General features: G+C 59.5%; 57 protein-coding genes and 2 tRNA genes (2 of these 59 cut by a window edge). 40 read left to right on the top strand and 19 right to left on the bottom strand.

What is annotated here, in order from left to right; translation table 11 throughout:
* The 8 genes from livG to AB7M22_RS20255 all read left to right on the top strand — a co-directional run.
* Positions 1-455: the 3' portion of a high-affinity branched-chain amino acid ABC transporter ATP-binding protein LivG gene (gene livG / locus AB7M22_RS20220; protein ID WP_008005847.1), read on the top strand. It extends 313 nt beyond the left edge of the window; 455 of the gene's 768 nt are visible here — the last part of the coding sequence; the start codon falls outside the window, past its left edge; the stop codon is at positions 453-455.
* Positions 456-1,157 carry an ABC transporter ATP-binding protein gene (locus tag AB7M22_RS20225; RefSeq protein WP_007906649.1) on the top strand — a complete coding sequence of 234 codons (702 nt, stop codon included), beginning with the start codon at positions 456-458 and terminating at the stop codon, positions 1,155-1,157.
* Positions 1,158-1,513: 356 nt separating this feature from the next.
* Entirely contained in the window at positions 1,514-1,918 is a 405-nt protein-coding gene (locus tag AB7M22_RS20230; RefSeq protein WP_454187583.1) for an antitoxin Xre-like helix-turn-helix domain-containing protein, read from the top strand.
* Positions 1,912-2,604, top strand: coding sequence for an RES family NAD+ phosphorylase (locus AB7M22_RS20235; protein ID WP_454187584.1), 693 nt, complete (start codon positions 1,912-1,914; stop codon positions 2,602-2,604). Before AB7M22_RS20230 ends, AB7M22_RS20235 begins: the two co-directional genes overlap by 7 nt.
* 147 nt (positions 2,605-2,751) lie before the next feature.
* On the top strand, positions 2,752-3,057 hold the full coding sequence (locus AB7M22_RS20240) for a BufA1 family periplasmic bufferin-type metallophore (RefSeq protein WP_454187585.1): 306 nt from the start codon (positions 2,752-2,754) through the stop codon (positions 3,055-3,057).
* A gap of 25 nt (positions 3,058-3,082) precedes the next feature.
* Positions 3,083-3,937 (top strand): MNIO family bufferin maturase, encoded by an 855-nt coding sequence (gene bufB / locus AB7M22_RS20245; protein ID WP_454187586.1) that lies wholly within the window; start codon positions 3,083-3,085, stop codon positions 3,935-3,937.
* The gene (locus AB7M22_RS20250; protein WP_454187587.1) at positions 3,934-4,692 is read left to right on the top strand and encodes an HvfC/BufC N-terminal domain-containing protein; all 759 of its coding nucleotides are present in this window, start codon (positions 3,934-3,936) and stop codon (positions 4,690-4,692) included. The genes bufB and AB7M22_RS20250 overlap by 4 nt, the downstream gene beginning before the upstream one ends.
* Positions 4,689-5,192, top strand: a complete 504-nt coding sequence (locus tag AB7M22_RS20255) for a DoxX family protein (protein ID WP_454187588.1) — start codon at positions 4,689-4,691, stop codon at positions 5,190-5,192. The genes AB7M22_RS20250 and AB7M22_RS20255 overlap by 4 nt, the downstream gene beginning before the upstream one ends.
* Positions 5,193-5,309: 117 nt before the next feature.
* On the opposite strand, the gene AB7M22_RS20260 is transcribed toward AB7M22_RS20255, so the two are convergent.
* Entirely contained in the window at positions 5,310-6,224 is a 915-nt protein-coding gene (locus AB7M22_RS20260; protein WP_454187589.1) for a LysR family transcriptional regulator, read from the bottom strand.
* 104 nt (positions 6,225-6,328) lie between these two features.
* Here AB7M22_RS20260 and AB7M22_RS20265 point away from each other — a divergent pair, with 104 nt between their 5' ends.
* The 3 genes from AB7M22_RS20265 (at position 6,329) to AB7M22_RS20275 (ending at position 9,467) form a co-directional block, all read left to right on the top strand.
* Entirely contained in the window at positions 6,329-6,928 is a 600-nt protein-coding gene (locus AB7M22_RS20265; RefSeq protein WP_007906681.1) for a short chain dehydrogenase, read from the top strand.
* Between the two features lie 173 nt (positions 6,929-7,101).
* Positions 7,102-7,758: a COG3650 family protein gene (locus AB7M22_RS20270; RefSeq protein ID WP_454187590.1), complete on the top strand. Its 657-nt coding sequence runs from the start codon at positions 7,102-7,104 to the stop codon at positions 7,756-7,758.
* A gap of 95 nt (positions 7,759-7,853) precedes the next feature.
* Complete coding sequence (locus AB7M22_RS20275) at positions 7,854-9,467, top strand: NAD(P)/FAD-dependent oxidoreductase (protein ID WP_007906685.1); 1,614 nt, start codon at positions 7,854-7,856, stop codon at positions 9,465-9,467.
* 125 nt (positions 9,468-9,592) lie between these two features.
* Here AB7M22_RS20275 and AB7M22_RS20280 read toward each other — a convergent pair whose 3' ends face one another.
* A complete protein-coding gene (locus AB7M22_RS20280; RefSeq protein ID WP_198537238.1) occupies positions 9,593-10,690 on the bottom strand; it encodes a PLP-dependent cysteine synthase family protein in 1,098 nt (365 codons plus the stop codon).
* Positions 10,691-10,938: 248 nt separating this feature from the next.
* On the opposite strand from AB7M22_RS20280, the gene nhaA reads away from it, so the two are divergent.
* The 4 genes from nhaA (at position 10,939) to AB7M22_RS20300 (ending at position 14,033) form a co-directional block, all read left to right on the top strand.
* The gene (gene nhaA, locus AB7M22_RS20285) at positions 10,939-12,126 is read left to right on the top strand and encodes a Na+/H+ antiporter NhaA (protein ID WP_454187591.1); all 1,188 of its coding nucleotides are present in this window, start codon (positions 10,939-10,941) and stop codon (positions 12,124-12,126) included.
* A gap of 121 nt (positions 12,127-12,247) precedes the next feature.
* On the top strand, positions 12,248-13,450 hold the full coding sequence (locus tag AB7M22_RS20290; protein ID WP_454187592.1) for a colicin E3/pyocin S6 family cytotoxin: 1,203 nt from the start codon (positions 12,248-12,250) through the stop codon (positions 13,448-13,450).
* Positions 13,447-13,677, top strand: coding sequence for a DUF7683 domain-containing protein (locus tag AB7M22_RS20295; protein WP_454187593.1), 231 nt, complete (start codon positions 13,447-13,449; stop codon positions 13,675-13,677). Before AB7M22_RS20290 ends, AB7M22_RS20295 begins: the two co-directional genes overlap by 4 nt.
* Before the next feature lie 110 nt (positions 13,678-13,787).
* The gene (locus AB7M22_RS20300; protein WP_454187594.1) at positions 13,788-14,033 is read left to right on the top strand and encodes a pyocin S6 family toxin immunity protein; all 246 of its coding nucleotides are present in this window, start codon (positions 13,788-13,790) and stop codon (positions 14,031-14,033) included.
* Positions 14,034-14,124: 91 nt separating this feature from the next.
* Here the strand turns inward: AB7M22_RS20300 and AB7M22_RS20305 are convergent, their stop codons facing one another.
* Positions 14,125-14,589, bottom strand: coding sequence for a glycine zipper 2TM domain-containing protein (locus AB7M22_RS20305; protein ID WP_454187595.1), 465 nt, complete (start codon positions 14,587-14,589; stop codon positions 14,125-14,127).
* Between the two features lie 166 nt (positions 14,590-14,755).
* Here AB7M22_RS20305 and AB7M22_RS20310 point away from each other — a divergent pair, with 166 nt between their 5' ends.
* The gene (locus AB7M22_RS20310) at positions 14,756-14,992 is read left to right on the top strand and encodes a hypothetical protein (RefSeq protein ID WP_454187596.1); all 237 of its coding nucleotides are present in this window, start codon (positions 14,756-14,758) and stop codon (positions 14,990-14,992) included.
* Positions 14,993-14,997: 5 nt separating this feature from the next.
* Here the strand turns inward: AB7M22_RS20310 and pdxH are convergent, their stop codons facing one another.
* The 5 genes from pdxH to dinG form a co-directional block, all read right to left on the bottom strand.
* Positions 14,998-15,645, bottom strand: a complete 648-nt coding sequence (pdxH, locus tag AB7M22_RS20315) for a pyridoxamine 5'-phosphate oxidase (protein WP_008005815.1) — start codon at positions 15,643-15,645, stop codon at positions 14,998-15,000.
* Positions 15,646-15,669: 24 nt separating this feature from the next.
* Entirely contained in the window at positions 15,670-16,767 is a 1,098-nt protein-coding gene (locus AB7M22_RS20320; RefSeq protein WP_454187597.1) for an OmpA family protein, read from the bottom strand.
* Positions 16,768-16,879: 112 nt separating this feature from the next.
* Entirely contained in the window at positions 16,880-18,025 is a 1,146-nt protein-coding gene (locus AB7M22_RS20325) for a serine hydrolase domain-containing protein (RefSeq protein WP_454187598.1), read from the bottom strand.
* 213 nt (positions 18,026-18,238) lie between these two features.
* The gene (locus AB7M22_RS20330) at positions 18,239-20,773 is read right to left on the bottom strand and encodes a beta-agarase (protein ID WP_454187599.1); all 2,535 of its coding nucleotides are present in this window, start codon (positions 20,771-20,773) and stop codon (positions 18,239-18,241) included.
* A gap of 96 nt (positions 20,774-20,869) precedes the next feature.
* Positions 20,870-23,014: an ATP-dependent DNA helicase DinG gene (dinG, locus tag AB7M22_RS20335; RefSeq protein ID WP_237883877.1), complete on the bottom strand. Its 2,145-nt coding sequence runs from the start codon at positions 23,012-23,014 to the stop codon at positions 20,870-20,872.
* 99 nt (positions 23,015-23,113) lie between these two features.
* Here dinG and AB7M22_RS20340 point away from each other — a divergent pair, with 99 nt between their 5' ends.
* A complete protein-coding gene (locus AB7M22_RS20340; protein WP_454187600.1) occupies positions 23,114-23,572 on the top strand; it encodes a CopD family protein in 459 nt (152 codons plus the stop codon).
* A 110-nt stretch (positions 23,573-23,682) separates the two neighbouring features.
* On the opposite strand, the gene AB7M22_RS20345 is transcribed toward AB7M22_RS20340, so the two are convergent.
* The 4 genes from AB7M22_RS20345 to AB7M22_RS20360 form a co-directional block, all read right to left on the bottom strand.
* On the bottom strand, positions 23,683-24,441 hold the full coding sequence (locus AB7M22_RS20345; protein ID WP_454187601.1) for a collagen-like protein: 759 nt from the start codon (positions 24,439-24,441) through the stop codon (positions 23,683-23,685).
* Positions 24,434-24,712, bottom strand: coding sequence for a DUF1145 domain-containing protein (locus AB7M22_RS20350; RefSeq protein ID WP_008005795.1), 279 nt, complete (start codon positions 24,710-24,712; stop codon positions 24,434-24,436). Before AB7M22_RS20350 ends, AB7M22_RS20345 begins: the two co-directional genes overlap by 8 nt.
* 154 nt (positions 24,713-24,866) lie before the next feature.
* Positions 24,867-25,589 (bottom strand): OmpA family protein, encoded by a 723-nt coding sequence (locus tag AB7M22_RS20355; RefSeq protein WP_454187602.1) that lies wholly within the window; start codon positions 25,587-25,589, stop codon positions 24,867-24,869.
* A 90-nt stretch (positions 25,590-25,679) separates the two neighbouring features.
* A complete protein-coding gene (locus AB7M22_RS20360; RefSeq protein WP_454187603.1) occupies positions 25,680-26,375 on the bottom strand; it encodes an OmpA family protein in 696 nt (231 codons plus the stop codon).
* A 202-nt stretch (positions 26,376-26,577) separates the two neighbouring features.
* Here AB7M22_RS20360 and AB7M22_RS20365 point away from each other — a divergent pair, with 202 nt between their 5' ends.
* The 4 genes from AB7M22_RS20365 to AB7M22_RS20380 all read left to right on the top strand — a co-directional run bounded on the left by AB7M22_RS20365 (position 26,578) and on the right by AB7M22_RS20380 (position 28,382).
* A complete protein-coding gene (locus AB7M22_RS20365) occupies positions 26,578-27,075 on the top strand; it encodes a DUF6231 family protein (protein WP_454187604.1) in 498 nt (165 codons plus the stop codon).
* 4 nt (positions 27,076-27,079) lie between these two features.
* Positions 27,080-27,556, top strand: a complete 477-nt coding sequence (locus tag AB7M22_RS20370) for a YchJ family protein (RefSeq protein ID WP_008005787.1) — start codon at positions 27,080-27,082, stop codon at positions 27,554-27,556.
* A gap of 125 nt (positions 27,557-27,681) precedes the next feature.
* Positions 27,682-28,167: an LEA type 2 family protein gene (locus AB7M22_RS20375; protein ID WP_454187605.1), complete on the top strand. Its 486-nt coding sequence runs from the start codon at positions 27,682-27,684 to the stop codon at positions 28,165-28,167.
* A 5-nt stretch (positions 28,168-28,172) separates the two neighbouring features.
* Entirely contained in the window at positions 28,173-28,382 is a 210-nt protein-coding gene (locus AB7M22_RS20380) for an SEC-C metal-binding domain-containing protein (RefSeq protein WP_007906737.1), read from the top strand.
* A 202-nt stretch (positions 28,383-28,584) separates the two neighbouring features.
* Here AB7M22_RS20380 and AB7M22_RS20385 read toward each other — a convergent pair whose 3' ends face one another.
* Positions 28,585-29,142, bottom strand: coding sequence for a cysteine hydrolase family protein (locus tag AB7M22_RS20385; RefSeq protein ID WP_454187606.1), 558 nt, complete (start codon positions 29,140-29,142; stop codon positions 28,585-28,587).
* Positions 29,143-29,288: 146 nt separating this feature from the next.
* Between AB7M22_RS20385 and AB7M22_RS20390 the strand changes: the two genes are divergently transcribed.
* From AB7M22_RS20390 to AB7M22_RS20430, 9 genes are all read left to right on the top strand, one after another.
* A complete protein-coding gene (locus AB7M22_RS20390) occupies positions 29,289-29,933 on the top strand; it encodes a glutathione binding-like protein (protein WP_454187607.1) in 645 nt (214 codons plus the stop codon).
* Between the two features lie 220 nt (positions 29,934-30,153).
* Positions 30,154-32,604 (top strand): penicillin acylase family protein, encoded by a 2,451-nt coding sequence (locus tag AB7M22_RS20395; protein ID WP_454187608.1) that lies wholly within the window; start codon positions 30,154-30,156, stop codon positions 32,602-32,604.
* A gap of 239 nt (positions 32,605-32,843) precedes the next feature.
* Positions 32,844-33,875, top strand: a complete 1,032-nt coding sequence (locus AB7M22_RS20400; protein ID WP_454187609.1) for a ligase-associated DNA damage response exonuclease — start codon at positions 32,844-32,846, stop codon at positions 33,873-33,875.
* Positions 33,872-35,560, top strand: a complete 1,689-nt coding sequence (locus tag AB7M22_RS20405; RefSeq protein ID WP_454187610.1) for an ATP-dependent DNA ligase — start codon at positions 33,872-33,874, stop codon at positions 35,558-35,560. Before AB7M22_RS20400 ends, AB7M22_RS20405 begins: the two co-directional genes overlap by 4 nt.
* Positions 35,561-35,890: 330 nt before the next feature.
* Complete coding sequence (locus AB7M22_RS20410; RefSeq protein ID WP_008010107.1) at positions 35,891-36,673, top strand: transporter substrate-binding domain-containing protein; 783 nt, start codon at positions 35,891-35,893, stop codon at positions 36,671-36,673.
* 56 nt (positions 36,674-36,729) lie between these two features.
* Positions 36,730-37,458, top strand: a complete 729-nt coding sequence (locus AB7M22_RS20415; RefSeq protein ID WP_007904662.1) for an ABC transporter permease — start codon at positions 36,730-36,732, stop codon at positions 37,456-37,458.
* Positions 37,455-38,165, top strand: coding sequence for an ABC transporter permease (locus tag AB7M22_RS20420; protein ID WP_008010109.1), 711 nt, complete (start codon positions 37,455-37,457; stop codon positions 38,163-38,165). Before AB7M22_RS20415 ends, AB7M22_RS20420 begins: the two co-directional genes overlap by 4 nt.
* Positions 38,166-38,177: 12 nt before the next feature.
* The gene (locus AB7M22_RS20425) at positions 38,178-39,296 is read left to right on the top strand and encodes a succinylglutamate desuccinylase/aspartoacylase family protein (protein WP_454187611.1); all 1,119 of its coding nucleotides are present in this window, start codon (positions 38,178-38,180) and stop codon (positions 39,294-39,296) included.
* Positions 39,297-39,309: 13 nt separating this feature from the next.
* Positions 39,310-40,074, top strand: coding sequence for an ABC transporter ATP-binding protein (locus tag AB7M22_RS20430; RefSeq protein ID WP_454187612.1), 765 nt, complete (start codon positions 39,310-39,312; stop codon positions 40,072-40,074).
* Between the two features lie 118 nt (positions 40,075-40,192).
* On the opposite strand, the gene AB7M22_RS20435 is transcribed toward AB7M22_RS20430, so the two are convergent.
* Both AB7M22_RS20435 and dcd read right to left on the bottom strand, forming a co-directional pair.
* Entirely contained in the window at positions 40,193-40,402 is a 210-nt protein-coding gene (locus AB7M22_RS20435) for a hypothetical protein (protein ID WP_454187613.1), read from the bottom strand.
* Positions 40,403-40,509: 107 nt separating this feature from the next.
* Positions 40,510-41,076, bottom strand: a complete 567-nt coding sequence (gene dcd, locus AB7M22_RS20440; RefSeq protein WP_007904652.1) for a dCTP deaminase — start codon at positions 41,074-41,076, stop codon at positions 40,510-40,512.
* Positions 41,077-41,430: 354 nt separating this feature from the next.
* On the opposite strand from dcd, the gene AB7M22_RS20445 reads away from it, so the two are divergent.
* Entirely contained in the window at positions 41,431-41,640 is a 210-nt protein-coding gene (locus tag AB7M22_RS20445; RefSeq protein ID WP_002554837.1) for a cold-shock protein, read from the top strand.
* A 177-nt stretch (positions 41,641-41,817) separates the two neighbouring features.
* Here AB7M22_RS20445 and AB7M22_RS20450 read toward each other — a convergent pair whose 3' ends face one another.
* The gene (locus tag AB7M22_RS20450) at positions 41,818-42,825 is read right to left on the bottom strand and encodes a DUF481 domain-containing protein (RefSeq protein WP_454187614.1); all 1,008 of its coding nucleotides are present in this window, start codon (positions 42,823-42,825) and stop codon (positions 41,818-41,820) included.
* Between the two features lie 138 nt (positions 42,826-42,963).
* Here AB7M22_RS20450 and AB7M22_RS20455 point away from each other — a divergent pair, with 138 nt between their 5' ends.
* From AB7M22_RS20455 to AB7M22_RS20470, 4 genes are all read left to right on the top strand, one after another.
* Positions 42,964-43,344: an MGMT family protein gene (locus AB7M22_RS20455; protein ID WP_448091985.1), complete on the top strand. Its 381-nt coding sequence runs from the start codon at positions 42,964-42,966 to the stop codon at positions 43,342-43,344.
* Positions 43,345-43,388: 44 nt separating this feature from the next.
* Positions 43,389-44,948 (top strand): AmpG family muropeptide MFS transporter, encoded by a 1,560-nt coding sequence (locus AB7M22_RS20460; RefSeq protein ID WP_454187615.1) that lies wholly within the window; start codon positions 43,389-43,391, stop codon positions 44,946-44,948.
* A gap of 141 nt (positions 44,949-45,089) precedes the next feature.
* Positions 45,090-46,805 (top strand): proline--tRNA ligase, encoded by a 1,716-nt coding sequence (locus AB7M22_RS20465; protein ID WP_454187616.1) that lies wholly within the window; start codon positions 45,090-45,092, stop codon positions 46,803-46,805.
* 17 nt (positions 46,806-46,822) lie between these two features.
* Positions 46,823-47,776, top strand: coding sequence for a hypothetical protein (locus tag AB7M22_RS20470; protein WP_454187617.1), 954 nt, complete (start codon positions 46,823-46,825; stop codon positions 47,774-47,776).
* 116 nt (positions 47,777-47,892) lie between these two features.
* Here AB7M22_RS20470 and dinB read toward each other — a convergent pair whose 3' ends face one another.
* Complete coding sequence (dinB, locus tag AB7M22_RS20475) at positions 47,893-48,954, bottom strand: DNA polymerase IV (RefSeq protein ID WP_201059867.1); 1,062 nt, start codon at positions 48,952-48,954, stop codon at positions 47,893-47,895.
* 300 nt (positions 48,955-49,254) lie between these two features.
* Here dinB and AB7M22_RS20480 point away from each other — a divergent pair.
* The 4 genes from AB7M22_RS20480 (at position 49,255) to AB7M22_RS20495 (ending at position 53,843) form a co-directional block, all read left to right on the top strand.
* A tRNA-Met gene (locus AB7M22_RS20480) sits at positions 49,255-49,331 on the top strand.
* A gap of 220 nt (positions 49,332-49,551) precedes the next feature.
* Positions 49,552-49,628: transfer RNA gene (locus tag AB7M22_RS20485), tRNA-Met, on the top strand.
* Positions 49,629-49,905: 277 nt separating this feature from the next.
* Complete coding sequence (gene mprF / locus AB7M22_RS20490; RefSeq protein WP_454187618.1) at positions 49,906-52,548, top strand: bifunctional lysylphosphatidylglycerol flippase/synthetase MprF; 2,643 nt, start codon at positions 49,906-49,908, stop codon at positions 52,546-52,548.
* Positions 52,548-53,843 carry an AcvB/VirJ family lysyl-phosphatidylglycerol hydrolase gene (locus AB7M22_RS20495; protein WP_454187619.1) on the top strand — a complete coding sequence of 432 codons (1,296 nt, stop codon included), beginning with the start codon at positions 52,548-52,550 and terminating at the stop codon, positions 53,841-53,843. Before mprF ends, AB7M22_RS20495 begins: the two co-directional genes overlap by 1 nt.
* A 223-nt stretch (positions 53,844-54,066) precedes the next feature.
* Here the strand turns inward: AB7M22_RS20495 and AB7M22_RS20500 are convergent, their stop codons facing one another.
* Positions 54,067-54,357 (bottom strand): type II toxin-antitoxin system Phd/YefM family antitoxin, encoded by a 291-nt coding sequence (locus AB7M22_RS20500; RefSeq protein WP_454187620.1) that lies wholly within the window; start codon positions 54,355-54,357, stop codon positions 54,067-54,069.
* Positions 54,358-54,850: 493 nt separating this feature from the next.
* Between AB7M22_RS20500 and AB7M22_RS20505 the strand changes: the two genes are divergently transcribed.
* Complete coding sequence (locus AB7M22_RS20505) at positions 54,851-55,177, top strand: DUF3077 domain-containing protein (RefSeq protein ID WP_454187621.1); 327 nt, start codon at positions 54,851-54,853, stop codon at positions 55,175-55,177.
* A gap of 186 nt (positions 55,178-55,363) precedes the next feature.
* On the opposite strand, the gene AB7M22_RS20510 is transcribed toward AB7M22_RS20505, so the two are convergent.
* Positions 55,364-55,420: the 3' end of a potassium transporter Kup gene (locus tag AB7M22_RS20510; protein ID WP_008010134.1), read on the bottom strand. Its footprint extends 1,845 nt past the window's final position; only the last 57 of its 1,902 coding nucleotides appear in the window; its start codon lies beyond the right edge, outside the window — the gene reads right to left on this strand; it ends in the stop codon at positions 55,364-55,366.

A 55,420-nucleotide genomic window follows, 5' to 3' on the forward strand; every position in this document is an offset into this window, starting at 1 on the left:
AACACCGTCACCTGAACACCAATTTCCTGGCCGGTCTGTTCAAGACCCCCGCGTTCCGCAGAAGCGAACGCGAGGCCATGGAATACGCCGAGTACTGGCTGGAAAAGGTCAACCTCAAGGAGTTCGCCAACCGTCCGGCCGGCACCCTGGCCTACGGTCAGCAACGTCGCCTGGAAATCGCTCGCTGCATGATGACCCGCCCGCGGATCCTCATGCTCGACGAACCGGCTGCCGGCCTCAACCCGCGGGAAACCGAAGACCTCAAGGCACTGATCGGCATCCTGCGTGAAGAGCATGATGTGACCGTACTGCTGATCGAACACGACATGAAACTGGTCATGAGCATTTCCGACCACATCTTCGTGATCAACCAGGGCACGCCTCTGGCCGACGGTACGCCGGAACAGATCCGCGACAATCCTGAAGTGATCAAAGCCTATCTGGGGGAAGCGTAAATGCTGCAGTTCGAAAACGTTTCCACCTTCTACGGCAAGATCCAGGCGCTGCACAGCGTCAACGTCGAGGTTCGCCAAGGCGAGATCGTGACCCTGATCGGCGCCAACGGTGCCGGCAAGTCGACCCTGCTGATGACCCTCTGCGGTTCGCCGCAGGCCCACAGCGGCAGCATCCGCTACATGGGTGAAGAGCTCGTCGGCCAGGACTCGTCGCACATCATGCGTAAAAGCATCGCCGTGGTCCCGGAAGGTCGTCGGGTGTTCGCCCGTCTGACCGTGGAAGAAAACCTCGCCATGGGCGGATTCTTCACCGACAAGGGCGACTATCAGGAACAGATGGACAAGGTCCTCGGACTTTTCCCACGCCTGAAAGAACGCTTCGCCCAACGCGGCGGCACCATGTCTGGCGGCGAACAGCAAATGCTCGCCATCGGCCGTGCGCTGATGAGCAAGCCCAAGCTGTTGCTGCTCGACGAGCCATCGCTGGGCCTGGCACCGATCATCATCCAGCAGATCTTCGACATCATCGAACAACTGCGCAAGGACGGTGTGACGGTGTTCCTGGTGGAGCAAAACGCCAACCAGGCGTTGAAAATTGCTGACCGTGCCTACGTGCTGGAAAACGGCCGTGTGGTGATGACTGGCACCGGTGAAGCGCTGTTGACCGACCCAAAAGTGCGCGAAGCGTACCTCGGTGGTTAAGCGATTGCGGTAAACAAAAAAACGGCCTTCGCAGGCCGTTTTTTTATGCCTGCCACAAACCCCACAACAATGAAGATCCCCTGTGGGAGCGAGCCTGCTCGCGATGGCAATTTCACATTCAACCGAGATATTGACTGACTTACCGCAATCGCGAGCAAGCTCGCTCCCACAGGGTTATTGGGGTGTTTGGGAGAACGTGTTTAATCAGTGTCAGCGTTACTTCCTGCAAGCTACACATCCTAATGCCTGACGTAACCGGTTCGCCCTCGTAGGAGTTGCGTATTCACAATACAAACTTGCCCTACAGAGACATTTTTCATATATTTGTATCTACAGACCAAGCCAAAGTGATCGCCATGACAGCAACCTCCCAGGCACAAGCCTTCAGCAAAGACCAGTGCGTGACTGGTTTGCGAGCGGCTGTAGGCATACTCGAAAAGTGGCAAGCGTCGAGCGATCAGGCCTGTCGTATCTTGCGCATTTCCCGCAGTACGTACTCCCGGGCAAAGCAGCGCGATCCCGATTGGTCCGTAAGCCTGGATTCAGACCAGATGCAGCGCATCAGTTTTATTCTCAACATCCATGCCACCCTGCGTCTTGTCTTTGATAACCCTGAGAACGTCTATGGTTTTGCGGCGATGGCGAACGAAAACGAGTTCTTCAACGGGCGTAGCCCACTCGAAATCATGTCCCAGGGGGATATGATTTCCCTGTACGAGACGTTTCGGCGGATCGACGTGTTGCGAGGCGCACAATGGTAACGGTGAGCCAGCTGACTGTATTGGCCGGTGAGCAGTTGCAGGCCTACCGATTGATCAATTCAAAATTTCCGCCCATTGCGCTGTTTGACGACGTGGCAAACGCGGACGAATTTGATGTGCTGTATCAGATCCAGGCCCTCACCAATCCGAGGCTGCAAAATGAAGTCGGCCGGCTTGAGCTGATACCGCGTTCGCAGATTCCCTTTGGCATCCCCGGGTGCTCTTACGCAACAGCTCCTTTCACCCACATCAACCCAGCGGGTTCGCGTTTCAGCGATGGCAGTTTTGGCGTGTTGTACTTGGCTGACTCGATGGAAACCGCACTGGCTGAGGTGCAACATCATCAGAATCAGTATTGGTCGAAAGTCCAGAGCCTCAATTACGAGAGGTTTGTTTTCCGGGGGTTATCCTGCATTTTCGTAGACGAGGCCATGAGGGATGCCGTATCCATTCCGATGGACGATCCTATCTACGATCCCGTCGATTACACGCACTCCCATCGCTTGGGAAAGGCCATCAAGGATGCTGGGGTCCCTGGTCTGCGGTACAACTCCGTGCGTATGCATGGGAACTACTGCTGGGCACTGATGACCCCCAGCCCCCTCTCATCAGTCACTCAAACAGCCCACTACGAGATGATCTGGAACGGGCAGATCACCAGCGTCAATAAAATCAGCATTGCCTGACGACCTTATCGGCATCCGGATTTATGGTGTTTTGAGAATTTCTGAAAAAGTTTTGGGGTGGTGTGTAACGCATCGCCCTGTCGTTTCTCTAGAGCCGTAAGCAAGCACAAACGCTTGCCAACCCAAGCTCAATTTCGGAGAAACATCATGACTGCTACCACCCGCACCCTGTCCGCCACCGCCCTGGTTCTGGCCCTCGGTTCTGCCCTGAGCATTGCCGCTGTCTCCACTGCCCATGCCGCTGACGCCAACATGGAAAAATGCTTCGGCGTGGCCATGAAGGGCCACAACGATTGCGCTGCAGGCGCTGGCACCACTTGCGCCGGCACGGCAAAAACCGACTACCAACCAAACGCCTTCAAACTGGTGCCTAAAGGCACCTGCGCCACCACAATGAGCCAGACCTCGCCAACCGGTTTCGGCCAGATGGAAGCCTACAAAGCCAAGTCGTAATCAGCCCCCAGCCTGAGTGTCGACCATGAACCATTTATCGTGCGGGCTCCCGCCCCGCTCCGGGCTGGGGCTCAAGACCGAGCACTTTCGTGAAGTGCTCGGTGCACAACCGGACATCGGTTTCTTCGAAGTCCACGCCGAAAACTACATGGTGGCCGGCGGCCCGTTTCATCATTTTCTGGGGTTGATTCGCGAGCAGTATCCGCTGTCGCTGCACGGCGTTGGCCTGTCCATCGGTGCCGAAGGTCCGCTGGATCTTCAGCACCTGCAAAGGCTTGCCGCACTGATCGAACGCTATCAACCCCAATCCTTTTCCGAACACCTGGCCTGGTCCAGCCATGGCCCGGTATTTCTCAACGACCTGCTGCCCCTGGCCTACGATGCGCGCACGCTGAACCGCGTCTGCGAGCACATCGATCAGGTGCAGAGCGTCCTCAAACGCCCGATGCTGCTGGAGAACCCGGCGACGTATCTGGCATTCCAGCGCTCGACAATCGATGAAGCGGATTTCATCCGCGAAGTCATTCGCCGCACCGGCTGCGGCCTGCTGCTGGACGTCAACAACGCCTACGTCTCCTGCATCAATCACCAAAGAGATCCGCTGGCTTACATCGATGCGCTACCGCTGCAGGCGGTGGGAGAGATTCATCTGGCCGGGTTTGCCGAAGATACCGACAGCCTCGGCGACCGTCTGCTGATCGACGATCACGGTGCGCCCATCGATAACGCGGTGTGGGCACTGTACAGGCAGGTGCTGGAGCGAGTTGGCCCGATCGCCACGTTGATCGAGCGCGACAACCAGTTACCGACCTTCAGCGTGCTGCACGCCGAAGCCCGTCAGGCCGATGAGTGGCTGCATTGCGCGGGGGGCCGATCATGAGCACTCAAGCTGCGTTTGCCGCCGCCCTGCTCGATCCGCAACAGCCCTGCCCCGACGGTTTGTTCAGTGCCAATGGCGCCGATCCCGCCAGCCGTTTCGCGGTGTATCGCAACAATGTGCAGAGCTCGCTGATCAACGCCTTGGCCGACAGTTACCCAGTGGTTTCGCAATTGGTGGGCGATGAGTTCTTTCGGGCGATGGCGGGGCTGTATGTGCAGCATTGCCCGCCCCAAGGCCCACTCATCAACGATTACGGCAAGAACTTCGCCGAGTTCATCGACAACTTTGAACCGGCAGCCAGCGTGCCTTATCTGGCCGACACGGCGCGGTTGGAGCGGTTGCGCGTTCAGGCCTATCACGCCGCCGACGCGCAGACCTTGCGCCATGAACAAATCGCCACCGCGCTGTCGGACCCGCAGGCGCTGAGCAAGCTGACGGTCGGATTTCATCCCTCCCTGAATCTGCTGACTTCAGCCTTTGCCGTGGTTGCTATCTGGGCCGCGCATCAACAGGACGCGACGCTGGCCGGGATCGACCTCGGCCATGGGCAAAACGCGCTGGTGCTGCGCAATGGTCTGGAGGTTGAGGTTTTCGCCATCGACCACGGCGCCAGCACGTTCATTCAGAACCTGCGAAACGGCCAATCCCTGACCCAAGCGTTAGAGACAGCGCCCGCCTTCGACCTCAGCCAAACCCTGGCGCTGCTGATCAGCCACAACGTCATTACCCATTTACACCACAAGGTATCGCCATGAATCGCCATCAGAACCCCATCGCCCGCGCCATCAAGTGGCTGGAAAAAATCCCCCTCAGCCTGATCGCCTTTATCGCGCGTTTTTCCATTGCCGCGGTGTTCTGGAAGTCCGGGCAAACCAAGGTGGAAGGCCTGGCCATCGACTTGATCGACGGCACGTTTCAACTCGGCGTACCAAGGCTGGCGGACTCAACCATCCCGTTGTTCGAGAGCGAATATCACTTGCCATTGCTCTCCCCGGAACTGGCGGCGCACCTGGCAGCCTTCGCCGAGCATTTTTTTCCGGTGCTGATCCTGATCGGCTTCGCCACACGGTTTTCGGCCCTGGCGCTGTTGGGCATGACGCTGACTATTCAGCTGTTCGTGTACCCCGATGCCTATCCGACCCACGGCACCTGGGCTGCGGTGTTGCTGTACTTGATGGCGACCGGGCCGGGCAAGTTGTCGATTGATCACCTGATCGCCAAGCGGTATGCCGGACCTCAAAACTCCAGACGATGAAGACCCCCTGTGGGAGCGAGCCTGCTCGCGATAGCGCAGTGTCAGCCACCATCAATGCCGAATGTCACACCGTCATCGCGAGCAGGCTCGCTCCCACAGGGGTTGGGTGGTGAGACGTTACCGTTGAAGCCGATCCAACGCCTCGCCACTGCGCTTGAACCAACCGATCAAATAATCCGCCAGCACTTGGGTACGTTTCGGTAAACCACCCTGATACGGATGCACCAGGTACATCGGCATGCTGCGGGTCTGATAATCGCGCAGGAGCCAGCGCAAACGCCCGTCAGCCAATTCCTCTTGCAGCAAGTACGACGGCAAACGCGCAATCCCCGCATCCGCCAACGCGGCTTTCTTCAAGAGGTTGTAGTGGTTGCTGGCGAACGGCCCCGACACTCGCACCCGCAACAACTCGTGCTGTTGGTGATAGAGCCATTCTTCGCGACCGCTGTAATGGCTGTTGAGCAGGCAGCGGTGTTCGGCCAGGGCTTGAGGCGTCAGTGGCTCACCGAATCGCTCAAGGTACGCAGGGCTCGCGCAAGTCATCTCGTGCCAGGCCAGCAGCGGACGGGCGACCAGGCGTTCGTCGTTGGCCACTTCCGAGCGGATCGCCAGGTCGAAACCGTCCCGGGACAGGTCACGGTAGTTATTGTTGAGCTCCAGTTCGATCTGCACCTCGGGGTACTGCCGGGAAAACTCCAGCAATGCGCCGTCAAAGAAGGTTTCCCCCAGTGAAACCGGAACCGTCATCCGCACCGGGCCGGCCATGTCGTCTTTCAACCGCGCCAGGGCCTGACGCGCTCGCTCGACTTGAATCACCAGCGCCTGGGCTTGCGGCAACAACGCCGCGCCCGCCGCCGTCAGGCTCAAGCGGCGCGTGGTGCGTTGCAGCAACACCACGGAAAACCGCGTTTCCAGCAGGCTGATGCGCTTGGAAAGTTGCCCCTTGCTGCACCCCAATTGCTGAGCGGCCAGGGTGAAACTGCCCGCCTCGATCAACACCGCGAACGCCGCCAGATCGTCCATTTCGCTCATAGATTGTTTCCATTTGAAAACCAAAGGTTGCCTATTAGCCCGCTTATCTATGGAAAAAACCACTCTAAACTTAAATTCAATCCAACCCACTCAGGTACATCGCGATGAAAATTCTTTTGATTGGCGCCTCTGGCACCGTCGGCTCGGCCATTGACCATGAACTGTCCCAACGCCACGAAATCATCCGTATCGGCCGTAAAAGCGGTGAGTTTCAGGTCGACATCAGTGATAGCGCCTCGATCCGCAAATTGTTCCAACAGACTGGCAACTTCGACGCGCTGATCTGCGCCGCCGGCAGCGTCAACTTCGTGCCGCTGGCCACCATGACCGAACAAGACTTCGAGCTCGGCTTGCGGGATAAGCTGATGGGTCAGGTCAACCTGCTGCTGATCGGCCGGGAATTCGCCAATGACGGTGCGTCATTCACCTTCACCACCGGCATCCTCAGCCACGATCCGATTCGTACCGGCAGCTCGGCCTCGCTGGTCAACGGCGCCCTGGACAGTTTCGTCCGTGCAGCGGCGATCGAACTGCCGCGCGGCCTGCGCATCAACTCGGTCAGCCCCAACGTGCTGGTCGAAGCCATGGGTAGCTACGCCCCGTACTTCCGTGGTTTCAAACCGGTTCCCGCCGCCGAAGTGGCGCTGGCCTACGCCAAAAGCGTGGAAGGCTTACAGACCGGCCAGACCTATCGCGTCGGCTAAACCGCCAGAATCAAAAGATCGCAGGCTTTGCCAGCTCCTACAAAAGCACCGCGTGCAGGAACTGCCGCAGGCTGCGATCTTTTGATCTTGATTTTGGGAACGCGAGGACATTGTAGGGTTGTGATGAACGGTCAGGGTAAGTAACGTGGCGACACTTGTCAGGAGACTCAAAGATGCGTGTTGCCCGTTCCTTGGTGCTTGTTGCCCTGCTTCCGCTGTTCGCCGCCTGCCAGTTGCTCGATGGCCCACGGGAAAGCGCTTCCCATGTGGGCCAGACCCGCCTGCAGGGCCAGTTGACGGCGGCCGACGGCAAGTTGCTGTTCCAGCCGTGCAATGAGCAGCGCAGTTTGGTGGTCAACGACAGCGGCGGCACCAGCGTCCTGCAAGAGGCCGCCACCCTGGCCGATGATCAGGGCAAGCTGTTTGCTGACGTGCGCGGCCGGATCACCACCAGCGGCCAGTTGGATCTGGAGCAGTTGTACCGCGTCGAACGCTCGGGCACGGCGTGTGACGATCCCAATTTCAAGCAGCTGATCCTGCGCGCCGCCGGTCATGCCCCTGAATGGAACGTCAAAGTCAGCGGCAAAGGCATGGTCATCGACCGCGCCGGCCAGCCGCCCCTGGCCCTGCCGTACGTTGAAGAGCAACTGGGCGATGGCCGCTTCAACCTCAGCACCGAAGCCAATAACCAGCGCATCGAGCTCTGGGTCGCGCCGCAACGCTGCGTCGACAGCAGCACCGGCAGCGTGCAGCACATGAGCGCCGAGCTACGCATCGACGGCCAGGTGCAACGCGGCTGTGGGTATTTTGGCGGATCGCGCGACGACTGATCGTTTTTGCCTCACGGGAATCATCCTTTGAGGCTTATAATCGCGGGCTTCAAACGCCTTGGCGCAGTTGTGCGCCCCGCGAACCGGATCCCGTCATGTTACGAATCACCGAACTCAAGTTGCCGATCGACCATCCCGAAGAAGACCTGCGCCCTGCCATCGTGCAGCGCCTGGGCATCGCCAGTGATGACCTGCTCGATTTCACCTTGTTCAAGCGCAGCTACGATGCGCGCAAAAAGTCCTCCGAACTGTGCTTCATCTACACCATCGACCTCAACGTTCGCGATGAGGCGGCGGTGCTGCACACATTCGCCGATGACCGTAACGTCAACGTGGCGCCGGATGTCAGCTACAAAGTGGTCGGCCAGGCGCCTGCCGACCTGAGCCAGCGCCCGATCGTGGTCGGGTTCGGCCCCTGCGGGATCTTCGCCGGGCTGCTGCTGGCGCAGATGGGCTTCAAGCCGATCATCCTCGAACGTGGCACCGAAGTGCGTCAGCGCACCAAGGACACCTGGGGCCTGTGGCGTAAAAGCGTGCTCAACCCCGAATCCAACGTGCAGTTCGGTGAAGGCGGCGCGGGTACGTTCTCCGATGGCAAGCTCTACAGCCAGATCAAGGACCCGAAATTCATCGGTCGCAAAGTCTTGCACGAGTTCGTCAAGGCCGGCGCGCCGGAAGAAATCCTCTACGTCAGCAAACCGCACATCGGTACGTTCCGTCTGACCGGTGTAGTGGAAAACATGCGTGAGCAGATTCGCGCCATGGGCGGCGAAGTGCGCTTCCAGCAGCGCGTCACCGATGTATTGATCGAAGATGGCCAACTGGTCGGCGTCGAGCTCAATGGCGGCGAGCAGATCCATTCGAAACACGTGATTCTGGCCCTCGGCCACAGCGCCCGGGACACCTTCCGCATGCTCCACGGCCGCGGCGTGTACATGGAGGCCAAGCCGTTTTCGGTGGGTTTCCGCATCGAGCACCCGCAATCGCTGATCGACCGCGCACGCCTGGGCAAATACGCCGGGCACCCGAAACTCGGCGCTGCCGACTACAAACTGGTGCACCACGCCAGCAACGGTCGTTCGGTCTACAGCTTCTGCATGTGCCCGGGTGGCACCGTAGTGGCGGCGACCTCCGAGCCGAACCGCGTGGTCACCAACGGCATGAGCCAGTACTCGCGTAACGAGCGCAACGCCAACTCCGGGATCGTCGTCGGGATCACCCCGGAAGTCGATTATCCAGGTGGCCCGCTGGCCGGCATCGAGTTGCAGGAACGCCTGGAATCCCACGCCTTTGTGTTGGGCGGCAGCAATTACGAAGCGCCGGCGCAATTGGTCGGTGACTTCATTGCAGGCAAGCCATCGACCGAGTTGGGCAGCGTCGAGCCGTCCTACAAGCCGGGCGTTGCCTTGGGTGATTTGGCCCTGGCTTTGCCGGCGTTCGCCATCGAAGCGATTCGCGAAGCCTTGCCGGCGTTCGAGAAGCAGATTCGTGGCTACTCGCTGCACGACGCCGTGTTGACCGGGATCGAGACGCGCACCTCATCGCCGCTGCGCATTACCCGTAACGAGTCGATGCAAAGCCTGAACGTGAAGGGCTTGTTCCCGGCCGGTGAAGGCGCGGGTTATGCGGGCGGGATTCTGTCGGCGGGTGTCGACGGGATTCGGATTGCCGAAGCGGTGGCCCGAGACATCCTTGGCCTCGAGGCCTAAGGAACGATCACACGCCCCTGTAGGAGCGAGGCTTGCCCGCGAAGAAGTTGACGCGGTCTTTCTGAAAGACCGCATTATCGTTCTTCGCGGGCAAGCCTCGCTCCTACAGGGGGCGGTGTTTGGTGTCAGATATTGGCGCGCAACACGCTGGCCGGCAACGGCTCACCGCGCTCGACACTCGCCGCCACGGCATCCATCAAACCACTCAACTCATACCCCTGGGCCTTGAGCCAGGCCTGATCGTAATAGGTGGTGGCATAGCGCTCGCCGCCATCGCACAGAATCGCCACGATCGACCCCGACTCCCCCGCCGCCTTCATCTGTTGCGCAGCCATCAGAGCGCCAATCAGGTTGGTGCCGCTTGATCCGCCTACATGCCGACCCAAACGCTGCGCCAGATAGTGCATGGCCGCCAGCGACAAGGCGTCCGGCACCTTGACCATCGCATCGATCACCTTGGGCAGGAACGACGCTTCCACCCGTGGCCGACCAATGCCTTCAATCCGTGACCCGCAATCCAGGCGCAGGCTGGCGTCGCCGGTCTGGTAATAATCGAAGAACACCGAACGCTCGGCATCGGCGCACAACACGCGGGTGCAGTGCTGGCGATAGCGCACGTAACGGCCGAGCGTCGCGGTGGTGCCGCCGGTGCCGGGGCTGGAAATCAGCCAGCTCGGTTCCGGGTGCTGCTCGAAGCGCATCTGCTGGAAGATCGATTCGGCGATGTTGTTGTTCGCCCGCCAGTCGGTGGCGCGCTCGGCGTAGGTGAACTGGTCGATGAAGTGCCCGTCGTGTTCGCGAGCCAGGCGTTCGGACTCGGCGTAGATCTGCGTCGGATCGTCCACCAGATGGCTCTTGCCACCGTAGAAAGCGATCTGCGCGATCTTTTCCTTGGACGTGCTTGCGGGCATCACTGCAATGAACGGCAACCCCAGCATCCGGGCGAAGTACGCCTCGGAAATCGCCGTCGAACCGCTGGAGGCTTCGATCACCGGCGCACCCGGTTTGAGCCAGCCGTTACACAGGGCGTAGAGAAACAACGAGCGCGCCAACCGATGTTTCAGGCTACCGGTGGGATGGCTCGACTCATCCTTGAAGTACAACTCGATGCCCGGCAACCCCGGCAGCGGCAAGGGAATCAGGTGAGTATCGGCGCTGCGCTGGAAGTCGGCTTCGATGATCCGGATGGCTTCGCGGGCCCACTGTCGGTTGTCGCTCATGATGGTTTTCTCGTTGAATCAGGCAAAGAGTCGGCCTTGTCGCAAGGCTCAGCCCACAAGCTTAGGAAAGAACCTACATCATGCACAGATACAGCTGAGGTCCAATACGTCCGGCAACTGCTAGGCTCAGGCCTTTGCTGACCGCCCACGTTGTAACGGCATATAACAAAAAAGAATATAACTTTTGTTTTAACAACTAACGGTACGAGTTAGGGTGTGCCACCTTTTGAATTCATCGATGGAGAGCGACCTTGCCTCTGCGTAGCACGTTCACGCGTTTCTTTCAGTTGGAAGCTGCCAGCGGTCTGTTATTGATCGCCGCGGCCGCTCTCGCCCTGATCATCAACAATTCATCACTGTCGTGGCTCTATAGCGGGCTGCTGGACACCCCCGTGGTGGCCCAGATCGGCGCGCTGAAAATCGCCAAGCCGCTACTGTTGTGGATCAACGACGGCCTGATGGCCCTGTTCTTCCTGCTGATCGGTCTGGAAGTGAAACGCGAAGTCCTCGACGGCCAACTGTCGAAACCATCGCAGATCGTCCTGCCCGGCGCGGCGGCGATTGGTGGCATGGTGGTGCCGGCGCTGATCTACTGGTTCCTCAACCGCGACAATCCGTCCGCCCTGAGTGGCTGGGCCATTCCGACCGCCACCGACATCGCCTTCGCCCTCGGCGTACTGGCCCTGTTGGGCAAACGCGTGCCGGTGTCGCTGAAACTGTTCCTCATGACCCTGGCGATCATCGACGACCTGGGCGCGATCATCATCATTGCGATCTTCTATTCCGGCGCACTGTCGACCTTGTCCCTGGCATTGGCCGCAGCCTGCATCGCGGCCTTGATCGGGATGAATCGACTCGGCGTGGTCAAGCTCGGGCCGTACATGATCATCGGGCTGATCCTCTGGGTCTGCGTGCTCAAGAGCGGCGTGCATGCCACGCTGGCCGGTGTGACCCTGGCCTTCTGCATTCCACTGCGTACGAAAAACGCCGAGCCTTCGCCGCTGCTGACCCTGGAACATGCCCTGCATCCGTGGGTGGCCTACGGCATCCTGCCGCTGTTTGCCTTCGCCAACGCCGGCCTGTCACTGAGCGGCGTGACCGCCGAAAGCTTCACCCACGACGTGCCGATGGGCATCGCCGTCGGCCTGCTGTTGGGCAAGACCGTCGGCGTGTTCGGCCTGACCTGGCTGGCGGTAAAAATCGGCATCGCCGCCCTGCCCCAAGGCGCCAACTGGGGCCAGGTGCTGGGTGTGGCGATCCTCTGCGGCATCGGTTTCACCATGAGCCTGTTTGTCGGCTCCCTGGCCTTCGTGCCCGGTACCAGTGAATACGCCGGGATGGATCGAATGGGGATTCTGACCGGCTCGATACTGGCGGCATTGCTCGGTTATGCGGTGACGGCAGCAGCGAGTCGCAAGAGCGCCCCACTGCCTTCCTGAGCGATAGAGAACACTCTTAGCGACATTCAGGATTCGTCCTACAGCCACGATTAGCCACGTTCGTTAACGTCGTGCAGCCCCTCTTTCAGGGGTTGCCGATGGACGAGCGAAAGGACAATCAGTGGCTGGCAACAAGGACATTCCCCGGGTGAAAAACCCACCGTCAGGCGACGGGCATCACGTCACCCACCGCTTCATGACGGCCACCGAACTGGCCGAGCGCGATGCCAGGCAAAATGCCTACGACGCCATGCTGGCGAGGCAGCAGGCCTTCGAAGACAGCCTTCAAGTCGCTGCGAAAAAGGACAATGTTGTCCGCGCGGGCTGCGTATTCGCTAAGTCCTGCAAACTGCCCGATGCAATCATCGACTACACGAATCCCTCCGGCGTTGTTCCGACTGACAGTCTGAAAGACTACGGCGAACTGGTTCTGCTCGGTGCTCGCGAGGCCGATGAAAGCGGCGGTATCCCACTCAAGAAAATCAGTGGCACTGCGATTCCGGCGGGTTTCGGCAGCTTCGCGCTAGCCGGCTCAGCGTTCACCGCACTGCCCGCCGTCGCCGCCAGCACCGCTGCGGCTACCTTGGCAGGCCTGGTGGCCCTGGTCATACCGTCAAGCCTTGGCGACAGCTCGCTCTACACCGAAGACCAACTGCGCGCCCTTAAACAGGCCCGCACTCGCGTACGCCTCAGAGTCGAGCAACAGGCTGACGGCAGTCTCAAGGGATACGGTTTCTACACCGGTAAAAACCGTGACTGGGAGATGGTCGATGTCGCGCAATTCACCTTGCGCGGCAGTCAGCAGGTGGCTGATCTTGGGGACGGCATCGAGCTGATCTGGACACCGGCCGAGAACGGTTCCGACATCCTCGGCATTCCCGCCCTGGAAGCAGCACCGCAAGCGCCGCATATCTGGGTTTACCCACCGACGAAGGCGGCTGACAGCATCATCGTGAATCCGGTGTATCCGCCGGAGTACAAGGATTTCATTCTTGTGTTTCCGGCGGATTCGGGGGTGTTGCCGGTTTATATTGTGGTGAGTACCCGCGCCGGAGACCACGAATACTATCCGGCACCTGAATTACTTCCCGCCTATCCTGATGCTCGAGTCGCGGGTCGTAAAACTCCCGTTTTAGGTGGTGGGGGGCTTCGTAAAAGATGGAAAACTGCAAAAGGCTTAATTCTGGAATGGGACTCTATGCATGGTGCTATCGAGATGTATGACGCTAGAGGTAAGCACCTTGGAGAGTTCGATCCAAACACAGGTGAGCGGACATCTAAATCCAAAAACAAAAAGGGTCAGAAAAGGAGGATTGAACCTTGAAATTTCTAGTAGAAGCTTTTGACAAAAAAACGGATTTCCAGGCCTTTGTTGTTGAATTGCCACAAGGTTGCGATGAGCAAGTGAAAACCATCATGGGTTGGACTGCAGAGCAACAGGGTTGGGAAGGATATAACCTGACCCCAGTACAACTGTTGGCGATCGAAAATCTAATAGGAAAGCCTATCCGCGACCCAGATCATTATTTCCAACTTACGTGCAATGGGTGAAGACTTGTCAACCTTACACATGTGCGGCAGTTAGAAGGAGTACTCAAGACACACCCGCGGGCGAGCGGATTGGTAACGCTAATTCTGAAAGACGGATAATAAACACAACGATGATATTTATCGCAGTTACCGGTTTCTTCGACGAGCCAAACCCGAACGATTCATTGCAATACGAAAAGGATGTGCCGCAGGCCTTAGAGGGGGCGGTACTTAACGTCATGGGCTGGTCAACCTTGTGGGATGTACCCATGGGCGAGCACAAATTATCCCCCACTCAAGCCAGCACAATTATGGAACTGGTTGACGACTCTTTCAGAGACGACTTGGTGTACTACATGGGACTTTGCCAAGACTAACGATATTGAATCTGACGTAACTGAAAGCAGCAGACACAAAAAACCCCGACCAGCTCACCTGATCGGGGTTTTCTTTTACCCTTCGCTCCGCTTAGTGCGCAACGCGGCTGGTGCCATCAACCGTGGCAATCCGCACTCGCTCGCCCACGCGGAACACTTCGTTTGGCTGAACTTCCTGCACGTAGGCGCGCATGCTGCCATCGTCTTCGCGCACGGTGATTTCAACACCTTGCGTACGGGTCAGGCCTTCTTCGGCAGCCGAGCCCATCAGGCCGCCGGCGACAGCGCCGATGACTGCTGCGACGATGCTGCCGCGACCGCCGCCAATGGCGCTACCGCCGACACCACCCACGACTGCACCGGCGGCACCGCCGATCGGGGTTTTGGTGCCTTCGATTTTCACTGGGCGCAGGGCTTCGATGGTACCCATGCGAATCGTCTGCACACGACGCGCTTCGTCACGGGAGTAGGAGTCACCGGTCAGGCTCGATTGGCAGCCAGTGAGCAACATCGCCATCGTGGAAAAGGAAGCAACCAGCAGAACAGACTTACGCATAGCATCAAACTCCATAGGACAGGTATCCATTAAACTCCGCAGCTTGACGCCTGTCACGGCGTCGCCCGGATAAAATTGGTTTCATTCAGGCCAAGTACAGGCACTTCGAACTCAGCACACAGTAGCGCCAAATTACAAAATCTGCGCCACTGACCCAAGGATTTTCATGGATTACTTCATCATTGTCGCCACGACCGTCGCCGGCTTGTACTTCCATTGGTGGTTATACGTGCGGATCAAACGCTGGATGGACCGCGATCTGGCGTTGTCACTGGCGGGTAAAGACGAACAGAAAAGAGCCTATATGCTCCAGCAACTGGCGAACGCTCAAATGCAAAAGATCAAGCGGCGGGACCTGCCTCAGTGGCTTGAGGCCGCTGCGGCAGGGTATCCCGATCGGTAGACTGTTTACGGTGCCAGGCGTTCACGAACCCAATCGGTGCCTTGCAAGCGGTAGTTGAGGCGATCATGCAGACGGCTCGGACGGCCCTGCCAGAATTCGATGCGCTCGGGTAGCAAGCGATAGCCGCCCCAGTGCTCGGGGCAGTGAGGCTGGGTGTCGCTGAAACGTTGCTCGGTGTTCTTGAGCAACGCTTCCAGTTCACCGCGATCGGCGATCACCCGGCTCTGGGGCGAGGCCCAGGCTCCGAGACGACTGCCCAGAGGGCGAACCTGATAGTAGGCGTCGGATTCTTCAGGCGTGACCTTCACCACGCGCCCTTCGATGCGCACCTGGCGCTCCAGGGCTGGCCAGAAGAACGTCATGGCCGCAAATGGATTGGCTGCCAATTGCTGACCCTTGTCGCTTTCATAGTTGGTGAAGAAGGTGAAGCCCTGCTCGTCCAGGCCCTTGAGCAGCAGAATGCGGCAATGCGGCCGACCGTCCTGATCGACGGTGGCCAGCGTCATGGCATTCGCCTCCACCGGCACTTGCTCGGTTTTCACCGCATCGGCAAACCACTGATGGAACAGCGCGAACGGCTCGGCCGGGGCTTGCGCCTCGGTCAGGCCATCTCGGGTGTAGTCGCGACGCATATCTGCCAAGGGCCGGGTCATGGCGCATTCCTTTTGGTTAACGAATCACTTCTTTGTGTCATCGGCGGCAGCGACTTTTTTGGTGTCGACAGAGGCTTTGGCCGGCGCAGTCTTTTTCACCACGGCTTTTTTGGCTGGAGCCTTGGCAGCCGCTTTCTTGGCCGGTGCTTTTTTCGTCGCCGGCACAGCCGCTTTCTTCGCAGCAGGCGCCGGGGTCACAGGCTTGGCCACTGGCTTGATGTCTTGCCCAGCGACCATGGTTTTCACTGGTGCAGGAGCCGGCATGTTGTACTTGCTCAGCAACGCGACCATGGTGTTTGCCGGCGTCACCAACAGCTCGACGCGACGGTTCAAGGCACGACCTTCAGAACTGTCGTTGGCGGCGCGCGGAGCCTCACCACCCATGCCACGCAGCATCAGGCGATCACGCTGCAGACCGCTGAGACGGAAGATCGCTGCCACCGCCTGGGCGCGCTCCTGGCTCAGCTTCACGTTGGCCGGAGCGGCGCCCGACGTATCACTGTGACCGAGTACCAGCACGGCAGTCTTTGGATCGACTTCGAGGATTTTCGCGACACGGGTGAACGGGCCGAGTGTCACCGGCAGCAGCATGGCCGGACGGTCAGGGTTGAACGAGCCGTCTACCGGTGCAGTGACGACCAGCACGTTTTCACGGCGCTCGAGTTTCAGATTGCTGTCCTTGATCGCATCACGCAGGCGCGGTTCGTAGTCGTCGAGCCAGGCTTGGGTGACTTTCGGGTCGGGCATCGGCACGGCCTTGGCGGTGCTCTGCTCCTTACCGCCGAACGGCCACCACCAATTGCCACCCGCATCGGCTTCAGCCTTGGCTGCAACGGCCGGCTTGGCTTCAGGTTTAACTTCCGGTTTCACGTCCGGTTTGGCCACTTTGTCGGCAGCGTCATCGGAACCGAACGGCCAGTACCAAGGGGATGCACTTTCAGCCTTGGCGACGGGTGCTGTTGCAGCAGGTTTCAGCGGGGCCGGGGCCGGTTCTTTGGTCGCAACCTTGTCGGATGAGCCGAACGGCCACCAGCTGCCGCCGTCTGCGTCATTTTGTGGGGTTTGTGCGCAACCGGTGATAGCGAAGCACAGGGCCAGGGCGAGAGTTTTATTGGATGACATTGGATATCCACAAAATGAAGTAATGAAGAATCAGACCGGGTTGACCCGGATAAACAGCGCTTTGAAACCACAAAGGCTTTCGGGTTCCGGCCCTGGCCCCCTTAAGCGTGATTTACAGACAAGTGGCCAGTACTCGCACAAGCTGTTGGGCTCGTGGATCCATCAAGACGTACGGCCCCAGGGTATTTGTCACAAAGCCGAAGGCCACATCGTGTTCTGGGTCAGCAAAACCGATGGAACCGCCGGCGCCGGGGTGACCGAACGCCCGTGGGCCGAGGCCGTAGGTGGCGTTGGGTACGTCCGGTTGATCGAGCATGCAACCCAGGCCGAAGCGGGTCCGGGTCAATAAAGTCTTGTCTTCGCCAACACTGTGTTCGCGGGTCAGCTCGTCGAGCATTTCGCTTTCCAGCAGACTGCCGTCGAGCAAACCAGCGTAGAACCCGGCCAGGCTGCGGGCATTGCCATGGCCATTGGCGGCCGGCTGCTGCATGCGCCGCCATTCCGGTTTGTTGGTGCTGGTCATTATAGACGGCGGGTTGGTGAAGGCCCGCGTGCTCATGGCCGTCGGCTCGCGCATGGTCACTTGCAGCAAGCGCTGGGCCGCGGCATCGCCGAGGTTGCCCTTGCCACGGGCTATGTGTGCCACGCGATGGAACTCTTTGTCGGCGAGGCCGACGTGGAAGTCCAGCCCCAAAGGCTTCGCGACCCGCGCCACGATGGACTCGCCCGGCCCACGACCGTCGGCGCGACGCAGTAACTCACCAACCAGCCAGCCATAGGTGATCGCCGCATAACCGTGACCTTCACCCGGTGTCCACCAAGGTGCTTCGGCGGCCAGGGCATCGACCATGGTCTGCCAATCATAAAGTGCTTCAGGGGCCAACAACTCGCGTAGCGCAGGCAGGCCGGCCTGATGGCAGAGCAATTGGCGCAAGGTCACGGATTCTTTGCCGGCGGCAGCGAACTCGGGCCAGTAGCGAGCGACCGGGGCATCCAGTTGCAGCTTGCCTTCGGCCACCAGTTGCAACGCGGTCACAGCGGTGAAGGTCTTGGTGCAGGAAAACAGGTTGGCAATGGTGTCGCTGTGCCAGGCTTCGGTGCCGTCCTTGTCAGCGGTACCACCCCAGAGGTCGAGGACAGTTTCACCGCCAATCCGGATGCACAACGCCGCGCCACGCTCCTGAGGATCGTCGAACAGCGCCGCAAAAGCTTCGCGTACCGCTTCGAACTTAAGCTCGTAATGACCCTGAATCTGCAACGCAACTCTCCCGGATAAACGCTCTACAAAGTGGCCCGCATTGTTCCAGCCCTTGAGGGTTTTGGGAACAGGGTCGGGCCGGGCGGTCGCCCGGCCACGGAAATGATTGGAAATTTATGGTGCCTGTACCGACGCCTTCGCGGGCAAGCCTCGCTCCTACAGGCTTTGCGTTGGTTTGCGAACGCCATAAATCCTGTAACGCGGTCTCAGCTATTAATGACCATTGCCCGAATGCCCACCCGCATGGCCGGCGCCCTTCTCCGCACCTTTGCCGGCAGCGCCTTGCTTGCCGCCCTCGCCTTCATGGTTCCCGACGGCTTTTTCCGCCTCGGCCCTGGCCTTCTCGGCCTCTTTGCCGAGTTGATCGACAGTCTGCACATTGCTTTTGCGCACCGTGTCGACAAAGCCCTGGAACGGCAGGTCAGTAATACCCACCAGCCCGAAGTGACCGTTCTCGCCATCCAGCAGGCGACCGGTCACCGGTTGATCGAGGTACTGGAACCAATGCACCCCCACAATCGACGGTTCGCTCATCGCTTGTTTGAGGAAGTTGGCGTAGGCCGGTCCGCGGTCTTCTTCTTTCGCCAGTTGCGTCACGCCACCCCAGAACGGGCCACGATCCGCTGAGCCGAAGTTGAATTCGGTGATCAGTACCGGCTTGTCCAGACTGCGCAGTCTGGCGAAGTCGTAACCGTCCTGGGGTTGCAAGGTGTACATATTGAAGCTCAACACGTCGCAGTATTGCGCGCAGGACTCGACGGCTTCCGGGGTGCTGACGGCAAAACGACCGCCCAGTAACAACTGGTTCGGCGCATGCCACTTGAGCGAGTCGGAGACGGTTTTGAAGTACGTGTCGGCGAACACTTTCTGAAAGTATTTGAAGTCGGCTTCGATTTCCGGGTACTCGGCGCTCGGCTGCGGCGGCACGAAGCCCGGGTCTTCCATCAATTCCCAGGCCGGCAGATCAATGCCCCATGCCTTGGAAAGGCCCGCCTGGTTACGGTACTTGTCGCGCAGTTGTTTGAGGAAGGCACGTTTGGCCGGCACATCGGTGGTCATTTTCAAAGTGCCGTAGGCCAGCGCGTAACGGGCCTTCGGGTCATCGCCGGGACCGGCCCAGGCCAGTTCATTGTCGGCGAAGTAACCGATCAGCCACGGATCGTCACGATGGTCGCGGGCGGCGATGGCCACAGCGCGTTCGGTGGCCATGGCGAATCGCGGATCGAACGGGTCAGGCATGCCGCCCCACCAATCGGTGCCGGTGCTGATGCTGGCGTAATCGCCGACGATCGACAGTGGCAAGGTGTACGGTACTCGGTCTGCGTTGCCAAACACCGGTGCGCTCCAATTGCCAATGGTATTGAAACCCCAGGCTTGCAGGCGATCGAGGGTATGACTGGCCCAGCGATTTTCGTCGAAAACCACTTTGCAGGGTTCGGCGGCCGTTTGCCCGGCTGCTTTTTCGACTGACGCTTCAACGGCGCCGGCCTTGGCCGCTTCGGCAACACCAGCCACGGACTCGGTCGCAGCAGGAGCGGCTGATTGCTCGGCAGCCTTATCGGTCATCGCCTCGACCGCATCGGCCTTGGCCGCTTCGGCGACACCGGCCTTGGTGTCGCTGCCCGGTGCACAAGGTTTGCCATACAGGCGCTGCAGGTTCGCGCCATAAAAATCGTACCAGCGCCCGGCGTTATAGGCTCGGCCCTGATCGGCGCCATTGCCGCCACGGTTGTCGCCTTCGCCATAATAGCTGGCAAGGGGCTCGTCGGGTTTGGGCAGGGATTCGAACATCCACTCGCGACCGGCGACGTAGGTCTGGTTTGCGCTCGGGGTCACGCTGTTGACGCCGAGGGAATAGAACGGATGCCCTTCGGGGGTCACCAGGTACCAACGGCCATCACGCTTTTCGGTGCGGAAAAAACCGCTGGCCTTGAATGCCGGGCCTTTGGTCCAGCCGCCGAACTTGTCCAGGGACTGTTTCTCGCGCTCGGCCAGCCAGGTTTTCAGTTGTTGCTGTTCTTTGGCCACGGCGGACTTCAGTTGCTCGTCGCTGCTGATCTTCTCTGGCCACTTGGCCCGGGTCGATTGGCCATAGGCGTCCACCAGACCGCCATAAGCGGCCTTGGTGACAGCCTCGCCGTCCTGCACGCCGAAGCGTTCGAGCAGGATGCTTTGGGCGACTTTCGGCTGATCCATCGACAAGGTCACTGACACCACTTGGCTGCGGTCCAGCTCACCGGCGCTGCTGGCCAGCAATACACGCTGGCCTTCGAAGTTGATCGGCATCGGCGGGCCGGCTTTCATGCCCTGGCTCAAAGGTGTACTCGGCTGCAGTGGCACCAGCAGGGTTTGCGCAGGGCCGGCCGGCAGATCGACACGGCTGACCAGCGTCTTGCCGTCGTTGCTCTGGATTTTCACGTACAGGGTCACGTCCCAGTTCATCGCGCTCTGGATCCGCAGGCTCATGACGCCCGACTGCGACCAGTCCCAGGCACCGGTCTGCGGCGTCAGGCGCAAGGTCGGCTGGGCGACCGGGTTGAAGGTCACGCGGCGCAGCACTTCGCCTTCGGCCGTTTGCTCCGCGTTGGATTGCGGCAGGCTGGCGTCCTGGGTCGCCACCTGAACCACATCGGCGGGACGCACAAAGTTGAACAGCGTCTGCTGGCCGGCAGGGGCCGCCAGCAAAGGGGCTGCGAACATCAGAGCGAAAACGGCAGGTAACGAACGGCGCAGCGAACGGCGAATCATGAGAACGAAATTCTCCCTAACGACCTTCAATGGGTCAGTGGAAAAGCGATGGTAGAGAGATAGACAACGCGGTGGGCAAATTTGCCCACCGGTGTATCAGGAAATTTCACGACGGAAGGGTGGCAACGCATTGAGGATTGCCTTGCCGTAACGCTGGGTGACCAGGCGTCGATCGAGCAAGGTGATGGTGCCGCGGTCTTCTTCGGTGCGCAGCAAGCGACCGCAGGCCTGGACCAGCTTCAGCGAAGCATCCGGCACGGAGATTTCCATGAACGGATTGCCACCCCGAGCCTCGATCCATTCCGCCAGCGCCGCTTCGACCGGATCGTCGGGCACCGAGAATGGGATCTTCGCGATCACCACGTGCTCGCAGTAGGCACCGGGCAAGTCGACCCCTTCGGCAAAACTCGCCAGGCCGAACAACACGCTGGAATCCCCGCCATCGACCCGCGCCTTGTGCTTGTTCAGGGTTTCCTGCTTCGACAGGTTGCCTTGAATGAACACTTGCTTGCGCCAGTCGCGATCCAGGCCGTCGAACACGTCCTGCATCTGCTTGCGTGAGGAGAACAGCACCAGGGTGCCACGTGAACCTTCTACCAGTTGCGGCAGGTCGCGGATGATCGCAGCTGTGTGGGCCGGTGCGTCACGCGGGTCGGCTTTGAGGTCCGGCACCCGCAGCACGCCGGCGTCGGCATGGTGAAATGGGCTCGGGACCACTGCGGTCACGGCTGTTTTAGGCAGGCCGGCACGCATGCGGAAGCGGTCGAAAGTGCCGAGAGCGGTCAGGGTCGCCGATGTCACCAGCGCCCCGTAAGCCACGTTCCACAGGTTGCGCCGGAGCATCTCCGCCGCGAGGATCGGGCTGGCATTGACCTCGATGTCGAACAGCGAACCGCTTTCGGCCAAGGTCAGCCAACGGGCCATGGGCGGGTTGTCTTCCGGGTCTTCGACGGTGAAGGCGGTCCACAACTCCCAGTTGCCCGAAGAGCGCGACAACAGGCTGCCGAACAGCGGATACCACTCTTCGGCCTGGTTGCTGGCGATGCCGATATTGACCTCGCCGTCCATGCCTTCCTTGAGCAGTTCGGTGAGCCGGGTGAACAAGTCGGTCAGGCGGGCAAAGCCCTTCTTCAGCTCGATGCCCATTTCGCGCATGTGTTCGGGAATCACCCCGCCGACGAAACGGTGACGCGGCCGCTCGCGGCCTTCGACGTCTTCGCCGGGTTTGAAGTCGGCGGCCTGCTCGCAGGCGCTGAACATGAATTGTTGCTGGGTCTTGATCTCCCGGGCCAGCTCCGGCACCTGCTCGATCAACTTGCCCAGATCGCCCGGCAGCGGGTGCTGGGCCAGCAGTTTGGTGAGGTTCTTGGCGGTGGTTTCCAGCCAGTCGGCGGTGGAACGCAGACGCGTGTAGTGAGCGAAGTGACCGATGGCCTTGTCCGGCAGGTGATGGCCTTCGTCGAACACGTAGATGGTGTCACGCGGGTCCGGCAGAACCGCGCCGCCGCCCAGGGCCAGGTCGGCCAGGACCATGTCGTGGTTGGTGACAATCACATCGACTTTGCCCATGCCTTCGCGGGCCTTGTAGAAGGCGCATTGGCCGAAGTTCGGGCAATGACGGTTGGTGCACTGGCTGTGATCGGTGGTCAGGCGCGCCCAATCGGCGTCTTCCAGCGCCGTCGACCAACTGTCGCGATCGCCGTCCCACTTATTGCCGGCGAGCTTCTCGATCATGCTGGTGAACAGCTTCTGGCTGGCCTCATCGACCTCGATCTTGAAGCCTTCTTCTTCGAACAGCTGCGCGGTGGCAGTCTGCGCATGACCTTCCTGGAGCAACATATCCAGCTTGGACAGGCACATGTAGCGCCCCCGCCCCTTGGCCAGGGCGAAGCTGAAATTCAGCCCGCTGTTGCGCATCAGGTCGGGCAAATCCTTGTAGACGATCTGCTCTTGCAGGGCCACGGTGGCCGTGGCGATCACCAGACGCTTGCCGGCGGCCTTGGCGGTTGGGATGGCCGCCAGGCTGTAGGCCACGGTTTTGCCGGTACCGGTGCCGGCTTCCACCGCGACAATCGCAGGGTCGCCACTGCGCCGGCCTTCGTCGTCGGTGTCGATGGCACCGAGGACCTTGGCAATTTCGGCGATCATCAGGCGTTGGCCGTAGCGCGGCTTGAGGCTCTTGGCTTCGAGAAAACGCGAGTAGGCGCCCTGGATCGTGGTTTTGAGTTCAGTGCTGATCATTGATTGTCGGGCGCAAAAAACGCTGGATAAATTTTCAGTGGTTCGGATCGGCCGCTATCATACCCCGCTAATTAATCCCGCGCAGAACGGAGTACCTCAATGACACCTTTTGGCATCGTTTATACCCTGCATGTCCTGGCCGCCCTGGTGTGGGTCGGCGGCATGTTTTTCGCCTGGATGGTCTTGCGCCCCGCGGCGATGAAGGCGCTGGAAGGCCCTGCCCGGTTGAAGCTGTGGGTGGAAGTGTTTCAAGGTTTTTTCCGCTGGGTCTGGATCGCGGTGGTGCTTTTGCCGATCAGCGGTGTGGGCATGATTCATCTGCAGTTCTCGGGGTTTGAAGCGGCGCCTCGGTATGTGCAGGTGATGATGGGATTGTATGTGGTGATGACGGCGCTGTTTATCCGGATTCAGGCGCTGATGCTTCCGGAACTGCGCACGGCGGTGGCGGCTCAGGATTGGCCGACGGGCGCGGCGGTGCTGGGCAGGATTCGCCGGTTGGTGGGGATTAACCTGATGGTAGGGTTGGTGCTGGTGGCGATTGCTGCGGCTCGGCCGTGATCGTTCCCACGCTCTGCGTGGGAATGCCTCAAGGGACGCTCCGCGTCCAGTGACGCGGAGCGTCACGGGCTGCGTTCCCACGCAGAGCGTGGGAACGATCGCTTGAGGGCTTACAACCGCTGAATGCTCACCGAACCCGCCACTCCCGCAGGCCCTGGCTGGCCATCGACACCAGGACGACCGCTCTTGCCGCCATCGGCTTTATAGACGACGCAGCCCTTGGCCTTGCCGCCCGCGCCAGGTTTACCCCCCGGACCTGCCGCGCCACCAACCCCGCCCGCAACCTCGACCTTGATCTGTTGCGCAGGGTAATCGCGCGGTACTTCCAGCCGAACCAGCGCTCCTGGTGCGCCCGGCTGGCCGTCGCTGCCATTACTGCCATCGGCGCCGCGACCGGCCTGGCCCCAAGTGCAACCCGGCGCTTGACCATTGGCCCCGTCAAGGCCGACAAAACCTGGAGCACCCGCTCCACCGCGAGCGTCTACCGACAATTGCGGCGCGTTCAACGCTTTGATCTGCAAATCCAGATTACGCCCGGAGCGAGCGGCCTTGAGGTAAGTCCCCGGCGCGCCACGTGCAGTGATCTGGCTGCCTTCAGCCAATTCGGCACGGCTGATCTTCAACGCCAGAGCTTGTTCGCTCGGCACAATGGCAATTCGCGCGTCGCGTCCCAGGCGCAGCTCGCCGACCGTCACTTCGGTCACGTTCGAGGGAATCAGCAAAGTGCCGTAATCGGCGACTTCCAGCCGTTCCAGTTGCAAGGTACTGGTCGTGTTGGGCAAGCGCATCAGCGAGTTGGTTTCGACGCTCACCACCTGCGCGCAGGCCAATGGGCTGATAAGTGCAGCGAGCAGACAGAGTTTACGCATGGGAGGCCTTCGAAGCGGCCGGGGCCGGAATGGTTTGCAGGTGGAAAACGCCGAAAAAGACAATCTTCAGACGATCACGCCAAGGGTGGGCTCGACCTTTGAGGCTGCGGTTGCAGAACACCAGCTCCAGAAGATGGAGCCCTGCCAACACGCTGCCCGCCAGATTGACCAACAGGTGCAGCGGATGAACAAACGGTATGAGCAGATTGACCAGCACCACCAGCCAGAACAGCAGGGTCAGCAACTTCCCCAGCCCCCAAAACACCTTCATACGCTCCTCCGTTGAGAATTATTCTTTGCACGCACAGTAACGGCTTCCACGCGGGATAAGCCAGAGGGCAACAGAAAATTCTTCCAGAAGGTCGCGGATTGGCCGCCGGATCAACCCGAATCGTTGTCCGACGGCTCTATCACGCGGTTATTAGTCACAGAGCTTGGCGATTGATGTGCAATTCCACGCGGCGGTTTTGCGCCCGCCCTTCTTCCGTGTCGTTATCGGCTACCGGCTGGCTTTCGCCCCGGCCTTCGCTGGTGAGTTTGTTCGGCGCGACTCCCTGGCTCAACAGGTAGGCAGCGACGCTGCTGGCACGACGTTCCGCCAGTTTCTGGTTATAGGCGTCCGAACCCTGGCTGTCGGTATGACCGATGACTTTAATGCTCGCCACATCGGCGTTCTGCAATTTGGCCATCAGCGAATCCAGCTGACTGCGCGCTTCGGGCATCAGCTCGGATTGGTTGTAAGCGAACAGCACGTTGCCGTTCAGGGTGATGACTTCGGAGACCGGAGGTTCAACAGGCTTCACGCTGGCCGGGTATTGCGGCAGCGGGCAACCGTGATGTTCGACAGGTGTATTGGCGGGTGTATCGGGGCAACGATCACGTCGATCGAAGACACCATCGTCGTCTTCATCGCCATCCTGGGCGTAGCAGATCAGGCCACCGGTCAAGATCCCGAGCGCCGCTCCACCGGCTGCCCAGCCACCACTTTCGATCGCGCCCAAACCGCCGCCGACCAGTCCGCCGATGACGCTGCAGATCGGCCACGTACGTTGATTGAGGGGGGCGGTGCCATCGCTGTGAGTCGCACAACCGGTCAGAAGACTGCCAAGCAGCAGAACCGGCAAGACGGTCCTTGTGAGAACGCTCATTGTGAATGCTCCTGTGTCACCGGCCCATACCGGTCACACAGGAGTAAAGACCCGCATCCGCGACTGTACAAGCCGCGGGATGCGAGAGGTCTAGCGGTTGATTTTAATTTCCGTGCGACGGTTCAACGAACGGCCGTCAGCGGTTTTGTTATCGGCCACCGGCTGGCTTTCACCGGCACCGGTCACAGACACGAAACTGCTGCGTGGCACGCCTTGGGAAATCAGGTATTCCACCACCGAATGGGCGCGTCTATCCGACAGTTTCTGGTTGTAGGCATCGCTGCCGACACTGTCGGTATGACCGGTCACGGTCAGTTGGGCGCTGGAGGACTCCTGTTTCAGGCGCGTGGCAATGGTGTTGAGTACGTCTTTATCGGCAGGAGTGAGCTTGGCCGAGTCGAACTGGAAGTGCACATCACGGATAACGATGACTTCTTCCTTGACCACCGCTTTCTCCTCGACCACCGGCGCAGGCGCTGGTGGAGGGCAGCCGTCGGCATCGACCCGCACGCCTTTAGGTGTACCCGGGCACTTGTCGCGGCTGTCCAGCACACCATCGCCGTCTTCATCGCCATCGCCGTGCACCCAGCACCAGGCTGCTGCCGTGCCGCCGACCAGCAGCGCGCCATACCCCGCCCATGCCGAGCTTTCGGTCGCGCCGAGCCCTGCACCGATGACACCACCGACACCCGCACAGGTCGGCCAGTCGGTTTTCTGCAAACCTGCGCAACCAGTCAACACACTGGTTAGCAGAACCAAGGGTAATGCTGTCCGAATTATGCTCATCTAGTTCTTCTCCTGAGGGATCGGCTTAAAACCGATTCTAGGGAGTAAAGACCCGACTTTTAATCTCCGCCAGCAATAGGCCATTGCTGTTTTGCCCCATGTTCATGGAGGATCGCCGCTTTTTGGTTAATTGCGCGAGACAGGAACACTAGGCCCGGACGTTGGGGCAGGCTAGTCTTGGCGTTCTGATTGAGGATCTTCGATGATTGCAGGTATTTCTTCGCGCACGCCCCAGCAGGCGTTGGCCGCTTTGCTTGATCGTTACGCCCCGGCGCGTCTGTTGCTGATTGGTGCCAGCGAATTCCCCGCGCTTGAGGCATTCAAGCTCGCGCACCCGGACAGCATCGTCGCCTTTGCTGCGCCCGGGCCACTGCCCGCCGAACAGGCAGCACAGCGGTTTGATCTGGCGCTGGTGGTCGATTGCCTTGAACACTTGCCCAAGCGTGACGGCCTGAATCTGCTCGGCGGGATACGCAACCTCAATGCCAGTCGCATTGCGGTGCTGGCCGACTTGCCGGCATGCGGTTGGCAGGAGACGGACTTTTTCTCCCTGGCGCTGCAAGCCAGCGAACGCTTCCAGCGCGATGATCAAGTGCTGACCCTGTTTACCTATGATCTGCTTGACTATAAACAGGTGCCCGACTGGCTGAATTCACGCTTCTGGGCCAATCCGGAAAACTACGGGAAATATTGGTGGTAACGCAATGAGTACATCCATTTGCCCTTGCGGTAGCGGCACACTGCTCGATGCCTGCTGTGGCCATTACCACGCCGGCCACCCCGCCCCCAGCGCCGAAGTCTTGATGCGTTCGCGCTACAGCGCCTATGTACTGGGGTTGATCGACTATCTGGTGGCGACCACCCTGCCCGCGCAACAGACCGGCCTGGATCGCCAGTCGATCAGCGACTGGAGCGCCCAAAGCACCTGGCTGGGCCTGGAGGTGGAAAGCGCCGAGGTTTTCGGCGGACAGCCGGAACACGCCTTCGTCACCTTCACCGCTCGCTGGCACGACAGCAGCGGCGAACACAGCCACCGCGAACGTTCGTCATTCGTACAGAACGCCGGCCACTGGTATTTCATCGACCCCACCGTGTCACTCAAGGCCGGACGTAACGATGCGTGCCCGTGCGCCAGCGGGCAGAAGTTCAAGAAGTGCTGCGCGAGTTACTTTGGCGCTTGAGGTGACCAACAGCAAAAGATCGCAGCCTTCGGCAGCTCCTACTTGGGATCGGCGTACACCTGTAGGAGCTGCCGAAGGCTGCGATCTTTTAGGAGCTAGACTGGGGGCAAGGGAGAAACACGACCATGAACACCCAGCGGCGCACATTACAGCTGCTCACCCTGCTCCTGTATTTGGGGCTCGGCGGCTGTGCGTCGTGGTTCGACGACGACTTGCCGGAGCCGCAGGTGCATCTGGTCAAGGTCGAGGTGGTGCGGGCCAAACTACTGGAGCAGAAATTCCTGCTGCATTTTCGCGTCGACAATCCCAATGACCAAGACCTGACGGTGCGTGCCCTGGAATATCGCATTCACTTGGGGGACATACTGCTGACCGAAGGCGAGCACGAACACTGGTTCACGGTCGGCCCCAAACGCAGCGCCTATTTTAAAGTGCCGATCCGCACCAACCTGTGGCCGAAAGTCCGGGACCTGGTCAAGCTGCTGAAAAAACCCGACCAACCCATTCCCTATCGTCTGGAAGGTGAACTGGAAACCGGTTTATTCATCGCGCACTACGTGCACCTGGCGCGTAATGGCGTGATAATCGCCGCCGATTTAATTCCGGAGTGACCCCGATGACCCAGCAACCTCATGTCCATGGCCCTGACTGCAACCACGATCATGACCATCACGACCACCATGATCACGACCATGGCCATGTCCACGGCCCGAACTGCGGCCATGCCCACCAGGAACCGGTGCGCAACGCCCTGAAAGACGTCGGCCGCAACGACCCTTGCCCATGCGGCAACGGCAAGAAATTCAAGAAGTGCCACGGCGCTTGATGCTTCGGGCGGATATCTTTTTCGCCTGTTGAATCGCTATCGCGGGCAAGCCCGCTCCCACAGGGATCTTTTGTGAACACACAAAATTGTGAGCACCGTCGATCAACTGTGGGAGCGAGCCTGCTCGCGATGACGGCGGCACATTCACTATCAATTTGTCAGTTAAATCGCTTTCGCGGGCAAGCCTCGCTCCTACAGGTTTTCAGTCGTCGCTCAGGATTTGATCCGTACTGATCACCGTCGCATACTCGCCATGCAAATTGCCCAGCGACATCGCGTGCACTTCCTCGGCTGAATGAGCATTGCCAAAGTAATCCGCTTTATCGAAGGTAAAGCACGCATCCTCAGCAACCCACGCTTCAAACCCCAGATTCCCGGCCGTTCGCGCCGTGGACTCCACCGAGTTGTGGGTCGCCACGCCAACGATGATCAACTGATCGATCCCCGCCTCGCGCAAACGTGCTTCCAGCCCCGTCGAACAAAAGGCATCCGGCACCTGTTTCTGAATCAGCCACTCACCCATCGATGGTTGAAAACGCTCCTGAAATTCCACCCCCGATTGCTGCGGCCAGAACACTGAATCCTCTGAGCGGGACAGGTGCTGCACATGAATCACCGGCCGTCCGGTTCGACGCCAATGCCCCAGCAATTCCAGGATGCGCTCTTCAGCCTGAGGGTTGTTTCGACGACCCAACCTGGGATGCAGGATGCCTTTTTGTTGATCGATGATGATCAGCGCCGCGTTTGTCTTGAGCTCCATGCCGACTTTTCTCCTGCTGGGGCATTGAATTTCCCGCACTTCAGCATCACCTCTTGCTACTGGCAAGCCATCCAACGCAAACAGGACGACCTGATGCCGGCGGTCGCTGTCCGTACCTGACGATGTCTCTTGATTTGGAGTACTTCATGATCGACTTGTATTACTGGACCACCCCCAACGGCCACAAGATTTCGATATTCCTGGAAGAAGCCGGCCTGCACTACAACGTTTACCCGATCAACATCAGCCAGAACGACCAGTTCAAACCCGAATTCCTGAAGATCTCGCCGAATAATAAAATTCCGGCCATCGTCGATCATGAGCCGGTCGATGGCGGTGAACCGTTGGCACTGTTCGAGTCGGGGGCGATTCTGCTGTACCTGGCGGAGAAAACCGGCAAGTTCCTGCCCAAGGATCTGCGTGGACGCCAGCAAGCGCTGCAATGGTTGTTCTGGCAGATGGGTGGCCTGGGGCCGATGGCCGGGCAGAATCATCATTTCAGCCAATTCGCACCGGAAAAAATCCCCTACGCGATCAAGCGCTACATCGACGAAACCGCCCGCCTCTATGGGGTGCTCGACAAGCAATTGGCCAACAATGACTTTGTCGCCGGCAGCGAATACAGCATTGCCGACATGGCGATCTACCCGTGGATCGTTTCTCACAAATGGCAGAGCCAGAACCTGGAAGACTTCCCCAACGTGCTGCGCTGGTTCAACCATATCCAGAACCGCCCGGCGACGGCGAAGGCGTATGCGCTGGTGGCCAAGGTGAACCCGCCTAAATCCTGAGGCCCTGCACTCTGATCGTTCCCATGCTCGGCGTGGGAATGCCTCAACGGACGCTCCGCGTTCGGCTCTGAATGTGACGCAGAGCGTCACGGGCTGCATTCCCACACAGAGCGTGGGAACGATCACCGTAAAGAAATAACACCGCCGCCGCTTGCGCGGCCACCTCCTGCTCACTAACGTAGCGCCTTTATCGCGTCACTACCCCTGCAGGAGCTTTGCCATGGCCTCGCCAGCCCTCACACATTTTCTTCCCCGGTTCGGCGTTGCCGCAGCAGTGGCCAGTGTTTTAAGCCTGACCGGTTGTCAGACCTGGAACACTCAAGACACCCTCCCGCCGGCCTCCGGCGTGCAACCGCTCAAGGGCCTGGCGCAGAACGTTTCGATTCGGCGCAATGCCATGGGCATGCCGCTGATCGAGAGCAACAGCTTTCACGACGCGCTATTCACCCTCGGTTACGTGCACGCCAGCGACCGCATCAGCCAAATGGTCACTCTGCGCCTGCTGGCCCAGGGTCGTCTGGCTGAGATGTCCGGCGCAGACCTGCTCGACGCCGACCGCTACATGCGTGCGGTCAACCTGAAGAAAAGCGCGGGTGAGCTGTACAAGGCCTCTTCGCCGCGCCTCAAGCGTTTCTTCGAAGTCTATGCCCGTGGGGTCAACGCCTACCTGTTCCGCTACCGCGACAAACTGCCTGCGGACCTCGCCGCCACTGGCTACAAGCCTGAGTACTGGAAACCGGAAGATTCGGCGCTGATTTTCTGCCTGCTGAATTTCAGTCAGTCGGCGAACCTGCCGGAAGAAATTTCCTCATTGATGCTGGCCCAGACAGTCAGTACCGACAAGCTGGCGTGGCTTGCGCCGTCTGCCCCTGACGAAAAACTGCCGGTCGCTGAAGCCGAAAAACTTCAGGGCATCAAACTCAATGGGCAAATCCCGGGGCTGAGCGAAATCAGCAAAGCCACGGGCCAACTGTCCGACCTGAACCTGCTGGGCGCCACGTCTTCGAACAACTGGGCGATTGCCCCGCAACGCAGCCGCAGCGGCAAAAGCCTGTTGGCCAGCGACAGCCACGGGCCGCTGGGCGTGCCGTCGCTGTTCAGTTACGTGCAGATTCGCGCGCCGAAATACCAGGCCTCCGGCGTGACCATTGCCGGGTTACCGATGGTGCTCGGTGGTTTCAACGGCAAAGTGGCGTGGAGCATGACCACGGTCATGGGCGACAACCAGGATCTGTTCCTGGAAAAAATCAAACGCCAGGGCAATGGCCTTTCCTTTGATGTGGGCGGCAAATGGCAGCCGGTGATCGTGCGAAACGAAACCTACTTCGTCAAAGGCCAGAAGCCGATTCGCGAAGCGGTGTACGAAACCCGCCACGGGTCGCTGCTCAACAGCGCCCAAGGCACCGCATTGGCGAATGGTTTCGGCCTGGCCTTGCAGACGCCGAACTTCACCGACGACAAAACCCTGGATGCGTTTTTCGACCTGTCCCGAGCGCAGAGCGTCGAGAAAGCCTCGGACGCCAGCCGTGAAATACGCGCCATCGCCCTGAATCTGGTGTTTGCCGATGCCAGCAATATCGGCTGGCAAGTCACCGGTCGCTACCCGAACCGTCGCGAAGGCGAAGGCTTGCTGCCATCACCGGGCTGGGAAGGTCGCTACGACTGGGACGGTTACGCCGACCCGATGCTCCATCCGTATGACCAGGACCCGGCTCAAGGCTGGCTCGGCACCGCCAACCAGCGGGTCATTCCCCATGGCTACGGCATGCAGCTGTCCAATTCCTGGTCGGCGCCGGAGCGCGGTGAACGCATGGCCGAACTGGCGGGCGTGGGCAAACACGACACGCGTAGCCTGATCGCCATGCAATACGACCAGACCACCACCTTCGCTGCCAAGCTGAAGAAGATGTTTGGAGCGCCGGGCATGGCTCAGCCACTCAAACAGGCCATCGAAGCGTTGCCGGAGGCTGATCGCGGCAAGGCTCGCGAGGCTTATACGCGTTTGATGGCCTTCGACGGCAAACTCAGCTCGACCTCCGCCGACGCGGCGATCTACGAGCTGTTCCTGCAGGAAAGCACTAAACAGATTTTCCTCGACGAACTGGGCCCGGAAAGCAGCCCGGCGTGGAAAGCCTTTATCGCCAACGGCAAGTTGTCCTACGCGGCGCAGGCCGATCACTTGCTGGGCCGTGAGGACAGTCCGTTCTGGGATGACTCGCGCACGGCGCAGAAAGAGGACAAACCGGCGATCCTCGCCCGTAGCCTGGCGGCCGCGATCAGTGCGGGTGACAGCCAGTTGGGTGGCGATCACAAAGCCTGGCAGTGGGGCAAACTGCATCGCTACGAGTGGAAGAACGCCAGCGGCCAGACCGTGCGCGGTCCGCTGGCAGCCGGCGGCGACCACACCACGCTCAACACCGCCGCGTTCACCTGGGGTCAGGACTTCAACACCACGCTGGCGCCGGCCATGCGCTTTATCGTCGATTTCGGCCAGGCCGAACCGCTGATGGGCCAGAACGGTAGCGGCCAGTCCGGCAACCCGGCCAGCCCGCACTATCTCGACAGCATCGAGCCATGGCTCAAGGGGCAATACATCAGCCTGCCGATGCAGCCGCAGAACTTTGACAAAGTCTACGGCAAGACGCGGTTGACGCTGACGCCTGGCAAGTAACCTCGAGTGGGACCGGGCTTGCTCGCGAAAGCATGCTGCCGGTCCCATTGATGTTGAATGTGCCGCCGTCTTCGCGAGCAAGCCCGCTTGTGTCTTGAGCAGGAATTAGACTGAGGGTGAGAGCGGGCTTGCTCGCGAAAGCGGCCTGATTAACGCCTCCATCCTTCTTTGAAAATAAATAGAACTTCTCGTCTCGCGCAAACCTCCTAGCTAACAGGCCTCTCCATTCTGGTAACAATATGGACCTTGTTATCGCTCGTCCTGAAGGTTTGTACTGCCCGCCCGGGGATTTCTATATTGACCCATGGCAGTCGGTCGATCGCTCGGTCATCACCCACGCCCACAGCGACCATGCTCGCCGAGGCAATCAACATTATCTGGCAGCGGCACCGGGGGCAGGCATTCTGCGCGCGCGCCTGGGCGAAGACATCAACCTGCAAACCTTGCCCTATGGCGAGCCATTGCTGCACCGCGGCGTAAAACTGAGTTTTCACCCCGCGGGTCATGTACTCGGCTCCGCCCAGGTGCGTTTGGAATACAAGGGGGAAGTCTGGGTCGCCTCGGGAGACTACAAAACCGAGCCCGACGGCACCTGTGCGCCGTTCGAACCGGTGCGTTGCCACACGTTCATCACGGAATCGACCTTCGGTCTGCCGATTTACCGCTGGCAACCCCAGAGGCAAGTCTTTGCCGAGATCAATCAGTGGTGGCAGACCAACGCCGCAGCCGACAAAACCAGCGTGCTGTTCTGCTATTCCTTCGGCAAGGCTCAGCGGATTCTCCACGGCATCGATGCCAGCCTCGGCCCCATTCTGGTACATGGCGCGGTTGAACCCATCAATCGGATTTATCGCGAGAGCGGCATTTATTTACCGCCAACGATCTATTCCGGCGACGTAAAAAAACATGACCCGATGATGCGCAAGGCCTTGGTCCTCGCGCCGCCTTCGGCGAGTGCCAGCCCTTGGGTACGGCGTTTCGGTGACTACAGCGATGGCTTCGCCAGCGGTTGGATGCGCTTGCGCGGTCCACGGCGGCGGCGCGGCGTGGACCGTGGTTTCGTGCTGTCCGATCACGCCGACTGGCCCGGCCTGCTCTGGGCCATCGAACAAACCGCAGCCGAACGCGTGATCGTCACCCATGGTTCCATTGGAGTGCTGGTGCGCCATCTGCGTGAACTAGGCCTCGATGCCATGAGTTTCAGCACCGAGTACGGCGATGATGAAGACACCACAGTCCTCGAACCCGAGAGCGCCGAGGTGCTGGCATGAAAGCCTTCGCCGACTTGTATGCCGAACTCGACGCCACCACCTCGAGCAACGCCAAACTGGCGGCGATGCAGAGCTATTTCGCCCAGGCCGCACCCGAAGATGCCGCCTGGGCGGTGTACTTTCTGTCCGGTGGGCGACCTCGGCAATTGGTGCCGGTACGCATGTTGCGGGAAATGGCTACAGCGTTTTCCGGGCTCTCGCCCTGGTTGTTCGAAGAAAGTTATCAGGCCGTCGGTGATCTGGCGGAAACCATTTCACTGGTGCTGCCCGAAACGCACCACACCTCTACCGACGGGCTGGCGGTGTGGATTGAAGACAAACTGCTGCCGCTGCGTAACGCCTCCCCACAGACCCTCGCCGAATGCTTGCCCGCCCTGTGGGCGCAACTGGATCGCCAGAGTCTGATGCTGTGCATCAAATTGATCACTGGCAGTTTCCGTGTCGGGGTCTCCAAATTGCTGGTCACCCGCGCCTTGGCGGCGATGGCCGGGCTCGACAGCAAACGCGTGGCCCAGCGGCTGATGGGTTACACCGATCTGTCCAATCGCCCAAGCGCCGCCAGTTACCTGAAGCTGATCGCCCCCGAATCACCCAATGAGCATGCCCAACGGGGCGGCCAGCCGTACCCGTTTTTCCTCGCCCATGCGTTGTCGCACCCGGTCGAGCAGTTCGACGCCCTGCTCGGCCCCGTCAATCAGTGGCAAGTGGAATGGAAGTGGGACGGCATCCGCGCTCAAGTGGTCAAGCGCGATGGGCGCTTGTGGATCTGGTCGCGAGGTGAAGAGCTGGTAAGCGAGCGCTTCCCCGAACTGGACAGCCTGGTTCACGGTTTGCCCGATGGCACGGTGATCGACGGTGAAATCGTCGCCTGGAAAGCTGCACAATCGGGCATCAACGACGCCTTCGACCCGCAATCGCCGTCGCCACCCGCTGTGCAGCCCTTCGCCCTGTTGCAACAGCGGATCGGCCGTAGAACGCTCAGCAAGAAAATCCTCGATGAAGTACCCGTGGTCATCCTGGCCTATGACCTGCTGGAATGGCAGGGCGAGGATTGGCGTAACCAGACTCAAGCCACCCGGCGCACTCAGCTGGAGCAACTCGTCCTCACTTGCGCAAACCCGGTGTTACTGAGCTCGCCCGTGCTGACCGGTGAAGACTGGTTCGATCTTGCCCGACAACGGGAAGCCTCCCGCAGGTTGGGCGTCGAAGGCATGATGCTCAAGGCCCGCGATGCGCTGTATGGCGTCGGGCGGACCAAGGACATGGGTGTGTGGTGGAAATGGAAAGTCGACCCGTTCAGCGTTGATGCGGTGCTGATCTATGCCCAGCAGGGCCATGGCCGCCGGGCCAGTCTCTACACTGATTACACTTTCGCAGTGTGGGACGGCCCACCCTCTGCCCGCGAGCGAACGCTGGTGCCTTTCGCCAAGGCTTACTCCGGGTTGACTGACGAAGAAATGCGCCAGGTCGACAGCATCGTACGCAAGACCACTGTGGAGAAATTCGGTCCGGTGAGTAGTGTGAAGCCGACCCTGGTGTTTGAGCTGGGATTCGAGGGCATAGCCCTGTCGAAACGGCACAAGAGCGGAATTGCGGTGCGGTTCCCGAGGATGCTGCGTTGGCGGCAGGACAAGTCGGTGGAAAACGCTGACAGCTTGGCGACATTGCAGGATTTGCTCGCCTGACCTGATTTTTTTGGGTTGATCTTGTAGGAGCGAGGCTTGCCCGCGAAGGCGTTCTCAAGTTCGCCAAAAGCTTCGCGGGCAAGCCTCGCTCCTACAGAGCAGATTGGGCATCAGGGCAAGCCCTCTCCCCACATTCAGCACCACCCTGGCGCAGGAATCTGGCGATGCCCGTTTCCGTGCATAAATCGCGCTTTGCCACTTCTTGTATTACCTTTTAAACGCTTGTTCGGGACTCTGGTTCGGAAATTGCTACTTTTAATAGGTCTGACGCTTTCCAGTAACAGTACTTCTGCGCCACAAGCGCTCATATTGGTTCTTAGGGATTGAATAATGAAAAAAGCATTGCTGACCCTTTCTGCACTGGCGTTGTGCATGGCTGCCGGCTCCGCGCTGGCCAAGGAATACAAAGAATTGCGTTTTGGCGTTGACCCTTCTTACGCGCCGTTCGAGTCCAAAGCAGCCGACGGCAGCCTGGTAGGCTTCGACATCGACCTGGGCAATGCAATTTGCGCTGAGCTGAAGGTCAAGTGCAAATGGGTCGAAAGCGATTTTGACGGCATGATTCCGGGCTTGAAAGCCAATAAATTCGACGGTGTGATCTCTTCGATGACCGTCACCCCGGCCCGCGAAAAAGTCATCGACTTCTCCAGCGAGCTGTTCTCCGGCCCAACCGCTTACGTGTTCAAGAAAGGTTCCGGCCTGAGCGAAGACGTCGCTTCACTGAAGGGTAAAACCGTCGGTTACGAGCAAGGCACCATCCAGGAAGCGTACGCCAAGGCCGTGCTGGACAAGGCTGGCGTGAAAACCCAGGCCTATCAGAACCAGGATCAGGTGTATTCCGACCTGACTTCCGGCCGTCTCGACGCAGCGATCCAGGACATGCTGCAAGCCGAACTGGGCTTCTTGAAGTCGCCAAAAGGCACCGATTACGAAGTCAGCAAGCCAGTCGACAGCGAATTGCTGCCTGCCAAAACAGCGATCGGTATCTCGAAAGGTAACAAAGACCTCAAGGCACTTTTGGATAAAGGTATCAAAGCGTTACACGACGATGGCACCTACGCCACCATTCAGAAGAAACACTTTGGCGATCTGAATCTGTACAGCGGCAAATAATGCCCGGCGCCCATCTCGCGATGGGCGCTTTCTTCACCCGATCAGGTTGCTGATTTATGTTCGAAAACCTATTACAAAACCTGGGGCTCTCAGCCTTCAGCCTTCAGGGCTTCGGTCCGTTGCTGATGGAAGGCACCTGGATGACCATCAAATTATCGGTGTTGTCGCTGTTGGTGGCCGTATTGCTCGGCTTGCTGGGCGCCAGTGCCAAGCTGTCAAAAGTCAAACTGGTACGTGTTCCGGCCCAGCTCTACACCACGCTGATTCGTGGGGTGCCCGACCTGGTGCTGATGCTGCTGATCTTCTACAGCCTGCAAACCTGGCTGACTTCGTTTACCGACTTCATGGAATGGGAATACATCGAGATCAACCCGTTCAGCGCCGGGGTCATCACCCTGGGCTTCATTTATGGTGCGTACTTCACCGAAACGTTTCGCGGGGCCATCCTCGCCGTGCCACGGGGCCAGGTCGAAGCCGCCACCGCCTACGGCCTCAAACGCGGCCAGCGTTTTCGTTTCGTGGTGTTCCCGCAAATGATGCGCTTCGCCCTGCCGGGTATCGGCAACAACTGGATGGTGATGCTCAAGGCCACCGCGCTGGTCTCGATCATCGGCCTCGCCGACCTGGTCAAAGCCGCGCAGGACGCCGGTAAAAGCACCTATCAACTGTTCTACTTCCTGGTGCTGGCAGCATTGATTTACCTGGTGATCACCAGCGCCTCCAACGTCGTCCTGCGCTGGCTCGAACGCCGCTACGCCGCCGGCTCCCGGGAGGCCGTACGATGATCGAACTCTTGCAGGAATACTGGAAACCCTTCCTTTATACCGACGGTTACAACATCACCGGCCTGGCCATGACCATGTGGCTGCTCAGTGCTTCGATCTTCATCGGCTTTCTGGCGTCGATCCCGCTGTCCATCGCCAGGGTTTCGTCCAGGATCTACATCCGCTGGCCAGTGCAGTTTTACGTCTACCTGTTCCGGGGTACGCCGCTGTATATCCAGCTGCTGATTTGCTACACCGGTATCTACAGCCTGGCGGCCGTGCGCGCCCAGCCGGTCCTCGATGCGTTCTTTCGCGATGCGATGAACTGCACGATCCTGGCCTTCGCCCTGAACACCTGCGCCTACACCACGGAGATCTTCGCCGGGGCGATTCGCAGCCTGCCTCATGGGGAAATCGAAGCGGCCAAGGCTTACGGCCTGTCAGGCTGGAAGCTCTACGCCTACGTGATCATGCCGTCAGCCCTGCGTCGCTCGTTGCCTTATTACAGCAACGAAGTGATCCTGATGCTGCACTCGACCACCGTGGCGTTCACCGCGACCATCCCGGATGTATTGAAAGTCGCTCGCGATGCGAACTCTGCGACCTTCCTGACATTCCAGTCGTTCGGCATTGCCGCGCTGATCTACCTGACCGTTACCTTTGCGCTGGTCGGCCTGTTCCGTCTCGCCGAACGCCGATGGCTGGCCTTCCTCGGGCCGACTCACTAGGACAACTCGTACATGCGCCACCAGATTCATGACCTGCTGGCCCCGCTGCCGGGGACCGTGCGACAGATTCACAGCTTCCACTTCGGCCCGCCGTCGGCCAAAGGCAAGATTTACATCCAGTCCTCCCTGCATGCCGACGAATTGCCCGGCATGTTGGTGGCCTGGCACCTCAAGCAACGTCTGGCGGAGCTGGAAGCCGCCGGCCGGCTGCGCAGCGAAATCGTGCTGGTGCCCGTGGCCAACCCGGTCGGCCTGGAACAAGTGTTGATGGACGTTCCACTGGGCCGCTACGAGCTGGAAAGCGGGCAGAACTTCAATCGCTGGTTCGTCGACTTGAGTGAAGAAGTCGGCAACGAGATCGAAGGCCTGCTCGGCGACGATCCGCAACGTAACCTCGAATTGATCCGCGACAGCCTGCGCAAGGCGTTGGCGCGGCAAACCGCAGGCACTCAACTGCAATCCCAGCGCCTGACCCTGCAACGGCTGGCCTGCGATGCGGACATGGTGCTGGACCTGCATTGCGATTTCGAAGCCGTGGCGCACCTTTACACCACGCCCGAGGCCTGGCCGCAGGTCGAGCCGCTGGCGCGCTACATCGGCTCCGAAGCCAGCCTGCTGGCCACCGACTCGGGTGGCCAGTCGTTCGACGAATGCTTCACCCTGCTCTGGTGGCAGTTGAAAGAGCGCTTCGGCGAGCAGTTCGAGATTCCGCCAGGCAGTTTTTCAGTCACTGTCGAATTACGCGGCCAGGGTGACGTCAATCACCCGCTGGCCAGCCTCGACTGTCAGGCGTTGATCGATTATCTGATTCATTTCGGCGCGATTGCCGGTGAGCCGGCGCCATTACCCGACCTGCCCTACCCGGCCACGCCGCTGGCCGGTGTCGAACCGGTGGCGACACCCGTGGGCGGACTGCTGGTGTTCACGGCCCTGCCCGGGGAATACCTGGAAGCCGGGCAACTGATCGCCGAAGTCATCGATCCGATCATTGATCGCGTCACTCCTGTTCATTGCACCGCCGCCGGGCTGATGTACGCCCGTTCGCTGCGGCGCATGGCCACTGCCGGCATGGTGATCGCCCACGTCGCGGGCACCGAAGCCTATCGCAGCGGCTACCTACTTTCGCCTTGAGGATGCATGTCCCATGTACAAATTGACCATTGAAGGCCTGCATAAAAGCTATGGCGATCATCAGGTGCTCAAAGGCGTTTCGCTCAAGGCCAAAACCGGCGACGTCATCAGCCTGATCGGCGCCAGCGGCTCAGGCAAAAGCACCTTTTTGCGCTGCATCAACTTTCTCGAGCAACCCAACGACGGCGCCATGAGCCTGGACGGCCAAACGATCCGCATGATCCATGACCGTCACGGCATGCGCGTGGCCGATGCAGATGAACTGCAGCGGATTCGCACCCGCCTGGCCATGGTGTTCCAGCACTTCAACCTGTGGAGCCACATGACGGTGCTGGAAAACATCACCATGGCCCCGCGCCGGGTACTCGGTTGCAGCAAGCAAGAGGCCGAAGACCGTGCCCGACGTTACCTCGACAAGGTTGGCCTGGCGGCCCGCGTGGCGGATCAGTACCCGGCGTTCCTTTCGGGCGGTCAGCAACAACGGGTAGCCATTGCCCGCGCACTGGCCATGGAACCGGAAGTCATGCTGTTCGACGAACCGACCTCGGCACTCGACCCGGAACTGGTCGGCGAAGTGCTCAAGGTGATCCAGGGCCTGGCCGAAGAAGGCCGGACCATGATCATGGTCACCCACGAAATGAGCTTTGCTCGCAAGGTATCGAGCCAGGTGCTGTTCCTGCATCAGGGGCTGGTGGAAGAAGAAGGTTCGCCGGAAGATGTGTTGGGTAATCCGAAGAGTGAACGGTTGAAGCAGTTCCTCAGCGGCAACCTCAAGTAAAAAATCACAGGTTTCGCCCACTGCTACGGATCACCGTAGGAGCTGCCGAAGGCTGCGATCTTTTGATGTTGATTTTCAAGATCAAAAGATCGCAGCCTTCGGCAGCTCCTACAGGGAGTCAGACCACAGGCGCAGGAGGCGGCTCATCCGGAAGAGTGGGCTCTCCGGGTTCTGTCGGTTGTTCGTTGGGAGTATCTGGATCAGGCTGGCCGGGGATGCCCCCTGCCGTGCTGACTGGCGGATGTGCCAACAAGGACCAGGCCAGCAGGCCAACCTGATTGGGCTCAAGCCTTGCCAGTTCGGCACTTATTCGCGGATCGATCTTCATGAAGCACTCCTGAGCGATGGCCCGATCCGCCTTGCGCGAATCGGAACAGTACATTCCATAGAGTGTACGCCCGCTCAGGAATTCCAACGGTTTGTCAGACGGCTGACTCAGGTACGCGGCAGGGTCACGCCACGCTGGCCCTGGTACTTGCCGCCACGGTCCTTGTAGGAGACTTCGCACTCTTCGTCCGACTCAAGGAACAACATCTGCGCCACGCCTTCGTTCGCGTAGATTTTCGCCGGCAGATTGGTGGTGTTGGAGAACTCCAGGGTCACGTGACCTTCCCACTCAGGCTCGAGCGGCGTGACGTTGACGATGATGCCGCAACGCGCGTAGGTGCTTTTACCCAGGCAAATGGTCAATACGTTACGCGGGATGCGGAAGTATTCGACGGTGCTGGCCAGAGCGAAGGAGTTCGGCGGAATGATGCACACGTCGCTGTGGATGTCGACGAAGCTGCCCGCATCGAAGTTTTTCGGGTCGACGATCGCCGAATTGATGTTGGTAAACACCTTGAAGTGATTGGTGCAACGCACATCGTAGCCGTAGCTGGACACGCCGTAGGAGATCACACGGCTATCGTCGCTACCGCGCACCTGGCGCTCGACGAAAGGCTCGATCATGCCGTGTTCCTGCGCCATGCGGCGAATCCACTTGTCCGATTTGATGCTCATGGCGGGTGTCCTGAATAGCGAGGTGGAAAAATTCTGTCCGGCATCTTACCGGGCAGGCGCTCCGGGTTCAAAGTCCGGGAGACAATTCTCGACGATCCCCCGTGAATTCCGGGCCTTCACCGCTATTCGATGCACCGTCAGTCATGAAAACAGAGAAACCTTCGCAAGAACCATTGGCACGTTCCGGAAAAAGGGTTAAGGTGGCGCCACTGTGCTGCTTGTGTCACTGAGAATCTCTACACGATATGTTGAATTTCGATCCAACCATCTACAAGAATTTTTCCTGCTCTTTGCACTCAGTCTCGGCCAGGGTTCTTCCTGCGTCGCAGTTATCTTTGTTCAAGGAGTTACACCATGTCTAATCGCCAAACCGGTACCGTTAAGTGGTTCAACGATGAAAAAGGCTTCGGCTTCATCACTCCACAATCCGGTGACGACCTGTTCGTTCACTTCAAAGCTATCCAATCCGACGGCTTCAAAAGCCTGAAAGAAGGCCAACAGGTTTCTTTCATCGCTACCCGCGGTCAGAAAGGCATGCAAGCTGAAGAAGTTCAAGTTATCTAACTTGTACTTGCTTTAGTAAAAAGCCCCGCCCTCAAAAGCGGGGCTTTTTTGTGCCTGCCTGTTTTGCATGGCAAAAAAAATCGCAGCCTCGCTTCGCTCGACAGCTCCTACGGTGACATGCGATCTCTGTAGGAACTGTCGAGCGAAGCGAGGCTGCGATCTTTTGATCTTTCAGTATTACCAGGCTACGCCAAAACCCGCCGTGTAACGGGTCTTGCTCAGGTCCGCATCGTCAGTACCGCTGATAATGTCACGTTCGGCCTTCAGGTTAAGCGATGCCCAATCGGTCACTTTGTAGCGCAAGCCCATTTCGGCATCGAGTGCGTAATCAGCTACGCCTGACAACGGCTTGCCAACTTCGCCATTGGTGAAGAACTCCACCTTCTTGCCGATCAGGTAACGGTTGTAATCCCACTTCATAGCCAGGGAATAGAAGTTTTTCTTGCTGCCGTCCGAGAACTCATAATCCGTACGGTTGACCAGCGAGCCCAAGGAAAAGGCGCCCAGTTCGTTATCCCAGAATTGATAACCAGGGCCGGTACCGACGGTGCGCTGACGGGAGAGCTCTTCGACCTTGTCGCGCTTGTAATTCAAACGCCCTTGCCAGAACCACTTCTCGGTGAGGAATCGGTCGAGAGAATACTCGGCACGCCAGTTGTCAGTGGTGACGACGTCATCCTGGAACTCGCGGTTGTACTCACCTTCCGCCGTGTGACGCCAGCGACCATGACGCGCGGTGGTTTTGAAACCAACGTCATAATCATCAGTGTCTTTTTCTGCGCGCTGGTAATCCAGTGCCATGTCGACATTACCCTTCCACACCAAATCCTCAACCACCGGCTTGGGCTTGAGCATCTGCTGGATACTGGCCAGCTCCACGGTCTTGGGGCCATCGCCGTTGGCCAGGGTGACCTTGCCGTCCTCTGCCGCGTGCAGGGACTTGGCCTTCTCTCCGGTGTACGCATCCTGTTTGACCAATAGCTGCTGATCACTTTCCAGGGTTTTGACCTGCTTCCAGTCGATCGGGACCGCGCCAGCGTACTCGGTCTGAATCAGCAGCTTGCCACCATCGAAGACGGTGATTTTGCCGCTCAATTTGTCACCGTTCTTCAACCAGACGGTATCGGCAAGCAAGGGAGTGGAAGCACTGGCGACAGCGAGGCACAGCAAGGTTCTGGACAACATAAGCGAATCGAAGGCTCAACTTTGCGAAAAAAAGTCGGCATTATCCTTACGAATAAGGCCATGACAAGGACTGACCCGACTTTTTCTATTGAGTTCATTTCTCAATGGGCAATCCAGGATTTACTCTACAGACGGTCAATGCGCATTTTTTCAGGAAGCCCGGACGTGACCGACTCAACCGCTGAAACCGAAAGCGCGGCGCAAATCCGACGCACGGCGCTCTACCTGACCCTGGCACAAGTGCCCGAGGGCAAAGTCGTGAGCTATGGCCAGCTCGCCGAGCTGGCCGGGCTGGGTCGCGCTGCCCGCTGGGTCGGGCGAACACTGAGCCAATTGCCCGGCGACACCAAACTACCCTGGCACCGCGTGCTGGGTGCCGGCGGTCGGATCAGCCTGCCCGTGGGCAGCCCTTCGGGGGATGAACAACGGGCCCGATTGCGCATGGAAGGCATCAGTATCCTGAACAATCGTGTTGATATTCAGCGCCATGGGTGGCGCCCGGTAGAGCACAGCGGTTAGAGTGCGCGCTTTGTTTCCGTAATCCTTGAGGCAGACTCCAGCCCATGCCCCGTAAAACCTGGCGCGCCGCGCTCGCCGCCTATGCCAGCCCCTCAACGCTCGTGCTGTTGCTGCTTGGTTTCGCCGCCGGCCTGCCTTACATGCTGGTGTTTTCGACGCTTTCAGTCTGGCTGCGCGAGGCAGGTGTTGCCCGCGAAACCATCGGCTATGCAAGCCTGATCGGCCTGGCCTATGCCTTTAAGTGGGTCTGGTCCCCGCTGCTCGACCAATGGCGCCTGCCATTGCTCGGCAAGCTCGGCCGACGACGCTCCTGGCTGGTGCTGGCCCAGGCTCTGGTGATCCTCGGCCTGATCGGCATGGGTTTCTGCGACCCGCAAAAGCACCTGTCCTGGCTGATCGCGATTGCCGTGGTGGTCGCCTTCGCCTCGGCGACGCAAGACATCGCCGTCGATGCTTATCGCCTGGAAATCGCCGACGAAACCCGCCAAGCCGCGCTGGCGGCCAGCTACATGGCCGGTTATCGGGTCGCGGCCCTGCTGGCGACGGCCGGTGCACTGTTCTTCGCCGAAGGCTTCGGCTCCACCGGTTTCAACTATAAGCATGCGGCGTGGACCGGCACCTACGTGCTGTTCGGCGTCTTGATGGTCCCGGCACTGCTGACCACCCTGTTCATGCGCGAACCGCCGGTGCCCCTGCGTACTCAATTGCAGGCCGGACGCTACAGCTTTGTGCACCAATTGGCGTCGGTGTTCGTGCTGATCGTGCTGCTGGTGTCCGTACCGGCCATGTTCACCCAGCTCTACAACACTGACTTCGCCAGCGTACTGTTCAACGGCGTCAGCGTGCTCGACCTGCTGCTCGAAGACCGAGCGTTCCTGCGGGCGATCCTCTATATCACGCTTACCGGCCTGTGCTTGTCGGCTATGGGCCGCCGTGGCCTGGCCCCGGTGCTGACGCCGGTCAACGACTTCATCCTGCGTTACCGCTGGCAAGCCCTGCTGCTGCTCGGGCTGATCGCCACCTATCGGATGTCCGATACGGTCATGGGCGTGATGGCCAACGTGTTCTACATCGACCAGGGGTTCACCAAGGATCAGATTGCCAGCGTCAGCAAGATATTCGGCCTGATCATGACGCTGGTCGGCGCCGGCATGGGCGGCCTGCTGATCGTGCGCTTCGGCATTCTGCCCATCCTGTTCATCGGCGGCGTTACGTCGGCAGCCACCAATCTGCTATTCCTGATGCTCACGGACATGGGCGCCAATCTGCAGATGCTGATCGTCACCATCTCGCTGGATAACTTCAGCTCGGGCCTGGCGACTTCGGCGTTCGTCGCTTACTTGTCGAGCCTGACCAATCTCAAGTTCTCCGCCACCCAGTACGCCCTGCTCAGCTCGATCATGCTCCTGCTGCCCCGCCTGATCGGCGGCTATTCAGGGGTCATGGTGGAAAAATTCGGCTATCACAACTTCTTCCTGATCACCGCCCTGCTGGGTGTTCCGACCTTGCTGTTAATCGCCTTGCACTGGTTCCAGGAGAACCGCCGCGCAGGTCCGACAGCGACGCCGGAGCCGGTTCAGACCCAGGTCGCGGAAGAATCGTAGGCTCTTTACGCAGGAAGCATCGCAGAGGGCGCAGATTCTCGCCCTCCTGCCACACAGCCGGCCGCACTCCTGTACGCCAGCAGATCTCGCCCGTACAATGTTCCGTCATTTCTCGTCATCAGCAACCGACAACGGCCAACCATGCGCACCAGTCAATTTTTGCTCGCCACACAGAAAGAAACGCCTTCCGACGCGGTCGTCATCAGCCATCAGCTGATGCTGCGCGCCGGCATGATCCGCAAACTCGCCTCGGGCCTGTACACCTGGCTGCCCATGGGCTTGCGAGTGATGCGCAAGGTTGAAGCCATCGTGCGTGAAGAAATGAACGCCGCCGGCTCTCTCGAAGTGTTGATGCCGAGCACGCAACCGGCTGAGTTGTGGCAGGAATCCGGTCGCTGGGAAGAATACGGCCCTGAATTGCTGCGCTTCAAGGATCGCCACGGTCGCGATTTCTGTGCCGGCCCGACTCACGAAGAAGTCATCACCGACCTGATGCGCAACGAATTGAGCAGCTACAAACAGCTGCCGATCAACCTGTATCAGATCCAGACCAAATTCCGTGACGAAATCCGCCCACGCTTCGGTTTGATGCGCGGCCGCGAGTTCATCATGAAGGACGCCTATTCGTTCCACGCTGATCAGCCTTCGCTGCAGATCACCTACGACCGCATGCATCAGGCGTACTGCAACGTGTTCACCCGCCTGGGCCTGAAATTCCGTCCGGTTGAAGCCGACAACGGCTCGATCGGTGGCGCCGGCTCCCACGAATTCCACGTACTGGCCGAATCCGGTGAAGACGACATCGTCTTCAGCAACGGTTCCGACTACGCGGCGAACATTGAGAAGGCCGAAGCCGTACCGCGCGAAACCTCTCGTGCCGCACCTGTCGAAGAGCTGCGCCTGGTCGACACGCCGAACGCCAAGACCATTGCGCAACTGGTCGAAGGCTTCAATCTGCCGATCGAAAAGACCATCAAGACCCTGGTGGTGCACGCTGAAGAGCAAGGCAAACTGATTGCCCTGATCATCCGTGGCGACCACGAGCTGAACGAAATCAAGGCCGCCAACCAGCCTGGCGTTGCCAGCCCGCTGGTCATGGCTTCCGAAGCTGAACTGCGCGACGCCATTGGCGCCGGCGCCGGTTCCCTCGGCCCGTTGAACCTGCCTCTGCCGATCATCATCGACCGTTCCGTCGAGCTGATGAGCGACTTCGGCATCGGTGCCAACATCGACGACAAGCACTACTTCGGCGTGAACTGGGAGCGTGATCTGCCGGTTCCGACCGTTGCCGACCTGCGCAACGTCGTGGCCGGTGATCCGAGCCCTGACGGCAAAGGCACCCTGGAAATCAAGCGCGGCATCGAAGTCGGGCACATCTTCCAGCTGGGCAACAAGTACAGCAAAGCGATGAAGTGCGAAGTGCTGGGCGAGAACGGCAAGCCAGTCACCCTGGAAATGGGCTGCTACGGCATTGGCGTGTCCCGCGTGGTGGCTGCCGCCATCGAACAGAACAACGACCAGAACGGGATTATCTGGAGCGACGCTCTGGCTCCGTTCCAGGTTGCCCTGGTTCCGCTGCGCTACGAAACCGAACAGGTTCGCGAAGCCACCGACAAGCTCTACGCAGAACTGACTGCCGCCGGCTTCGAAGTACTGCTGGACGACCGCGACAAGAAAACCAGCCCGGGCATCAAGTTCGCGGACATGGAGCTGATCGGCATTCCACACCGGATCGTGGTCAGTGACCGCGGCCTCGCCGACGGCAATCTGGAATACAAGAGCCGTACAGAGGCCGAGGCGCAAGCGCTGCCGGTCGCTGACGTGTTGTCTTTCCTCCAGACCCGTATCCGCCGCTGACACCAGATAGAGACGTCATGTTCAAGCGAAACACCTTAGGCCTCGGTAGCGCCGCCTTGTGCGGCGCGCTGCTGGTCAGCGGCTGTGCCAATCAGATGTCACAACGCAGCGAGCACGAGGAACGGGTCGAGCGCAAATTGCTCGATCACAGCCTGCAGATCGATGTTGGTGAGCCCAAGGTGCTTGAGCTGCCGCAACGTCGGGTGAAAATCCACGAGCAGAAGACCTTCGAAGTCACCGAGTTCGAAGTCACGCGTCACTATGATCGCTATACGCCTTACCAACCCTGGCGGGAGGTCTACGAGATCCCGCTGGGCGCGGTGGCCGTGGTGGCCGGTGTCGGTGCGAACGTGGTCAACGTGTTCGCCCTCGGCAATCTGCCGGACAGCGTGACGAAGGACTGGCTCAGCTATGGTTTCGCCGGGCTCAACCCGTTCATGAACGCGCAGTCTCATGGTCGGGCACAGCAGAACCTGGCGGGTATCGACGAAGTCCAGCGCGACAAGCGCACGGAGTACTCGAGCCTGCCGTGGAGCGAGCGCCCGGTGCAGGTCAAGGCTGGCAAGAACACCTTCGAACTGAGCACCGACCGTAACGGCGTGTTGCGCCTGAACCTGCTGGATAGCCCGTTCGCCGAACATGACCTCAATCATCTGGGCAAGCTGCAGATCAGTGTCGAGGACAACAAGGACGATGTGCACACCGACTCGTCCCTGGAAATCAGCAGCAACTTGCGCGGCAAGCTGCTCGAAGCGCATGGGCTGATTTACGACGACCTCGAAGACGACGAAGTGAGCCAGTGGGTACACCGGGTCAAACGCCTGTCGGAACTGGGTCTGGAAGAAGAAGCCAGCGAGCTGGAACAGAGCCTGATCGAACTGACCCGCAACGACCCTGAGTTGCAGGCCGAATTCCTCAAGTCATTGACCAAGGATGCCGGGCGACTGGTGGCGGATCCGGGGCCGAACTAAAAGCCTAAAAGCTTCGCGGGCAAGCCTCGCTCCTACAAGGATTATGCAATACCTGTAGGAGCGAGGCTTGCCCGCGAAGGCGTCATTGCATACACCACCGCACCAAAACCCTGCCCCTACCGCTCAAACAACTCCATCTGCTCAAACCCGCCCCGCAAATCCTCCAGCCTCACCCCAATCCCCAACAACCGCACCGGTTTCCCACCACGGTTAAAGGCCTGAGTCAGCAGCAGCTGATAACTCCCCAGATCCCGCCCCGCCCCGGCCTGCTCCAAAGTGGTCTGGGTAAAATCATGAAATTTCACTTTGACGAACGGCTTGCCCGGTCGATAGCTGCTGTCGATCCGCGCCATGCGGCCATTCAGGGACTCCAGCAACTCGGGCAATTTATCCAGACAACTCACCAGATCCGGCAGGTCCACGTCGTAAGTGTTTTCAACGCTGATCGACTGCCGCCGACTGTCGTTGTGCACCAACCGCTCATCGATCCCACGGGCCAGGCTCCAGAGCCGCTCGCCAAAGCTGCCGAATTCGCGCACCAGCGCCAACTTGTCCCATTCGCGCAAATGCGAGCAATCGACGATGCCGAGCCTGCCGAGTTTGTCGGCGGTCACTTTGCCAACCCCGTGCAGCTTGCTCACCGGCAAACCACTGACAAAGTCTTCCACCTGATCCGGGGTGATCACGAACAGGCCATTAGGCTTCTTCCAGTCGCTGGCAATCTTGGCGAGAAACTTGTTCGGCGCCACGCCGGCTGACACGGTGATGTGCAACTGGTTGGAGACACGGCGGCGAATATCCTGGGCAATTCGCGTGGCGCTGCCGCCAAAATGCGCGCTGTCCGACACGTCGAGGTAGGCCTCATCCAGGGAAAGCGGCTCGATCAGGTCGGTGTAATCGCGAAAGATCGTATGAATTTCCTTCGATGCTTCTCGATAGGCATCCATGCGCGGCTTGACGATGGTCAGGTCCGGACAGAGTTTCAAGGCATGTCCGGAAGACATGGCCGAGCGTACGCCATAAGCCCGCGCTTCATAGTTACAGGTGGCAATCACCCCACGCCGATCCGCCGAGCCGCCCACCGCCAAAGGCTTACCGGCCAAGCGCGGGTCGTCACGCATCTCGATGGCGGCGTAGAAACAGTCACAATCGACGTGGATGATTTTTCGCTGCGTCATATAAAAGCGGTGTTCATGGCGAAGAAATGATGTGTTGGTGAGTCGTACCGGCAGTATCTCACTGACACCTGTATATAGCACCAGTACTCTGAATGTTCTTTTTCCTCTGTAGGAAAAGCACACAGGAATTTATTTTCTCAATCGAAAGAGCCCTCTCGATAGAGCCACAAACCTTGCCCTGCCTGCGTTTCAGACCGATAAGCCATTGATCTTTTCACCTAAGCGATTGAACAGGAACAGGTTTTACCGAGATTGAAGGTTGACAGCCCTGCGATCCTCTGTAGAATGCCGACACACAGACGCGGGATGGAGCAGTCTGGTAGCTCGTCGGGCTCATAACCCGAAGGTCGTCGGTTCAAATCCGGCTCCCGCAACCAAACATCAAAAAAGGCTACTCGAAAGAGTGGCCTTTTTTGTGCGTGCCTGTTTTATAAAAATCGGCGGTCCATGCCTTTCGGCACAGAAACAAGAAATCGTTCTGATTCCGAAACTTAGGTCTCCCCTGCGACCGTTCACCGTCGTTTTACACTTATTTGAGCCATACTGGGATTAACGGTTGACACTCCGGCGTTCGCCTGTAGAATGCCGCCACACAGACGCGGGATGGAGCAGTCTGGTAGCTCGTCGGGCTCATAACCCGAAGGTCGTCGGTTCAAATCCGGCTCCCGCAACCAAACATCAAAAAAGGCTACTCGAAAGAGTGGCCTTTTTTGTATCTGTTGAAAAAGTCCTTTCGCAACAATGATCTGTCACTGTGCAGTGAGCCGTTCGGGATCGCCGGACTGTGAGTTCAGCCCAGGCTGAACCGCAGACAGAACCCTCTACGACTGATGACGCGCCATCGCCCACATCCGGTGAGAGGCGTTAATATTTGTGATTATTTTTTTCTACAGGGATTGGTAACTTGGCTGGATACCTCCATCCTGTCGCGCACAATCCAAGAGGTGATTGATGCGCGCCAACTCGTCTGATCCACAAGACACCGTCACAGCGACACAACCGATCAAAGCCGAGCGTCTACGCTTGCTGGATCGAATCAGCAAATACCGTCAGCCCATCGGTCTGGCGGTCACTTTGCTGTTGTTCGCCATTGCGCTGATTGCCTGTCGTCACCTGCTGAGCGAACTCGATCTGTACGCGCTGCACGACTCGATCCTTGAAGTGCCAAAACCGGCATTGCTGGGCGCGCTCGGCGCGACCGTCATCGGCTTCATCATTCTGCTGGGTTACGAATGGTCGGCCAGCCGTTATGCCGGCGTGACGCTGGCCCCGCGATTATTGGCATTGGGCGGCTTCACCGCGTTTGCCATTGGCAATGCCATCGGTCTTTCGCTGCTGTCAGGCGGCTCGGTTCGCTACCGTTTATATGCACGTCATGGTGTGGGGGCTTCGGAAGTCGCGCACATGACCTTGTTTGCCAGCCTCTCGCTCGGCTGCGCCCTGCCGCCCCTGGCCGCCCTCGCCACCCTCAGTAACCTGCCCGCCGCCTCCGTGGCCCTGGGTTTCTCCGAGACGTTGCTGGGTGCGATTGCAGTGGCCGTGCTGCTGCTCTCAACAGTACTGGCCATCGGTATCTATCGCCGTCGCTTGCCGGAACAGCCTTATCCCGACAACCTGCTGGTCAAGGTCGGTCGCCGCACCTTGCGCCTGCCGGGTCGTCGCCTGACGTTCCTGCAATTGGTCATTACCGCCCTGGACGTGGCCGCTGCCGCGACGGTGCTCTATCTGTTGCTGCCGGAAGCGCCGCCCTTCGGTGCATTCCTGCTGGTCTATCTATTGGCCCTGGCCGCTGGCGTGCTCAGCCATGTACCGGGCGGTGTCGGGGTGTTCGAAGCGATTTTGCTGGCCGCCTTCGCCGACAAGCTCGGCGCCGCGCCACTGGCCGCCGCCCTGCTGCTCTACCGCCTGATCTACGTGGTGTTGCCGCTGCTGGTGGCTTGCGTACTGCTGCTGATCAACGAAGGCCAGCGCCTGTTTCAGACGCGCCAGTCCCTGCGTGCAGCATCTGGTTTGGCCGCGCCTATTCTGGCGGTGCTGGTGTTTCTGTCCGGCGTGGTGCTGCTGTTTTCCGGCGTGACGCCAGAGATCGATACCCGCCTTGAACACATCGGTTTTCTGATACCACATCGGCTGGTCGACGCCTCGCACTTCGGCGCCAGCCTGGTGGGCGTGCTCTGCCTGCTGTTGGCTCAGGGGCTGCGTCGCCGTCTGTCAGCCGCGTGGATGCTGACCACCATTCTGTTGTTGGTCGGCGCCCTGCTCTCTCTGCTTAAAGGGTTCGACTGGGAAGAGGCTTGCCTGATGACCCTGACGGCGAGTTTGCTGGGGGTTTTCCGGCGTTCGTTCTATCGCCCCAGCCGCCTGACCGAAGTGCCGTTTTCGCCGCTGTATCTGGTGGCCAGCCTGTGCGTACTCGGCGCGTCGATCTGGTTGCTGCTGTTCGCCTATCAGGATGTTCCGTACAGCCATCAACTCTGGTGGCAGTTCACCCTCGACGCCGATGCCCCGCGTGGCTTGCGCTCGTTGCTTGGCGCCGCGGTCCTGCTGGTGGTGGTGTCCCTGACCTGGCTGCTGCGCACCGCGCGCCCGGTGATCCATCTGCCAACGCCCGACGAGCTGGACCGCGCGGTAAAGATTCTCATGGCCTCGTCCCAACCGGATGGCGGCCTGGCCCTGACCGGTGACAAGGCGCTGCTGTTTCACCCTAACGACGAGGCGTTTCTGATGTACGCCCGCCGTGGCCGCAGCCTGGTGGCGTTGTATGACCCGATCGGCCCGACCCAGCAACGGGCGGAAATGATCTGGCAGTTCCGCGACCTCTGCGATATCCACCACGCCCGCCCCGTGTTCTATCAAGTGCGCGCCGAGAACCTGCCGTATTACATGGACATCGGCCTGACCGCGATCAAGCTCGGCGAAGAAGCCCGGGTCGATCTGCACCGCTTTGATCTCGAAGCCAAGGGCAAAGAGATGAAGGACCTGCGCTACACCTGGAACCGCGGCACCCGTGATGGCCTGTCGCTGGAAATCCATGAGCCGGGACAAGCGCCGATGGATGAGCTCAAGGCTATTTCGGACGCCTGGCTGACCGGCAAGAACGTGCGCGAGAAAGGTTTCTCGCTCGGGCGTTTCAGTGATGATTACCTCAAGCACTTCCGTGTCGCGGTGATTCGTTTCGAAGGGCGCCCGGTGGCGTTCGCCAACCTGCTCGAGACCTACGGTCATGATCTGGCCAGCCTCGACCTGATGCGCGCGCACCCCGACGCCCCCAAGCTGACCATGGAGTTCATGATGGTCGGCCTGATTCAACATTATAAAAATCATGGATACGCCCGCTTCAGCCTGGGCATGGTGCCGTTGTCGGGGTTACAACCCCGGCGCGGCGCACCATTGACCCAGCGCCTGGGCTCGATGGTGTTCCGCCGTGGTGAGCAGCTGTACAACTTCCAAGGTTTGCGCCGCTTCAAAGACAAGTTCCAGCCCGACTGGGAACCCCGTTATATGGCCGTGCCCGCCGGACTCGATCCGCTGGTTGCCCTGGCCGACACTGCCGCCCTGATTGCAGGCGGCTTGACTGGATTGGTGAAACGCTGATGATTCAACGCTCCCTGCGGTACGTACTGGCCACACTGGTAGTGCTGGCCCTGATTGTCGGTGGCGGTTACTGGTACCTGAAACGCCCGGCGCCAGAACCGACCCTCGAACGGCTGGCGCCGGCCGATGGCGCCGCGATGACCCGCGTCATCCCCGGCAACACGCCGCGCGCCCAGGTGCTGGTGGCGGTCAATGAAGAGCAGAAGCTCAGCGACAAACAATTGCTGACCCTGAGCCGCAGCGGCTCGGCGCAAATTGTCCAGGTGATCCTGCCCAAGGACTGCATCCTGCAAGGTCGCGCCCTGCAAGCAGGCCTCAGGCAACTCAAAGGCCCGGCAACCCTGGTCAGCGGCATCGGCCCAGGCGCCGTGCTGGCGTGGCGCTGGCTGGCCGAGCAGAAAGACGACAAGGCCCAGGCCATTTCGGTCGACCTGGCCCTGGAAAAACCCGGCTGCACGCACCTGCTGCCAAAAAGCGCCGCCCACGGCCACTGGCTGGTGGCCTGGAACGACAACCCGGACGACACCAGCGCCGGCTTTGTGCGTGACCAGCCCAATGCCGAAACCAGCATCAGCGACTACGACATCAACCTGCCGCAAGTGCTGAACAATGAACTGCGCAAAATTCTCGTCGGTGGCGATAAAGCCGCTGGCGGCCTGCAGATTCCAGTCGTTGAAGTGCCGGCCGGTCAGGCCAAGGACACCGTCACTCTGTTCCTCTCCGGCGACGGTGGCTGGCGCGACCTGGACCGTGATGTGGCCGGCGAAATGGCCAAGATCGGCTACCCGGTGGTCGGCATCGACACCCTGCGCTACTACTGGCAGCACAAGAGCCCGGAACAAAGCGCTCTGGACCTGACCGAACTGATGCAGCATTACCGGCAGAAATGGGGCACCAAGCGCTTCATCCTGACCGGCTACTCATTCGGCGCCGACGTATTGCCCGCCATCTACAACCGCCTGCCGGAAGCCGAACAGCAGCGGGTCGACGCAATCATCCTGCTGGCCTTCGCCCGCACCGGCAGCTTCGAAATCGAAGTCGAAGGCTGGCTCGGCAACGCCGGCAAAGAAGCCGCCACCGGCCCGGAAATGGCCAAGCTGCCCGCCGCGAAAGTGGTGTGCATCTACGGTGAGGAAGAAGTCGACGAGAGCGGCTGCACCGACAAGACCGCCGTGGGCGAAGCGATGAAACTGCCTGGCGGCCACCACTTCGACGAGAACTACCCGAAACTGGCGCAGCGGTTGGTGGATGCTATCGAGAAGCGTCAAGCCAAAGAGACGGCCGCTCAAGAGTGATCTGAGTCGCGCTCACAAAAAAGCCCCCGATACCTCACGGTTGCGGGGGCTTTTTCATAGGTACGCAATTTAACCCGCACCGCAGGTTCCTGGGAGCGGGCTTGCCCGCGATGGCGGTATGTCTGCCACATCAATGTTGGATCTGCCGCCGTCATCGCGGGCAAGCCCGCTCCCACAGGATCGGCGTATCGCCTGTGCGGATGCGTCTACCGCCCGCGAGTTCTTAGTCTTTCCTGGCGTACCGTGCCCGCATATCGTCGTGACTAACGGCCTTGGCCTGATCAAAACAGATCAATCGCTCGCCAGCTGCTGCTTCAACACGAAGATCCTTAAGCTCCTCGATCATTTCCTGATACACATCGACATTGATGATGACAGCTGCTGGCCGATTATCTTTAAAAATGACCAGGCGCTCAGTGGCACGGCTGGAGATTTCCTTGAGTCTCGCACTGAAGCCCCTGACTATTGCAGGCATCGATATCGCTTGGTCAGCACGCTCTAATGATGCCGTCATACCTATCTCTCTTCACAATCATGCAAATTTGAACATACAGCTCCACGCATGGCATTGCGTCGAACTCGACATACAGCAAGCTGCAAAAAACGCGAATTTACCAAGCTGCGTTTTTCAAGCTCACCGGGCATGTTTAGTTTCGTTTACTAAAAGATCTCGCAATATCAGATGACGCCCGCAGACCTTGTAGGCAAAATCCGAATCTCGCGTTTGGGCACTTTGCCGCCTTGTTGCGTTTTTCTTCGACGGGATACTCTCCGGACGTCGCTGACCATTCAGCGATCGGGCTTGGAAACCCGTCGAACCAAAGCGCACCAGCGCCCTATCATGACTGCAGACGTTTTTACGCCTGCAATCCTGAGCTATGGCGGCTGTGCGTGGGACGCCTTTGGGCGTGCCGGTTCCTTGGTTCCCGGTTTTCCAACCTGCGTACAGCCGCCACCTATTCGCTTGGAAACGAAAGTGTCGGCTCCTCGAACCTTGGAGTAACACAATGACGAAAACAGATACGTCCGCGATTTCAGAACTAAAAACCATCGGCCTCACCCCGCTCATCTACTGCTCCGATCAGGCGTTGTTCAACGTCCGCGCCGGCGTCCCCATCGTTGATGCCTTGTCACAAGCCTCCGACCTGCTGTTCCTCGCCAAATCATTTACCGAGGATGCAGCCTACATAAAAGACACCGACCGCCATGCCTGGACCGCGCATTACCTGACGGCAATGAGTAAGGCGGTGATTGATGATGTGGTGAAGGTGCTGACACCGCGACCTGCCCGGACAAAGACTGAATCTGAAGAAGAGTTGCCTGAAAGCCAGTAAAGGCTCAAATCCCCTGTGGGAGCGGGCTTGCCCGCGATGACGGTGGCAGATCCGGCATTGATGTGACAGACATACAGCTATCGCGGGCAAGCCCGCTCCCACAGGGATTTTCGTAGGTTCGGATCAAGTGCCAGACACAAAAAAGCCCCCGCTACCTTCATGGCAACGGGGGCTTTTCGTTGTGGCTTACATCTCGACTTGCGTACCCAGCTCAATCACCCGGTTCAGCGGTAAATTGAAGAA

The organism is Pseudomonas sp. ADAK2 TE3594 (genome assembly GCF_053628675.1).

Bases quoted from the DNA above. Each gene is read 5' to 3' on its own strand.
- AB7M22_RS20225 (WP_007906649.1), top strand. From the start codon at position 456: ATGCTGCAGTTCGAAAACGTTTCCACCTTCTACGGCAAGATCCAGGCG.
- AB7M22_RS20230 (WP_454187583.1), top strand. From the start codon at position 1,514: ATGACAGCAACCTCCCAGGCACAAGCCTTCAGCAAAGACCAGTGCGTG.
- AB7M22_RS20235 (WP_454187584.1), top strand. From the start codon at position 1,912: ATGGTAACGGTGAGCCAGCTGACTGTATTGGCCGGTGAGCAGTTGCAG.
- AB7M22_RS20240 (WP_454187585.1), top strand. From the start codon at position 2,752: ATGACTGCTACCACCCGCACCCTGTCCGCCACCGCCCTGGTTCTGGCC.
- bufB (WP_454187586.1), top strand. From the start codon at position 3,083: ATGAACCATTTATCGTGCGGGCTCCCGCCCCGCTCCGGGCTGGGGCTC.
- AB7M22_RS20250 (WP_454187587.1), top strand. From the start codon at position 3,934: ATGAGCACTCAAGCTGCGTTTGCCGCCGCCCTGCTCGATCCGCAACAG.
- AB7M22_RS20255 (WP_454187588.1), top strand. From the start codon at position 4,689: ATGAATCGCCATCAGAACCCCATCGCCCGCGCCATCAAGTGGCTGGAA.
- AB7M22_RS20260 (WP_454187589.1), bottom strand. From the start codon at position 6,224: ATGAGCGAAATGGACGATCTGGCGGCGTTCGCGGTGTTGATCGAGGCG.
- AB7M22_RS20265 (WP_007906681.1), top strand. From the start codon at position 6,329: ATGAAAATTCTTTTGATTGGCGCCTCTGGCACCGTCGGCTCGGCCATT.
- AB7M22_RS20270 (WP_454187590.1), top strand. From the start codon at position 7,102: ATGCGTGTTGCCCGTTCCTTGGTGCTTGTTGCCCTGCTTCCGCTGTTC.
- AB7M22_RS20275 (WP_007906685.1), top strand. From the start codon at position 7,854: ATGTTACGAATCACCGAACTCAAGTTGCCGATCGACCATCCCGAAGAA.
- AB7M22_RS20300 (WP_454187594.1), top strand. From the start codon at position 13,788: ATGATATTTATCGCAGTTACCGGTTTCTTCGACGAGCCAAACCCGAAC.
- AB7M22_RS20305 (WP_454187595.1), bottom strand. From the start codon at position 14,589: ATGCGTAAGTCTGTTCTGCTGGTTGCTTCCTTTTCCACGATGGCGATG.
- AB7M22_RS20310 (WP_454187596.1), top strand. From the start codon at position 14,756: ATGGATTACTTCATCATTGTCGCCACGACCGTCGCCGGCTTGTACTTC.
- pdxH (WP_008005815.1), bottom strand. From the start codon at position 15,645: ATGACCCGGCCCTTGGCAGATATGCGTCGCGACTACACCCGAGATGGC.
- AB7M22_RS20320 (WP_454187597.1), bottom strand. From the start codon at position 16,767: ATGTCATCCAATAAAACTCTCGCCCTGGCCCTGTGCTTCGCTATCACC.
- AB7M22_RS20330 (WP_454187599.1), bottom strand. From the start codon at position 20,773: ATGATTCGCCGTTCGCTGCGCCGTTCGTTACCTGCCGTTTTCGCTCTG.
- dinG (WP_237883877.1), bottom strand. From the start codon at position 23,014: ATGATCAGCACTGAACTCAAAACCACGATCCAGGGCGCCTACTCGCGT.
- AB7M22_RS20340 (WP_454187600.1), top strand. From the start codon at position 23,114: ATGACACCTTTTGGCATCGTTTATACCCTGCATGTCCTGGCCGCCCTG.
- AB7M22_RS20345 (WP_454187601.1), bottom strand. From the start codon at position 24,441: ATGCGTAAACTCTGTCTGCTCGCTGCACTTATCAGCCCATTGGCCTGC.
- AB7M22_RS20350 (WP_008005795.1), bottom strand. From the start codon at position 24,712: ATGAAGGTGTTTTGGGGGCTGGGGAAGTTGCTGACCCTGCTGTTCTGG.
- AB7M22_RS20355 (WP_454187602.1), bottom strand. From the start codon at position 25,589: ATGAGCGTTCTCACAAGGACCGTCTTGCCGGTTCTGCTGCTTGGCAGT.
- AB7M22_RS20360 (WP_454187603.1), bottom strand. From the start codon at position 26,375: ATGAGCATAATTCGGACAGCATTACCCTTGGTTCTGCTAACCAGTGTG.
- AB7M22_RS20365 (WP_454187604.1), top strand. From the start codon at position 26,578: ATGATTGCAGGTATTTCTTCGCGCACGCCCCAGCAGGCGTTGGCCGCT.
- AB7M22_RS20370 (WP_008005787.1), top strand. From the start codon at position 27,080: ATGAGTACATCCATTTGCCCTTGCGGTAGCGGCACACTGCTCGATGCC.
- AB7M22_RS20375 (WP_454187605.1), top strand. From the start codon at position 27,682: ATGAACACCCAGCGGCGCACATTACAGCTGCTCACCCTGCTCCTGTAT.
- AB7M22_RS20380 (WP_007906737.1), top strand. From the start codon at position 28,173: ATGACCCAGCAACCTCATGTCCATGGCCCTGACTGCAACCACGATCAT.
- AB7M22_RS20385 (WP_454187606.1), bottom strand. From the start codon at position 29,142: ATGGAGCTCAAGACAAACGCGGCGCTGATCATCATCGATCAACAAAAA.
- AB7M22_RS20390 (WP_454187607.1), top strand. From the start codon at position 29,289: ATGATCGACTTGTATTACTGGACCACCCCCAACGGCCACAAGATTTCG.
- AB7M22_RS20395 (WP_454187608.1), top strand. From the start codon at position 30,154: ATGGCCTCGCCAGCCCTCACACATTTTCTTCCCCGGTTCGGCGTTGCC.
- AB7M22_RS20400 (WP_454187609.1), top strand. From the start codon at position 32,844: ATGGACCTTGTTATCGCTCGTCCTGAAGGTTTGTACTGCCCGCCCGGG.
- AB7M22_RS20405 (WP_454187610.1), top strand. From the start codon at position 33,872: ATGAAAGCCTTCGCCGACTTGTATGCCGAACTCGACGCCACCACCTCG.
- AB7M22_RS20410 (WP_008010107.1), top strand. From the start codon at position 35,891: ATGAAAAAAGCATTGCTGACCCTTTCTGCACTGGCGTTGTGCATGGCT.
- AB7M22_RS20415 (WP_007904662.1), top strand. From the start codon at position 36,730: ATGTTCGAAAACCTATTACAAAACCTGGGGCTCTCAGCCTTCAGCCTT.
- AB7M22_RS20420 (WP_008010109.1), top strand. From the start codon at position 37,455: ATGATCGAACTCTTGCAGGAATACTGGAAACCCTTCCTTTATACCGAC.
- AB7M22_RS20425 (WP_454187611.1), top strand. From the start codon at position 38,178: ATGCGCCACCAGATTCATGACCTGCTGGCCCCGCTGCCGGGGACCGTG.
- AB7M22_RS20430 (WP_454187612.1), top strand. From the start codon at position 39,310: ATGTACAAATTGACCATTGAAGGCCTGCATAAAAGCTATGGCGATCAT.
- AB7M22_RS20435 (WP_454187613.1), bottom strand. From the start codon at position 40,402: ATGAAGATCGATCCGCGAATAAGTGCCGAACTGGCAAGGCTTGAGCCC.
- dcd (WP_007904652.1), bottom strand. From the start codon at position 41,076: ATGAGCATCAAATCGGACAAGTGGATTCGCCGCATGGCGCAGGAACAC.
- AB7M22_RS20445 (WP_002554837.1), top strand. From the start codon at position 41,431: ATGTCTAATCGCCAAACCGGTACCGTTAAGTGGTTCAACGATGAAAAA.
- AB7M22_RS20450 (WP_454187614.1), bottom strand. From the start codon at position 42,825: ATGTTGTCCAGAACCTTGCTGTGCCTCGCTGTCGCCAGTGCTTCCACT.
- AB7M22_RS20455 (WP_448091985.1), top strand. From the start codon at position 42,964: ATGCGCATTTTTTCAGGAAGCCCGGACGTGACCGACTCAACCGCTGAA.
- AB7M22_RS20460 (WP_454187615.1), top strand. From the start codon at position 43,389: ATGCCCCGTAAAACCTGGCGCGCCGCGCTCGCCGCCTATGCCAGCCCC.
- AB7M22_RS20465 (WP_454187616.1), top strand. From the start codon at position 45,090: ATGCGCACCAGTCAATTTTTGCTCGCCACACAGAAAGAAACGCCTTCC.
- AB7M22_RS20470 (WP_454187617.1), top strand. From the start codon at position 46,823: ATGTTCAAGCGAAACACCTTAGGCCTCGGTAGCGCCGCCTTGTGCGGC.
- dinB (WP_201059867.1), bottom strand. From the start codon at position 48,954: ATGACGCAGCGAAAAATCATCCACGTCGATTGTGACTGTTTCTACGCC.
- mprF (WP_454187618.1), top strand. From the start codon at position 49,906: ATGCGCGCCAACTCGTCTGATCCACAAGACACCGTCACAGCGACACAA.
- AB7M22_RS20495 (WP_454187619.1), top strand. From the start codon at position 52,548: ATGATTCAACGCTCCCTGCGGTACGTACTGGCCACACTGGTAGTGCTG.
- AB7M22_RS20500 (WP_454187620.1), bottom strand. From the start codon at position 54,357: ATGACGGCATCATTAGAGCGTGCTGACCAAGCGATATCGATGCCTGCA.
- AB7M22_RS20505 (WP_454187621.1), top strand. From the start codon at position 54,851: ATGACGAAAACAGATACGTCCGCGATTTCAGAACTAAAAACCATCGGC.